This window comes from Paludisphaera rhizosphaerae (genome assembly GCF_011065895.1).
GTDB classification, from domain to species: domain Bacteria; phylum Planctomycetota; class Planctomycetia; order Isosphaerales; family Isosphaeraceae; genus Paludisphaera; species Paludisphaera rhizosphaerae.
The window spans coordinates 1-57,671 of record NZ_JAALCR010000008.1 but is presented as its reverse complement, the minus strand read 5'-3'; the positions used below and the strand labels follow the sequence as shown (position 1 = coordinate 57,671).

Genomic DNA, 57,671 nt, shown 5'->3' with positions numbered 1-57,671 from the left:
CTCCAGCGGTCCGCCGTAGCGGTCCGTCCGCTTGTTGCTCAACGGCGAGAGGAACTCGTGCAGCAGATAGCCGTGGGCCGAGTGGATCTCGATCATCTTGAAACCCGCCGCCAGGGCTCGGCGAGCGGCGGCTTCGAAGGCGTCGACGTGAGCGTCGATCTCGGCTTCGCTTAGTTCATGAGGGACCGGCGAGGTCTCGTCGAAGGGAATCGGGCTCGGTCCGACGACCGGCCAGCCCCCCAGCGCCGGGTCGAGGATCGCCTTGCCGCCGCGCCAGGGGACGTCGCAACTGGCCTTGCGGCCGGCGTGAGCCAACTGAATCCCCGGCGCGGCTCCCTGCGACTCGACGTAGCTGACGATCCGCGCGAGGGGCTCGATGTGGCGGTCGCTCCAGATCCCCATGTCGCCGGGGCTGATCCGGCCCTCGGGAGTGACGGCGGTGGCCTCGACGATCACCAGGCCGACGCCTCCGGACGCCCTGGCGCCGAGGTGGACGAGGTGCCAGTCGCTGGCGAGTCCGTCCTGCGACGAGTACTGACACATCGGCGACATCGCCACGCGGTTGCGGAGCGTCAGGCCTCGGATCGTGTAAGGGGCGAAGAGCGAGCCGGCCGGAATCGACGAGGTCGAAGTGGTCACGTCGCGAATTCCTCGAGGGATGCGGGACGGGTCGGCGGTGGGCCCGCCGTTTCGATGGGGATTGTAGGAGAGCCGGCAACTCCCCCGCAGGGTCGAGGCTTGCCGATCCGGGGAGCGGCCGCTACAAATGAACAGGAGGGAATCCGTCCCCTGACCGATTCCCAGCCATTGAGGAGGCGACGAGATGGCGACCGCCACATTCGGGGCCGGGTGCTTCTGGGGCGTCGAGGAGGCCTTCCGCCGGCTCCCCGGGGTGCTTGAAGCGACTTCCGGGTACATGGGGGGAACGGTCGAGAATCCCACCTACCAGCAGGTTTGCACGGACCAGACGGGCCACGCCGAGGTCGTCCAGGTCGAATACGACCCCGCGCGAATCACCTATCAACAACTCCTGGACGCCTTCTTCCGGCTCCACAATCCGACGACTTTGAACCGCCAGGGGCCGGACTTCGGCAGCCAGTACCGCTCGGCGATCTTCACCTACGATCCCGATCAGGAGCGTGAGGCCGCTGAGACGGTTCAGCGTCTTGAAGAATCCGGCGCGTATCAGCGGCCGATCGTGACCCAGATCGTTCCCGCGGGGCCGTTCTGGCGGGCCGAGGAATACCACCAGCGCTACATTCAGAAGCACGGCGGAGCGAGCTGCCACATCTGATGCGTGGCTGTCGCCGCGCCGCTTTTCTCGGGCCGGCCCTTTCCGGTTACGACGACGGTGACTGAAACGGGGGGCTCGTGGTGTTGTTCCATGGTTCGACCGCACGAATGCTCGCTCGTTACCTGGCGGCGGCGGCCGCGGTTGCTGCGGCCGCCGGGCTGACGGCCGTGAGCTGGCCCCTGGCGGAGTCGACGCCGTTCGCCGCGTTCTTCGCCGCGGTGATGCTTGTTGCGTGGGTGGGCGGAGTCGGTCCCAGTTTGCTGGCGACGGCGCTCTCGATTCCCGCTGTCACCTACTGGTTCGTGCCGCCCTACCATTCGTTCGGCTTCAGGCCCGAATCGGCGGCCGGCGTCGTGGTTTTCGGGATCGTTGCGATGTTCATGGCGGCCTTCGCCGCGGCTCGGTCTGGAGTCGAGGCGCGCGAGCGTTCGCTGCAGCGACGGTTCGAGGAGATCGCCACGAGCATCGCCGACGCCGTGGCGACGACCGACGCCTCGGGCCACGTGACGTTCCTCAATGCGGCAGCCGAACGGCTTTCGGGGTGGTCGTCGGCCGAGGCCGCGGGCCGGTCCATTCGCGACGTTTTCTCGACGACCGTAGGCCCTGCCGACGAGGCGCTCGCCTCGGTTCCGGGCCCCGACGCGGTCCGAAGGTTCGACTGCGGCGTGATCACAGGGCGGGACGGAGTCGTCCGGGCCGTCGAGGGGAGCGTTGCGCCGATCTTCGACGAACAGGGGAGGATCGTCGGCACGGTCTTGAGTTGCCGGGACGTGAGCGACCGGCTCCGCGATCGCGAGGCCCTGCGTCGAACGGAGGCCCTCAACCGCGAGATGCTCGACGCGGGGCTCGACTGTCTCAAGACCCTGTCGCTCGACGGTCGTATCCTCTCCATCAACGAGACTGGCCTCCGGATGATGGACGTCGACGAGTTCGAGACGATCAAGGGCCGGGAGTGGGCCGAGCTCTGGCCTGAATCGGCGCGGTTTCGAGTTCGCGAAGCCGTCCGCCGCGCCGCCTCCGGCGAGCCCGATCGGTTCGAAGCCCCCTGCCCGACTGTGAAGAACGTCCCGAAGGAGTGGGAGGTCCACCTGACCCCGATCCTCGGGGCCGATGGTCGTCCCGAGCGGCTCTACTGCGTCTCGCGCGACGTCACCGATCGCATGAAAGCCGCGGCCGAACTGCGCGTGAGCGAGGAACGGTATCGCAGTCTCTTCAACTCGATCGACGAGGGCTTTTGCGTCATCGAGATGATCTTCGACGAAGCGGGGAAGCCGGTCGACTTCCTGTTTCTGGAGGCGAATCCGGCCTACGCCGGTCTGACCGGGCTCGGCCAGGTTGTGGGGAAGCGGATGCGAGAGATCATCCCCGACCACGATGAACATTGGTTTGAGACTTATGGCAAGGTCGCGCTGACTGGCGAACCTGTCCGGTTCGTCAACACAGCCGAGAAGATGGGCGGCCAGTGGTTCGACGTTTACGCCTCGCCGGCCGGCGGCCGCAAGGTGGCCGTCCTGTTCCAGAATGTGACGGCCGCCGTGCTGGCCGAGCGGGAGCGGGAGCGACTCCTGTCGAGCCTCAACCAGGAACGCGCCAACCTGGAGGCCGTCGTCCAGAGCGCGCCCGCCTTTATTTGCACTCTGCGGGGGCCGGACCACGTCTTCACGCTGGCGAATCGTCTCTATTACGAGATGGTGGGCGACAGGGATCTGATCGGCCGGCCGGTTCGCGAGGCGTTTCCCGACCTCGAAGGGCAGGGATTTTTCGAGCTGCTCGACCAGGTCTTCCGTTCGGGCGAGCCGTTCGTCGGCAAGGAGATGCCGATCCTTTTCCGCCGCGACGGAGGCGCGATCGAGAGGCGGTTCCTCAACTTCGTCTACCAGGCCGTCATCGAAGGCGACGGCGTCGTCTCCGGGATCTTCGTCCACGGGGTCGACGTGACCGACATGGTCGTCGCCCGCGAAACCGTCCGCGACAGCGAGGCCCGCTTCCGCCAACTGGCCGACGCCATGCCCCAGGCCGTCTGGGCGGCCCGCTCGGACGGAACGGTCGACTACTTCAACCGCAAGTGGCGCGAGTACGGAGACTATCCCGAGGGGGTGCTGGGCGGCCCTCGGTGGGCGCGCATCATCCACCCCGACGACGTCGACCGCGCCCGAGACGCCTGGCAGGAGTCGGTCCGCACCGGCCGTCCGTTCGAGGTTGAGTATCGACTTCGCCGCGCGTCCGACGGCACACATCGTTGGCATCTGGGGCGAGCCCTGCCGATCGAGGACTCGCGCGGCCGGATCGTCCGCTGGTTCGGAACCAACACCGACGTCGATGACGTCAAGCGGCTCTCCGAGGCGCTCCAGCAGGCCGATCGTCGCAAGGACGAGTTCCTGGCGACGCTGGCCCACGAGCTGCGCAATCCGCTGGCGCCCCTGAGCAACGGCCTTCAACTGCTCGAACTGGGACAGGCGGCCGACGCCGCGCGATCGACGATCGGCATGATGACCCGGCAACTCGGCCACATGGTCCACCTGATCGACGACCTGATGGACGTCGCTCGTGTACGGAGCGGGAAGATTTCCTTGCGCAAACAGCGCGTGGAGCTTCAAGCCGTGGCGGCAGGAGCCGTGGAGGCCGGCCGTCAGTACATCGAGGCCGGCCGACATGAGTTGACGGCGACGATGCCTCCAGAGCCGATCCCGCTCGACGCCGACCCGACCCGGCTCACGCAGGTGATCTCCAATCTGTTGAACAATGCGGCCAAGTATACCGAGCCCGGTGGAAGGATCGATCTGACGGTGACTCGCGAAGGCGCCGAGGCCGTCGTGAGCGTCCGCGATACGGGCGTCGGCATCGCACCGGAGATGCTCCCGAAGGTCTTCGACATGTTCACCCAGGTGGACGCCTCGCTCCATCGAGCGCAGGGGGGCCTGGGAGTGGGCCTGACGATCGTCCGTCGTCTGGTCGAGATGCACGGCGGTCGCATCGAGGTCCGGAGCGAAGGGGTCGGCAAGGGGAGCGAGTTCCGCGTCCACCTGCCGATCGCCGACGTCGCGCCCGTCGCAGCCAACCCCGCCCGCCCCGAGGTCGACGAGGTAGCTCCGGCCGGTGCGATCCGTGTGCTGGTCGTCGACGACGTCCGCGATTCGGCCGACTCGCTGTCACGGCTGCTCACGCTCGACGGCCACGACGTCCACACGGCCTACGACGGCGCTCAGGCGCTGGCCGAGGCCTCCGCTTTCCCGCCCGACGTCATCCTGCTGGACCTTGGTCTGCCCGACAAAAACGGCTTTGAAGTCGCCGCGGAGCTTCGGGCGGACCCCGCCTTTCGAGACGCCATGCTCGTCGCCCTGACCGGCTGGGGCCAGCCTGAGGACCGCCGCCGCAGCGGCGAGGTAGGCTTCGACCATCACCTGGTCAAACCCGTCGAGATCGACGTCCTCCGCAACATCCTTTCCGCAGTCGCTCAGTCGACTCCCAAACGTGGCCGCACCGCGCTGGCCGTTCGAGGGGGCTCGTGATCGCGAACGCGCGGCGGATGCTTCGCATTGCCCAGCGATTTTCGGAGAATGAGCGACTGCAGCGTCGATCGCCCTCCCCTCTCCAGGAAACCTGCCATGGCCCCGCATCGATTTCTCGCCGTGCTCGGACTTCCGGTTTTATTCCTCGGCGTCGCGGCAGCCGATGACGTTCGGCTCAATCAGATCCAGGTCGTCGGTTCGCACAACTCCTACCACATCGAGCCCGCGCCGGGCGTTCTGGAGGTGATCGCGCGAGCCAACGTGCGAGGGGCGGAGAACCTCCAGTACACGCATCCTCCGTTGGCGGAGCAGTTTCAGAGCCGAAAGATCCGGCAGATCGAACTCGACGTCTTCGCCGATCCTGAAGGCGGTCTGTTCGCCGATCCGCCGATCCGCAAGCTCGCCCTCCTGACGGGCAAGGACGCTGGGCCGGAGGCTGATCCCGACGGCCGCCTCCGCAAGCCAGGCATCAAGGTGCTGCACGTCCCGGGGGTCGACTATCGCACCACCGCGCCCACCCTCGTCGACGCTCTCCAACAGGTCCGCGCCTGGTCTCAGGCCAACCCAAGACACGTCCCGCTCATGATCCTTGTCGAGTTGAAGACGCCCGAAACCGCTCGAATCACCGGGAAGGCAGTCCCGTTCGACGCCGAGCGTCTGGCCGCGCTGGAGGCCGAGATCCTCTCCGTCTTCCCTCGCGAGGAGATCCTGACGCCGGACGACGTCCGAGGCGAATCCGCCTCCCTTCCGGACGCGATCCATACCCGAGGCTGGCCGAAACTCGACGCCGTCCGCGGCCGCGTCATGTTCGCCCTCGACAACACCGGGGCCGAGCGAGAAACCTATCTTCAGGGGCATCCCGCGCTGGCCGGCCGGCTGATGTTCGCCAGCGTCGACGAGAAGAACCCGGCCGCCGCCTGGTTCAAGATGAACGACCCTATCAAGGACTTCGAGGCCATTCAGCGATTGGTGAAAGCCGGATTCATGGTCCGCACCCGCGCTGACGCCGACACCCGACAGGCCCGCGACGGCTCCACGACCATGCGCGACAAGGCCCTGGCCTCGGGCGCTCAGTTCGTCAGCACCGACTACCCGGTCCCCGATTCACGTCTCACCGACTACCACGTCGCGTTGCCTGGCGGAGTCGTCGCCCACTCAAACCCCATCAGCGGCGACCGCGCCTGGGACGGACGCGACCTCGAAAAGCAGGACTGATCCAGGCTGTCAGGGCGCGGGGGGAGGCGCCGGGGCCGTTGGTGCGGCGGCGGCCGGCGCGGCGGTTCCGACTCCGCCCCCCGCCGGGTCGAGGGTGACGTCGATCGTGGTCAGATTCCGAGGCGGACGGACGTTGATGAGGACGATCCGCATGCGGCCGTTGGATGCGGTCAGGGCCTGGGCGAGGTCGCCGTGGCTCTGGATCGCCCGGTCGTTCGCCGAAATCAGGATGTCGCCCGGCTCGATCCCGGCCCTCTGAGCGGCTCCGCCGGGCAGGACGGTCATCACGTGAAGCCCGTACCGCGCAGAGCCATTCGTCGTCGCAACGGGCGTGGGGATGGTCGTCACCCCCAGGACGTAGGGCGACGGGCCTGGGGCTGGGCGATTGGCCGGCAGCATCAGCGTGGTCGACTTCGCCTGGCCGGTTCGAACGTCGACGAATTCGACGACGGTCTGGTTGACGTGCCCCAGCACGTCTTCTGGGCTGCGGATCGCCACGCCGTCCAGGGCGTAGATCTGGTCGCCCGGCTCGAAGCCGACCGAGGCCGCCGGCGAGTTCGGAACGGGCTGGCGCGTCAGGCTCGCCGCCAGATGATCGCGGTAAGGGACCAGCCGGTAGGAAATCCCCAGGTTCGACGCGAACAACTCCGCCCCGCCGCCGCCTCCGCCTCCGCCGCCGGTTCCCCCACGCGTGGGAAGCGCGAACGCCTGAGGCGTCTGATCGGGCTGGGCTTCGAGACTCTCCCGCAGCTCTGGACCGGCAGCCGGCTTGCCGTCCGGGCCGACTCCCAGGCGGCTGGATCGGAAGTCGTGGTAGATCTGATTCGTCTCCGACCGCACCCGCGGAAAGAACTCCTTCCACTCCACGAAGCCGTCGCGGGGGGCCACGTCCAGCACGTCCGGCGGAGCCATCATCAGGTTGGTCAGGGCGACTGTGAAGAAGCTGCCGGACGTCGACTCCGTCCACGACTTCTCACCGACCCCCAGAACCGGGTCGTACATCGACGAGGTCAGGTCCACCAGACCTCGATGTTCAAACAGGAGCATCTGGAGGGTTGTCGGCCCCGGCGGAGGTCCGGGGGCGCCGGGGGCCGGCGCGCCCACGTTCGGCGGCTCGCGTCGGATCGGGACGAGGTTCGCGCAGCAGTCGCTCAGGAGGACCGTCATCCGAGCCCCCTTGGAGAGCAGCAGCTTGCGGATCTCGGCGCGAGGGACCGGCTGCGCGACGGGCTCCCCGCTGGCATCTCGCCCGCCCATGAAGGCCATGACGTGTCCCGTCTGCTCCAGGGTCGCCCCGTGGCCCGTGTAATAGAACAGGAGGACGTCGTCCGGGCCGACCGGCAACGCGCGAATCGTCTGACCCAGGTTGGCCGGCGTGACCTCTCTCCCCTGCAAGACCTTGAACGTGACCCTGTCCCTGGGGCCGAGCCCCGCCGTCAGGGCCATCTGCATGTTCATCAGGTCCTTCTCGATCCCGGCGAGCGGCGCGTTGTCGTCGATGACGAGCACCGCGTGGACGACGTGGCCCGCCACGCCCTGGGCTGTGGCGCGAGAGGTCAGCAGCACGAGCGCGGCGAAGCTCAGGAGGCAGGCCGAACGTATCGGGCGAGTCGTGAACCAGGACATCGAGGCGTCTCCGTCGGCGGATCGGTCTTGGTGATAACTCAGGACGGGAATCGGGGGCCGGGACGACCTATTCGGGACTGGGCACCGGGGCGACCGGGCCGCCCGTCGGCTCGGGAGAGGTCGCCAGGAGGGCGGAGAAGTTGATCGTCATGTCCTCGACGGCTCCCGTCGCGACTCGACGGACGGTCAGCCTGACGGGGTTGTTGGAACGGGCTACCGCGCTTCGGAAGGAGTCGACGTTGTTGGTGGCGACTCCGTTGACCGCCGTCACCAGGTCGTTCACCTGGATGCCGGCCGTCTGGGCGGGCGAGGAGGCGACCAGGCCGGTCACGCGTTGAGTCGGCTTGCCCTCGAACAGGACGGTCTCGGTGTAGAGCCCCAGCTGCTTCCGCTTCGGCGGAGGCTCGGACGGGTGCGGTTCCTCGACGTCTTCGGGACGGGCCATCTCGGCCGAGGTGCGGTCGAACCAGTCGGGGTAAGCACCAGCGTACCCCCCCTGGGGACGCGGGTAGAGGTAGGCGCGGATACGCACGCCTTCGTCGGCGATTTCGAGGTGTCCTCCCGCGGCCGGCGTCGGCGGCGTTGTGGGCTGGGGTGTGAAGCAGTGTACGTAGATCGTCTCATCCGCCTGGGGAACCCTGATCGCCGGGGCGACCTCCGCGATCTTGACCCCTTGCCGCTCGCCCGGGGCCGACGTGCGAGTCTGGAGACGCGCCGACTGGACGCGAACCTCCACGAGGTAGTGAATGTTGGTCAGTCGGGCGCTCCGAAAGACCTCCGCGACTACCCCCTCGACAACCAGGGGAGCCTGCGACTTCCATTGCGGTGCCAGATCAGCCCGAACCGCGCAAACTGCCAGGTTCATTGCCAGTATCGCCTGGGTCAGGCGGACTATCCGAGGCATTTGGAGCGTCTCCCGGAACGAAAACCATGTTGGGCCCCACTCGCCAAAACCGTTCAACTTGGCGGCGGCCATCAATCTTAACACGATCATCCATGGCCCACTTCCAATCATTCGCGGCAGATTCACTGAGAGAATTCAGATGCGTGCGTGGATTGCTTTGTTCGGGAGAATCGCTACAAACGGGCTGGGCGGATGAATCGTTTCAAGCCGGCCGTTGGGTGGGGTCGATAACGTCCGCAGAGGCCGTGCGCCCGAACGACTTTCGGAAGGCGCGGGGATTCAAAGTCGAGGCCGGGGGACGAGACTGTGACGTCAACGGCGATCCAGGACAGGCGGCGAGGGGTCGGGGTCGGGGCATACGCCCTGGCGCTGGCGTTCGCGCTGTTTGGGCCGGGGATCGCGGTCGGCGAGGACGGGATCGCGCCGATCTATCACAAGGATCGTTCGTTTCGGATCCCGTTCGACCTGAACGGCAAGGACATGAGCCGCATCAAGGAGTTGCAGCTCTGGTCCTCGGAGGATTCGGGTTATCACTGGAACCCTACGAGCCAGGCGACGCCCGACCAGCAACAGTTCATGTTTCGCTCGCGACGCGACGGCGAGTACTGGTTCGCCGTCCGGATGATGTCGTCGAGCGGCCAGATCTCGCCGCCGGTCGACGAACCCGTCAAGCCGGCGTTGAAGGTGATCGTCGACACCCGGCAGCCGACGCTGGTGCTGGAGTCGGAAGGCCGCCAGGGGAGTCGCGCCCGGGTGCGCTGGGAGGCCCGCGACGAAAACCTCGACCTGAAGTCACTGGCGGTGGAATACCAGGTCGCCGGCGCCCGCGACTGGAAGCGGGCGCGGATCAACGCGGTCGCCGTGGGTCGGGCGGAATGGGATGCTAATACGGTCGAGTCGATTCGCGTGCGCGGATCGGTCGCTGACCTTGCGGGGAACGTCGTCGAGACCGAGGTCGAGCTGCCCGAAGGGGCGTCCTCCCCGCCCGACATGGCAAGCCTCGATCCCGACGCCAATGCGGCTCCCGCCGTGGAGCCGTTCCGCCGGGGACGTTCGCCGATCGTGGCCGATCCCAGCTTCACGCCCGTGCAGGAAGACCCGGCCGCCGCTCCGGTCCGCTCCGCCTCGTCAGGCTGGAACGGCAGCGGCGGCAATCGTCCAGTCGCCCGCCAGGCGCGTGCTGGTGCCGATTCGCTGATGTCGTCCGCACCGCCCGCGCCGAATTGGGAGTCGGCCGGCAACGCCTCGTCCGCGTCTCCGGCCTTCTCGTCTTCCACGACATCGACCCGCCCGCCTGGTTTTCCGGACCCCTTCCCGAATCAAGATGCTCCGACCGCTGGTGCGGCGGGGGCGGGAGCTGGGGCGGCGGCCAGTCGTGAACCGGCCCAGGCCGGCGAAGGCGAAGGGGCGACGATGCTGGTCGGCGGCCCTCGGTTCCGGCTCAAGTACGACGTCCAGGATCCCGGCCCCGACGGCCGTGCGGCGATCGTCGAATTGTGGATGACTCGCGACGGCGGCCGGACGTGGATCCGCCGCGGCGAGGACCCCGACCGCACGTCGCCGATCGACGTCGACCTCGGCGGCGAGGGTACCTTCGGGCTTTCGCTGGTGGCTCGTTCGAGTTCTGGGCTCGGGGATCAGCCCCCGGCGGCCGGGGACCTCCCCCAGACCTGGGTCGAGGTCGATTCCAGCCCGCCGAGCGTCCACCTGTATCGGCCGACGATCGGGACCGGCGTCCATTCGGGCAAGATCGCGATCGCCTGGCGTGCTGAGGACCTTCACCTGGGGGCGAAGCCTGTCTCGCTCTCCTGGCGGCCCGACCAGCCGGGCGCGGCGTGGGTGCCGATCGCCGACGCCGGCCCCCAGGACGCCGTCGGCCAGTTCGTGTGGTCGGTCCCCCCAAACTTCCCGCCGAAATTCCACGTCCGCGTCGAGGCCTTCGACGGCGCTGGCAACCGTGGATTCGCCGAGACGCCCGAGGGCGATCCCGTGATCGTCGATCGCAGCCGGCCCAAGAGCCGGATCATCGGTCTCGACGCCAACGAGCGTTCCGGAACCGGCCCGAGCGCCCGCATCAGCCGATGATCAGCCGATATCTCTTGTCCCGCCCGGCGCGAGCCGCGACAATCGGCGACGGCGGCCCAATCATGCCCAGCCAGGCGGCGTCCCGGAGCGAGCGAGAATGGCACTCGAATTGACGTACGACCTGATCGCCAAGCGGATCGATCACTCCCTCCTTCAGCCGACGCTGACCGAGGAGGAGATGGAGAGCGGTTGTCGGGTCGCGGCCGAATACGGCGTCGCCAGCGTCTGCATCAAGCCGTTCGCCGTGGCGATGGCTTCGCGACTCCTGCGCGGGACGGGCGTCGAGGTCGGGACGACGATCGGCTTTCCCCACGGCGGCCACGCGACCAGCGTGAAGGTCTTCGAGTCCAAGCAGGCCATCGACGATGGAGCGACCGAGCTGGACATGGTCGTCAACATCGGCCAGGTCCTCGGCGGCCACTGGGCGGCCGTCGCCACCGACATCGAGGCCGTCGTCGAGGCCGCCCACGAGCGCGACGCGATCGTGAAGGTCATCTTCGAGAACTGCTTCCTCAACGACGAGCAGAAGATCCGCCTCTGTCGGATCTGCGGCGAGGTCGGCGCCGACTACGTCAAGACCTCCACCGGCTACGGCACCGGCGGTGCGACCCGCGAGGATCTGATCCTCATGCGGAAGTCCTCCCCGCCCCGCGTGAAGCTCAAGGCGGCCGGCGGCGTCCGGACGCTCGACCAGGCCATCGAGGTCGTCGAGTTGGGCTGCGACCGTTTCGGCGCATCCAAGACCGCTGAAATCCTCGACGATCTCAAGGGGCGTCTGGCCCGCTGAGTTCTCGTTCGTTCGCTTGCCGAGGCCCGTATCTCCCGACAGGCGGCTCGCGGTCCCGTTGTCCCGTGCACCTGGCAAAGGTACACTGGTGGGCCGCATGAATCCCCGGGGAAGATTTCGAGGCTCGACGCGATGGCTACTCCGTTCGTGAAGTCCCAAAGGCTCCAGAAGCTGCCGCCGTACCTGTTCGCCGAGATCGACAAGAAGAAGAAGGCCGCCATCGCCGCCGGCAAGGACGTCATCAACCTGGGCGTCGGCGACCCCGACCGGCCCACGCCTCGGTCGATCATCGAGAGCCTCCAGAAGAACGTCGAGAACCCGGCGTTCCACCAGTACGCCCTCGACCAGGGCTCGCCCGAGCTTCGCAAGTCGATCGCGGCCTTCTGCAAGACGCGGTACGGGCTCGACCTCGACCCGGAGACCGAGATCCTGCCGCTGATCGGCTCCAAGGAAGGCCTGGCGCACTTCCCACTGGCCGTGCTCAACCCGGGCGAGATCAGCCTGGTCCCCGACCCCTGCTACCCGGTCTACCGCTCGGCCAGCCAGTTCGCCGGGGCCGACGTCTACACCATGCCGCTCGAGCGTTCGCTGGGCTTCCGGCCGGACCTCGACGCGATCCCGGCCGACGTTTTCTCGCTCGCCCGGCTGATGTTCCTGAACTTCCCCAACAACCCGACCGGCGGCACGGCGGATCTCGACTACTTCCGCAAGGTCGTCGACCTGGCAGGCGTCCACGGCTTCACCGTGGCCCAGGACGCCGCCTACAACGAGATGTACTTCGACGAGCCGGCCCCGAGCATCCTCCAGGTGCCCGGCGCGAAGGACGTCGCCGTCGAGTTCCACAGCCTCTCGAAGACCTTCAACATGACCGGCTGGCGCGTGGGCTTCGCCATCGGCGGCGAGCCGATGATCTCGGCGCTCAAGCAGGTGAAGGCCAACTGCGACTCGGGCATCTTCACGGCGATCCAGTTCGCCGCCAAGACGGCGCTCGACGAGTACCAGGAGCTGACGCCGCCGATCCGGGCCCTCTACAAGGAGCGTCGCGACGCCTTCGTCGCCGCGATGCGCAAGCTGGGCTGGGACGTCCCCTCGCCGGAAGCCACGTTCTACGTCTGGATCCCCTGCCCCAAGGGCTACTCCTCGACCGACCTCTGCGCGCGTCTGCTCGACGAGGCGAGCGTCGTCACGACCCCCGGCCTCGGCTTCGGCCGCACGGCCGACGGCTACATCCGAGTGGCTCTGACGGTCGAGACCCCGCGGCTGCTGGAAGCCGTCGACCGCATCGGCAAGCTCTCTCTGTAAACCCCGGCGGACGCGACGCGAATTGAGGACGGTATGAGCGAGGGCTCGCTGGCGATCATCGGATTGGGGAGCAACCAGGGGGACCGCGAGGCCATCCTGGACGAGGCCGTGGAGGTTCTCAAGGCCGCGCCTCACATCCACGTCTGGACCGTCAGCAATCTCTACGAGACGTTCCCCGTCGGCGGCCCACCCGATCAGGAGCCGTTCCTCAACGCGGCCCTCCTGGCTGAGCCCACGATCGACCCGCTGTCGCTCCTCGAGCGGCTGCACCTGATCGAAGAGAAGTTCGGGCGGGTCCGCGACGAGCGTTGGGGAGCGCGGACGCTCGACCTGGATCTACTTCTCTACGGGCAGGAGATCCGTCGCACTCCGCAATTGACGCTGCCTCATCCTCGGCTGCCGTTCCGCCGGTTCGCCCTGCTGCCGGCCGTTGAGGTCGCCCCCTGGTCGCTCGACCCGCTGACCAATATGACGGTCAACGAGCTGCTGGCGAGTATCGACCGTCGGCCGAGCCTCGTGGCCGTCGCCGCCGCGAACCCGGACGACCCGGCGACCGTCGAACTGGCCGCGGAGGTCCACGCCGGAGTCGTCGAGGCTCTTGGGGCCGAGCCGCTCCTTCGACGCGACTTGCAATCGGCGGGAGCCGCTCACCCGGCCAGTCCTCGCGACCGGGCCTTCGCCGAGGTTCAGGCGACGGCTCGCCGGACGCCCGAGTCGAAATGGCTGAATTCCGGGCTGGGCGACCGCTGGCTGGCGGCCGACTTCGCGCTCGATCTCGACCTGCGCCGGGCGGCGGCGATCGAAGACGGAGTCTCCCACGAAGGTTGGAAAGAGGTCTGGAACCTGTTCACCTACGAGCGAGCCGCCAGGGCCGCCGTCGACCACGCTCTGGCGCCGACGTTCGTCGTGCTGCTCGGCCAGGGGGCGGCCGCGATCCGAGACGGCGGCTTCCCGCGCCCCGTCTACGTCCCCGAGGCGACCGTCCCGGCCGAAATCGTGGTCGAGGTCGTCGTTACCTGCCACGCGACGCGAGCCTGACGCGTAGAATACAGGGCGAGCATATCCACGGGTCGTAGACGGGGTCGCCTAGGTCATGGCCAAGAAAGACGCAGGGAAGTCCGCCGGCAAGGCGAAGGACGAAGGCGACGCCATCAAGATCGTCGCCCGCAACCGTCGGGCCCGGCACGATTACGACCTGATCGAGAAGGTGGAAGCCGGTATCGTCCTGACCGGCACCGAGGTCAAGAGCCTGCGCAACGGCAAGGCGAACCTGGAAGACGCCTACGCCGAGGTCACCCGGGGCGAGGTCTGGCTCAACGGTTGCGACATCCCCGAGTACCTCCAGGCCAACCGGATGAACCACATCCCCAAGCGGCCCCGGAAGCTCTTGCTCCACCGCCGCGAGATCGAGAAGCTCGCCGGTCGAACCAACGAACGCGGCCTGACCCTGATCCCCGTCTCCATCTACTTCAAGAAGGGGATGGCCAAGGTCGAAATCTTCGTCGCCAAGGGCCGCAAGACGTTCGACAAGCGGGAGGCCCTCAAGAAGAACGAGGCCAAGCGCGACATCGATCGCGCCATGCGCCGGGGCTGAGGCTCAACGTCAGATCGGCGCCTGTGGGGAGCCGGCGGCCCGTTCGGTCCACTTCGGGAGGTTCTCCTGGAGGCGGCGGCGCATGCTGTCCGGGAGCTTCTTGTCGGCGTGCGGGGTGAGGGCGTCGAGGCGGATCGCCTCGTTCGCCTCGTCGGCGGCGTCCCGGAACATGGACATCTCGGCGCTGGCCTCGGCGAGCCGGCCGTGGAGCACGGGGTTGTTGGGGTAGAGCCGCGTCGCCACGCGCGTCGCCTTCACGACGTCCGCCTGGAGTTGGAGGATCTCGCGGGGCGAGAGACTCGGCCCGACGATCCGCAGCAGGTCGCGCACTGTGCTCGCGCGTTCGCTGTAGAGCCCCCAGGAATCAGGATTCCGCGGAGGCTTGACGGCCTGCTCCAGGAGAATCCGGATCGTTTCCCAGCGCAGATCGGCCGCCTTGGAGCCGCGAGACTGCCAGGCGAGCAACTGCAGGTACGCGTGCCCCAGCCAGGGGCGGACGTTATAGCGGTCGGCGGTTTCGGCGGCCTTGTAGGCGGTCTCGGCGCGATCGTAGTCCGGCGGCAGGCTCTGCATGGCGGCCTCGGCCCGCGCCACGGCGGCCTCGGATTTCCAGAACGGCAGCGTCGCACCGAAGAATCCGCCGATGAGCGCCGCCCAGGCCAGGGACAGAGCGCCGACGGGGATCAGCGTCTCGACGGAGTGCAGCCGGCCGCTGGGGGCCGGATCGCGGAGGTTCAGCCCCAGGGCCAGGCTCCCCCAGAGCATCATGGCGATCGCGGGGAAGCTCACGCCGCCGGAGGTCAGCAGGGCGATCGTCACGCCGGACATCGCCGCGCCCAGGGCGTAGGGCGTCGGCCAGGCCAGTCGCCAGAGCGGGGACAGCAGGGCGGCTGAGAAGACCCAGAAGACAAGGAGCACCAGCCAGCGCGTCAGCAGGTCTTCCATGAACAGGTTCATGCGGCCCAGGAAGAGGACCATCACCAGGCCCAACCCCGACGCTACGAGCAGCCAGGCGGGGCGGTCGGTGGGGGATGCGTCCTCATCCTCGGACTGGCCGCCGCGCGTCAGCAGGATCCAGATCCCCGAGCCGAGCGCCGCGACCAGCGCGAGGAAAGCCCACACGCCGGCCGTCGACCAGACGTCGAGGAAGAGGTTGTGGGGGTCCTGGATCTCCTCGCTGGCCTCGGGGAGCTTGTAGCGGACGTAGTGCGTGCCGAAGTTCCCCGGGCCGACTCCCTTCCAGAAGTTGCCGGTCTGGATCGCCTTGCCGAAACTGGGGGCGTCCTCGGTGATCATCGCCCAGGTCGACCGCCAGTACTCGAAGCGGTATCGGAGCGAACGCGTCGCCTGGGTCAGGATCTGGACGTCGAGGCGGCGGGTCGCCACGCCGGCGACGACCAGCCCAGCGACGGCCACCGCGCCGGCGACCCCCAGCACCATCAGGACGCGCCGAGGGACCAGCCGCAGACCGCGCAAGACCAGCAACCCTGAGGCAACCGCCAACCCCAACCAGGCGCTCAGCCCCTTGGCCATCACCAGGCAGGTCAGCAGGATGAGGCCAGGAATCGCCGCCCCCAGGATCGCAGGCCATCGCGAGGCCCCAACGGCCGGCTTCCGGGCCAGGGCTTCGAGCGCCGTCGCCATCAGCAGCACCAGCGGGGCGACGAGGAAGCCGGCAAGGGAGTTCGCCAGGCCGAAGGTCGCGAAGACCTCCGTCGACTGGAGCACGCGGTTCTCCAAAGCCTGACGACGGACCTCGTCGGCCGGATCCGAGCCTCCCGAGACGCCGATCTGTTCCCGGGCCGCTTCGGGGTTGCGCCGGTACTGCTCCTGGATCTGGGGGATCTCCACCACCCCCTGGTAGATGCCGTAGGCCGCGACGGCGGAAGCGGTGACGACCATCCCCAGGACGAGGGCGGCGGACTCCCCGCGGGTCCTCGGCAACCAGCGTAGGAGCAGATAGGCGACCCCCATCGCCGCCCATTCCCACGCCAGGTTCACACCGATCCGCCAGTCGAGCGAACGCTGCGAGCTGACCGCGACCAGAAACATCAGGGCGGCGACAGCGGCGTCGGGGACTGCCAGCCGGAAGACGAACCGGCCGGCGAAGATCGAGGAGACGAGGGCCAGCGCGGCGACCAGGAAGATCGCCAGGTCCCAGCTCAGACCGGCGGCGGCCCCTTCCTTGTAAGCCGGCTCGCTGGGCCAGTAGGCGCGAGCGGCGATCAACGCCGCGAGCAGCCCCAGCGCCAGGCGGCGGAGACGCTCGGCCCAGAATTCAGTCCCGGGTCCGAGGTCGAGATCGTCAGGAAGATTCGGCGACGACGGTTTCGTCGCTCCCCGGCGGTCGCCCGGCCCCTGTTTGGAGGGGCCCGGCGGTTTCGAGCCGCGCCTGGCCAAGAGTCCGCTCCGTTCTCGTCCCCGCCCCCGACATCTCCAGGATCGCGACGATCCCCAGCAGGCAGCCGGTCTGGGCCAGTACCACGGCCGCCCCCCAGGCATCGAGCCGGTGGAGCAGCAGAGCCCCCAGGCCGCACGCCAGGGTCACAAGGTCAATCGTCCAGACCGCCTGCGGCGGCGTCAAGCCGCGCCCGACCAACCGGTGCGAGAAATGGCGACGGTCCGGCTGGAACGGGCTGCGGCCCTCGCTCAACCGGATCAGGATCACCGAGGTCATGTCGTACAGCGGCACAGCCATCACCAGCAAGGGCGTGAGCACGGCGTAGGGGGACGCCTGCCCCGCCTGGAAGAAGTTCCCGGCCACTGTCAGCGAGCCCAGCAGGAACCCCAGGAAGTTGCTGCCGGCGTCCCCCATGTAGAGCCTCGCTGGGGCGTGGTTGTGGACCAGGAATCCACCCAGCGCCCCCACCAGGATCAGCAAGACCGCCGGTGCGAACAGCCCGCCGACCGCCGCCTGGGCCGCCCCGAAGAGCAAGGCCGCGATCAGGCCGACGCTCGCGGCCAGGCCGTCCATGTTGTCCAGCATGTTGAAGGCGTTGGTCATCGCCGTGATCCAGACCGTCGTCACCAGCCCGCCGATCAGCGGATGGGTGAACGGTCCGAACAGCGTGACCCTCACGCCCGCCGCCGCCACCAGCGCGGCACAGCCCAGTTGCAGCCCCAGCCGAGGCTTCCAGCTCAGGCTGACGCGGTCGTCGACGAACCCCATGACCATCATGACGGTCGCCAGCCCGAGGATCGTCGCCAACTCGCCGGCCCGTTCACGGACGCCGCCGACGTGTCGCGCGACGGCCTCCGGCAGTTGGGAGCCGGCCAGCAGGACGACCGCCCCGCACGCCCCCACGACCAGCACCACGGCCAGCCAGATCGCCACGCCGCCGCCCAACGGTACCGGCGCTTTATGCCCCTTGTGGCCGCCGGGACGGTCCAGCAGCCCCCATCTCGGGGCCATCGTCCGCGCGACGGCGCAGGAGCCCGCGCAAAGGGCGAACGCCGCCCCCGCCAGCAAGGGGCCGAACGTCAACAGCAGGCGGAGGTCGTTCGGCTTCCCACTCACGAGGGCAACCAGACTTCAGTCCCGATGGGCGGGATCTCATTTTCAGTCGATTGTGGCACGGTGATTTGGAACGGCATTTCAAGGATATTCTTGGAAAGACTCATGCCGACGGGGACTCGAACCCCGTAATTCACGATCGCGGCGCGGCGATTGGTTCCATCGGGGAGTCTCAACTCGATCATCGTCCCCTGTTTGACTCCTTTCACCTCGGGGTGGTTGACCAGCCCCGAGGGTATTCCCGGCAGGAGGACGACGCCCCTGTCCGAGCGTTCGCAATTCGTGATGGTGTAAAGGAAGGTCGACATCGGCAGCCCCCACCGACTGTCCATCGCATGATTATGCCGTGAGTCGACCCTCAGCTATCCCAAACGGTGTTCTCTTGGGAGCAGAATCCACTCACGATATCCATGACCTCCAGGATTCGATCCTCCATCGCCTCGTCCCGTGCCTGGTCTCGCAACGCTTCAAGAGCGAGTTGGATTTCCTGGCGCGTGACGCCGCGACGTTGGTACTGGCGCAGGGCTGAGACGATCTCTCGGAGATTGTGCCCAGCCATGATGACTTCTTCCAAGTCCTCGGAAAGACGTCCATTCCTCATAGCTTGAACCACCTGGATACTAGATCCGCGAGTGCCTCTTGAAACTCCCCGATGGACATCTCCCTTGCAGGTTCGAGAAGTCCATGTGTTGGTTTGTCTTGCCGGAAGACGATGTCTTCCCCCAATGAATCGGTGCCGATTCCCCAAACTGGATCCTTGCCAGTGCCTCCGAATTCAGAAGGACGGCGATGCTCCGGGAGATTCGTTGGGCTGTCGGGTGCGACCGACATGCCACCAGTGCCCGGTTGGACTCTGTCACCCACCATGGGGATGTCATCCCCCGGCCTGACTCCCAGTGTTCTCGCCGTCGGGCCTGTCAAAGGGCCGCCGCTCGGATCCTCTCGCATCCCCCGGAATAGAATGCGACCTCCACCAGACGCGCCGTCGGGTGAAGCTGGTTTCGGGATGCCGCACTCACCACCCAAGCCGTTATGTACGAGGACGCCGCCCCGCTCTCGGCCGACGAAGTAGGTGTGAAACTCCTCGACCTCGATATTGTGCAGTTCGACGAGCCCATATCGGAGCGAACTCTTCCCCTCGACAGTGACGGTCGCGCCGTCGCCGGCCCGCAGGCGCTCACCGATTCGCAATGCCCCAGCAGCAATCCAATCCCCCCGGTCCACCGACCAAAACGGATGGCCCGGAGTCGTTGTGATGGTCTGACCGCCGACCGCTAGATCGAGAACGACGAAGCCAGTCCGCTTGATCTTACCCAGGACCCGCCGTGCGTAACGACCATCCGAATCGGGCGTCCGCGACGGGGGATCCCAGGTTCTCGGCTCATCGACATTGGTGATGGTGGCGATGTGGCCGTCCTCCAGCCGCATCCGCATTCCCGGCTCTAACCGCTCGACCGGCAAGACGAATCCGTCGTCGAGGATGACCAGTTGACCCGAGGGGAAGCAGTAACGAACCTCGGCGCGACCGAATAGCTCATCGAAGGTGTAGTCCACGCCGATGCATACGATCGACTTCGGTTGAGGTGGGTCGGGGCATTCCGACCTCGTCCGATTGAGCATCGCTCCCTCGCCGTAGACAGGCTGAGGATGCTCGACGGAGTAGTCCTGCCTCGGATACTCGTCCGTGGCGAGGCAGCATTTTTTGTACTTCCGCCCGCTGCCACAGTGGCAAAGGTCATCTCGCGAGAGTTTCCGGGTCGCCATCGCCCTTCCTCTCTTCACCGCCGTTAACGAACGTCAACCCATGGTGGTATTTGAGCAAGCCTCGTGATCATCCAGCAAGTGGGTAGCGAACATGGCATTCCTTTCTCGCGGATGTGAATTCCAGATATCCTGGAATCAAAAGGGATAACCAGCGGCATGGGGGCGGCTCAGGAAACGGCCGGACGGTCGTCGTCGTCGGGCGGCGTCGGCTTCGTCGGTTTGATCAGCCAGAGGCGGATCGTCAAACAGGCAAGGAACAGGACCGTGAACAGGGCGAGCAGGCCGTACATCCCCACCCATTCGACGGTGCGGTCGGGAGGCCATCCCGACCGCTCGCCGCCCGAAAGGAGCAAGGCCAGCGCGAACGGACCGCCGAAGCAGACCAGCGACATCAGCCCCAGCAGGATGTAGGCCGTCTGCATGGGGCTGGCCGGCTGCGACTTGCGCGGTTCGGCGGTCGGCTCGGTCATGATGACGACTTCGCCTCCCGGCGCTTCTCACGATTGACCAGACAGGTGCTGTGGAGCTTCTCCTCGGCGGCCTTCAACTCGGCGAGGATCGAGTCTGCGGCGGTCTCCAGCGGTACAGTCTTCGGCTCGGCCTCGGCCCGCCACTTGATCTCGATCTTCCCTTCCTTCAGCCCACGCTCGCCGATGACGACGCGGAGCGGGAAGCCGACCAGGTCGACGTCCTTGAACTTGAAGCCCGGACGCTGGTCGCGGTCGTCGAGGATCACGTCGAAGCCGGCGGCCGTGAGCTTTTGCTCGATGGCCTCGGCCGTCTCCATCACGGCGGCGTCCTTGACCTGGAGCGGCACGACGGCCACCTGGTACGGAGCGAGGTTCAGCGGCCAGATGATGCCGTTGGCGTCGTGGCCGGCCTCGACGGCCGCCGCGACGATCCGGTTCACGCCGATGCCGTAGCACCCCATGATGACGTCGACCTCGGTCCCCTTCTCGTCGAGGTAGGTCGCGCCCATCGCCTTGGAGTACTTCGTCCCCAGCTTGAAGACGTGGCCGATTTCCAGCCCCGCCTTGACGACCATCGCGGCCCCGCAGCGCGGGCAGGGGTCGCCCTCGTCGGCGTTGCGAACGTCGACGACGCGGTCGAGCTTGAAGTCGCGGCCGGGGACGACGCCCGTCAGGTGGACGTCGACCTCGTTGCCGCCGACCACGACCGTCTCCAGCGCGGCGACCGCCGGGTCGATGACGAGCGGGATCTTGATGGCGACCGGACCCAGGAAGCCGATCGGCGCCCCGGTGGACTTGAGGATCACGTCGGCGTCGGCCGGCGCGAGCGTCGCCGCGCCGAAGGCCCGGCGGACCTTGGCCTCGTTGGCCTCGTGGTCGCCCCGCAGCAGCACGGCGACTGGCTTGCCGTCGGCCACGTAGACCAGCAGCTTGCCCGAGGTCTTCTCTTCAACCTTGAGGAACGCGCAGACGTCCTTGATGGTCTTCTGGCCCGGGGTCGGCACGGCCTGGTAGGGCGGAGCGTCGGCGACGGCCTTCGCGGCCGGCTCCTTCGACGGGCCGACCTCGGCCTTCTCCTGGTTGGCGGCGTAGCCGCAGGAGAGGCACTGGATAACCTTGTCCTCGCCCGTCGAGCAGGGAACCATGAACTCGTGGGAGGCGTCGCCGCCGATCGGGCCGGACTCGGCCTCGACGATGACGTACGGCAGGCCGCAGCGGTCGAAGGTCCGGCAATAGGCCTCGTACATCGCGTCGTAGCTCGAGTTGAGCTGGTCGACGTCGGCGTCGAAGCTGTAGGCGTCCTTCATGATGAACTCGCGGGTTCGGAGGATGCCGAACCGCGGCCGGGGCTCGTCGCGGAACTTGGTCTGGATCTGATAGAGCGTGATCGGAAGCTGCTTGTAGGAGTTGATCAGGTCGCGGACGAGGTCCGTGATGACCTCTTCGTGCGTCGGCCCGAGGGCCATGTGGTGTCCGCCGCTGATGTTCAGCTTCATCAGCAGGTCGCCGAAGGTCTCGAACCGGCCGGACTCCTTCCACAGCTCGATCGGCTGGAGGGCGGGCATGAGGAGTTCGAGCGCGCCGGCGGCGTCCATCTCTTCGCGGATGATGGCCTCAGCCTTCCGAAGGACGCGGAGCCCCAGCGGCAGGTAGGTGTACGCGCCGGCCCCCAGTTGCCGGATCATCCCGGCGCGCATGAGCAAGATATGGCTGGGCGCGACGGCGTCGGCCGGGGTTTCCTTGAGCGTCGGGATCAGGGCGCTGGACCACCGCACGGGGGCGTTCCTCCGGGATTCTGGCCTGCAAGCTAGGGACGAAGTCGTCCCGAGCAGTCTACCAGATGGAGACGACCGAGGAGAGACGGGTTCACCTCGCAGACGCGGGGGCTTCCGGGGTTGCGGTTCCTTCTCGAACCACCACAGGCAGCGGCTGGGCCTCCTCGAAGTAGAGCACCGCCGAGGGGGGAAGGAATGCCTTGCGGCCGTCGGTCAGTTGAAGGACCAGCCAGTGCTGGAAGTGGTCGACGCCGTAGCCGTCGCTCGAGGACGAGAGCTTCAGATAGGTCGATCCTCCCGACCCTTCGCCGCGCGCCTCCGACTCGCCGATCTCAAGGCCCCGATCGGTGAAGCCCAGGAACATACAGCCTCGATAGACCGAAGGCTCACCCGATCGGAACGAGTAATACACGTCGTAGCGATTGCCGGGGCTGACGTGGAACGACGGTTGATCCGCCTTCTTCGTTTCGGGGCTGGGAGCCACGGCCCCCGCCGGCAGCTTCGGGGATGTCGCCACCAGCAGGCCCATCAGGGACGTGGTGCCGAGGACGAAGACTCCGAGAAGGATCAGTGCGTTCCGCATCATCGCCGATCTCCTGATGTCGATGGCCACTCGCCACGTCGTTGGCTTTGATTTTGGCTTCGATCGCTCCGAAGGCGAGCCTGGGTTTCAGTTGCAAGTTGCTATTTTCAAGCATGTTGCGGTTGTGCGATCAATGGCTTCGCTCGTCCGCATTTGCGTGTTTTCCAACACTGTGACAACGCCGCAGAGGCCGGATTTCAGAGGGGAGGTCATGTTGAGCCCTGCTCTGCCTCTGCGCCCCGTCACTTTCGGCTTCGACTGGGTCCGTTTGCTCATGCTTCGAGTCTCGACGACGAACGCAAGGCCTGGTATTCAGGCTATTTGCGACACGATGCGTTTGGCTTCGTTTGGCGATAAGCCGAGTCTCCTCCTCCACCAGCTAACTTCGGAACGCCCGTCCCGGGAGGCATACGGTCGGCGACCGTCTTGCGGTCGACGCACGCCGATGAGCGGCCATCGTCGTAAGCCGGCCGAGGTTCCGAAGGACTCGCGTCGGGAGTCTCTCCTTACTCGAAGTTTACCCCCAACACGGGATTTCTGTTCACAGGTCTCCACGGATTCGGGCGGGGACTTCAGAGGCCGACTGTGGTGGGTTCTCGTCCGGTCCGGGGACGCGAGCGGCGGGACTTTCTGCGAATCTCGATGGAACCCGATCATCGGTTGCGGGCAGACATTCGCAGACGCAAGTCGAACGACGAGGGCCGAGGATGGGCGAGCGCGACGGCGGATTGATCGCAGACCTGGACCGGCTGCTGAATCGGGGCGTCGAGCCTTCGGGCGACGGCGATCTTCTGGCTCGGTTCCGAGCCAACGGCGACCACGACGCGTTCGCGACGCTGGTGATGCGCCACGGGCCAATGGTCCGGGGCGTCTGCCGTCGGCTCCTGCGCGACGCCAACGACGCGGACGACGCCTTTCAGGCGACGTTCCTGGTCCTGGCTCGCAAGGGAGGCGGACTCCGCGACCCTGACCGGCTGGGCCCGTGGCTTTACGGCGTCGCTTCGCGCGTCGCCGCCAAGGCTCGGACCCGATCGGCCCGGCGGAAGGATCGGCCGCTGACCGACGACCTCCCGGCGCGGGACGACTTCCCCGCCGAGTGGTCCGACGTCCTGCCGATCCTCGACGCCGAGCTGGCTCAACTGCCGTCGAAGCAGCGCGAGGTCCTCGTAGCCTGCCTCCTGGGTGGGGCCTCCGAGCAGGAAGCCGCGAGGTCGTTCGGCTGCCCCGTCGGCACGGTCAAGAGCCGCCTCTCGCGCGGTCGCGAGACGCTCCGCGCCCGGCTCGTCCGGCGTGGGATCGCTCCCGCAACGGCCCTGGCGGCGGCTTCGGCCGAGTCGTTCGCGTCCAGCGTGTCCACCAACGTGATCCGCGCGACGATCGCGGCGGCCTCGGCGAAGGCGGAGGTTGCGCCCGCCGTCGCCGCCTTGATGAAGGGAGCCGTACCGATCATGAGCCTGAGATCAACCATCCTGAGTTTGGCCGTCGCCGGTGGCCTGGGCGTCGTCACGGTGGCGACCGCCTGGACAGGCGGCCCATCGGAGCAAGAACCGGCTAAAGCCATTGAGCCTCCCAAGAACGCCCCGGACGCTCTCCAGCGCCAGGCGTCCAACATGCGGGAGATTCTGAAGGCCCTTCGAGGCTACGAGTCGAAGACCGGAGCGTTTCCCGTCTCGGCGATCTACGGGAGCGATGGCGCTCCAAAGCTAAGCTGGCGGGTCGCCCTATTGCCCTATCTGAATGAGGAGGCTCTCTACCAGGAATTCCACCTCGATGAGCCCTGGGACTCTCCCCATAACAAGGCGTTGATCTCCCGAATGCCCACCGTCTATGAGACCCCGAATGCGCCGGCGCCCTTGGGATCAACCCGTTTCCGCGGTTTCTCTGACAGCCGCACAATGTTTCGTGACGGGGCTGAGCGTGACCGGAAGGGGGTGAAGCTTCAGGACGTGGTTGACGGTCAGTGGAATACCGTATTTCTGGCCGTTGCCGCCGACTCTCAAGAATGGACCAAACCAGGCGAGCTGCCATTCGCCTTTCCGACGCAGACGCTTCCCGCAGTGGACCTCAGCGATCAACGCAGAGCTATGCTCGGTATGGTGGACGGCTCCGTCCGGCGCCTCGCAGGGCCAGATGCGCGGCCCATCAATCCGATGAACCTGGGCGCCATGATCACGCGAAATGGAGGCGAAGTCGTCTTCCCCGAGTTCATGGGGGCCGTCGTCTTGGCTGGGGACATCCCGAGACCAGAGCCGAAGCCGGTCGGCATCGACGAGGATTCCGCGGCAGTCCAGGATCGCCTTCGGCGGATTGAGGAAAAGCTCGACCAGGTCCTCAAGAGACTCGACGGCGACAAGCCCTGAGGGGTGATCTTTCCCTGGCTTGTGTTCGAAACGCCGAAGGCCGGCGGTGTGGCATAGAAACCACACCGCCGGCCTTCTTGCGTTAAGTCAGTTCGCCATCGTCCCGAACCTCGGCGCAGGCCCTGTCGTGCTCCACGTCAGCCATCGGGCGCGGCCTGTTGCACAGCGGGCATGAGGTCGTTGAACTCTTCGATTCGGAGCATGCGGATGTCGCGAACGGAGGCGGCGAACCAGGGCAGCACTCGGGCCAGTTCGATCGCCGCCAGGACGCATGTGACGGCATTGATGTTCTCACCGCCGAAATAGACGCTCCCCTGCTGCCAATTGAACCCCTGGCGCTGGAGAACCTTGCGAATCTCAGCATAGGCGTTGTTGTAAGGGTCGCCGTAGTTGAGCTTGAGCGAATCGATGTCCATGTCGAAGGAGATCGCGTACACCCGTCCTCCCTTCGTCGGGATCGTCGGAAACGGATTCAGGCTTTGCGTCGCCTGCTGTTTGACGAGCGTCTGGGGTGCCATGACGCGACTCCCTCCCGCTGGAGATCAAATGACGGGGCCGGCCGACTCACACCCGATTGTACAGGGCAGGCTGAAACACGTCATCTCGACGGCCGACGAATCCTTCGAAACGCCGAAGGCCGGCGGTGTGGCATAGGAACCACACGGCCGGCCTTCTTGCGTTGAATCAGTTCGCCGGGGCGAGGGTCACCAGGCGAAGTGGGCGAAGGCCTTGTTGGCTTCGGCCATGCGGTGAACGTTCTCGCGGCGGGTGACGGCGGCGCCTTCGCGGTTGAACGCGGCGATCAGCTCGTCGGCGAGCTTGATGTGCATCGGGCGGCCCTTCTTCTCGCGGGCGGCCATGAGGACCCAGCGGATGGCCAGGGTCTGCTGGCGGGTCTTGTTGACCTGCATCGGGACCTGGTAGGTGGCGCCGCCGACGCGCTTCGAGCGGACCTCGATGATCGGCTTGACGTTCTCGATCGCGCGGGTGAAGACGTCGATCGGCTCCTCGTTGGGGAGCCGCTTCTGGATCAGCTCGACGGCGTCGTAGAAGATCTTCTGGGCGACGCTCTTCTTGCCGTCGTGCATGACGCAGTTGATGAACTTGCCGGCCAGCTTGGACCCGAACCGCGGGTCGGGCCGGAGGTGGGTCTTGCTCGCCGTGAACTTGCGGGCCATGAATGTCGATCCTGCGGAATAAGGGGCACGAGGAGTACGGGGAGATCCGTCGCCGTCGGCGCGAGCCTGGGCTCAAAGCGGGCCGGGGCGACGGGGGCGACCGGTGTCAGGTCTTACTTCTTCTTGGGGGCGCCCTTGGCGGGGGTGCCGGCCTTCTTCTTGGGGGCGCCGTACTTGGAACGGGCCTGCTTGCGGTCGCCGACGCCCTGGCAGTCGAGCACGCCGCGGACGATGTGGTAGCGGACGCCCGGGAGGTCGCGGACGCGGCCGCCGCGGATCAGCACGATCGAGTGCTCTTGCAGGTTGTGACCCTCGCCGCCGATGTAGGCGGTGATTTCCTTGCCGTTGGAGAGCCGCACGCGGGCCACCTTGCGGAGGGCCGAGTTCGGCTTCTTGGGGGTCATCGTCTTGACCTGCAGGCAGACGCCCCGCTTGAACGGGCACCCTTCAAGGACCGGCGACTTCGTCTTGTACTGAACGGGCCGGCGCGGCTTGCGAACGAGCTGATTGATGGTCGGCATAAGTCTTCGTCGTTTCCCTGGTCGTCCTTGCTTGGTCCTGGTGCGGCCGCCGGCCGCTGGGGCCAGGAACGACCGAATTCGCCGCGAGGCGGGCGGCTCCGTAGAACCCGCGACGTGTCGGCCCGAGACGATTCTGCGTTCGGACGACGCTCCCCGGTCGGATTCAGGCGGTCTATCCCGAGCCAAAGCAACTAGTTTAGCGATCGCGCCGGGACTGTCAAGGCGATTGACATAAGGTTTCCCCCGCCTATATGCTCGCCCGGGCCAAGGATCGCCCCCCGCACGACACGATGGAGCGTCGATTGATCCGGGTCGCCTGCCTCTACGACATGAACGCGTGTTACGCCCCGACTGGCGTCACACGACACGCACTCGCTCAGATCGAACGGCTCGCCGCGCGGCAGGACGTGGATCTTACGCTCGTCTCGGGCAAGATCGCGCGCCCTGAGGGCCGGGAATACTGGGAGGCCCTGAACGGGGTCCCTCGACGCGAGCTGTCCGTCCCGACCCGGCACCTGCTGCGGTGGTGGCGGTTGGCACCGCTCCCTCCGATGGAGTGGCTTTCGGGGCCGGTCGACTGGATCTACTGCCCGGCCGAGTTCCACGTCGCGCGTCGCCAGGCGCGCGTCGCCGTGACCAGCCATGACGTTTTGCAGGGGTTTCGGTTCGGATCGGAGCGACTCCGCAAGAACATGTCCGAGGCGTTGCGGCGAGCCGACCTGGTCCTCTCGGTCTCCGAGTTCAACACGGCGAGGCTGCTGGAAGCTCTCCCCGAGTGCGCGGGGAGGATCGCCTACGTCCCCAACGCGGCCGACGACCTCTTCTTCGAGCCCGCACCGGACATCGACAGGGCGGGCGTTCGCTACGACCTGGGCCTGCCGGCGGGCGTCCCCTTCCTGCTCTCGGTCGCCAACTTCCAGCCCCGGAAGAACCTGGCCCGCCTGATCCGAGCCGCGGCGACGCTGCCGGAAGTCGCCTCGGGGGATCTGGCCCTCGTGATGCTGGGCTCGGGCGTTCCCGAGGAGGAGCGAGCCCTGCGGGACGAGATCGCTCGACTGGGCGATTGGGCCTGCGTCCGGCTCCCCGGCTATCGCCAGGGTGAGGCCCTCCGCGCCATCTACGCCGAGTCGACCGCCCTTGTCTTCCCGTCTCTCTGCGAGAGCTTCGGAATTCCGGTCGTCGAGGCCATGGCCCAGGGCGTCCCCATCGCCCTGGCCGACTCCACCGCCCTCCCCGAAATCGGCGGCGCAGCCGGCTGGTACTTCAATCCCGAAGACGAGGAGTCGATCGCCTCCACCCTCCGCAACCTGCTCGATCATGCCGAAGATCGAGCCCGCCTCTCCACCATCGGCCTGCAAATCGCCTCGCGATACCGTTGGGACGCGGCGAACGAGCGGCTCGTCGCGGCGCTGTCCAAACACTTCTGAATCCGACCAAACCTCCTCCATCCGTCACGTCTCGGCCGAGACGTGTTCGGCGTCGGGGCGATCGGACCACCAGTCGGAGGCGGGGGCGGGGTCGTCGGCGGGGCGAGGGCGTTTGGGGGCCGGAGGATCTTCGGGCTCGGGGGGGTCGTACCCGCCGAGCGACCAGACCAACTCGCAGTTGTGGTGGACGTCCAGCATCGTCAGCGTCTGCACGGCGCGGAGGATCAGGATCTGGTCGCTCCAGAGGTCGGTCTTGAGCAGGACGTCCATCAGGCGGCTGCGGACCTCGGCCCAGGGATCGACTCCCCCCTGCCCCAGCACGACCCGGAACCAGCCCCGGCAGACGCGACGGTGCCGACGCAGGAGTGAGACGATCCGCTTGCGGGCGGCGGCGTCATACCCGGCGAACGCGGGGAGGTCGAACAGTCGCTTCGGCGAGGGGATCAGTCGCGGGGCCGGCCGCCAGAGCCTCCGTGCGTTGACGACCGGATCGGGGAGGCCGGGAGGCAGCCGCTTCAGGTCGGACGTCGGGTCGGCGGCGTAGTCGGCCAGCATCGTCAGCCCCTCCATCGAGAGGGCGAGCGTCGCGACGTCGTCGTGGTCGAGCACACAGGCGGCGACCAGCGCGCGGAGGGCCTCGCTGGCCCGGTTCGCCAGGTAGGGGATCTCGTCCGCCAGGAAGCCGGGAAGCTCGCCGAGCGTCCAGCCGAACCGCGAGAGCCAGCGGCCCGTCCAGGCCAGCCGGCGCTGGTGGTCGCGGCGAATCCCCTCGGCGACGATCCGGTCGCGACGCGAGGCCCCGATGAAGTCGAGGTCGGCCTCCATCGCCGAGTCGAAGCCCATGACGGTCGGTGAGGTCGGCAGTTGCAGCCCCAGGTATTCGACGTCCAGCCGAGCCCGCAGCCAGAGCGAACCCATGAACACAGGCTTGCGCATTCGGTGGATCTTGCGGTGGGCCGCCGCATAAGCGTCGGCCGGGATGTCGCGGTCGCGGACGACGCGGGGGTTGAGGATCTGATGGACGCCGTCGTAAACGCCTCGGACGGCGATCCAGATGCTTTTGAAGAAGGCCGCCGCCACGACGATCGGGAAGAAGACGATCCGACCGCCCGACAGCCGGGCCTCGTAGAAGGCGTAGGGGTTGATCGTCCGCTCCGCCTGCGGGAGGTCCTGCAGCGGGAAGCTCCAGAACGCCCGCCGGACGTTCTGCTGGCGGTCGTGGTGCAGCAACTGAGCCACCTGGGGCCCGAACCGTTCGAGGATCTCCGCATCCCGCGCAGGATCCTGGGCCAGGAAGTCGATTGCGGTGAACTCGACCGTCTCCAGAAAGGCCAGCGTCTCCTGCCGTCGGGCTGTCGCCGACGCGGTCGGCGACGGTTCCGAAGAGGTTTCGGCGCCGTTAGGCGCGGGGAGACGGACGTGGTCGGGCGGGATCCGCAGGCGGCCCCCCAGCCATCGCTGATACTCGCGGCGACGCTCCGGCGGCGAGCACGCCAGGCGGTCCAGCGGTACGGCGTTGGCGTTGTAGTCCAGCAGCAGGACGGCCGTCTCCTGGACGATGATCCGGGTGATGTAGTTGAACCAGAGATAGGGCCCGCCCAGCAGGCCCCCCGCCCGACTCAGGTCCAGGTTTCCCATCGCCCGGGCCTCGCGGCGGACGAACTCGATCCGGCTCCGCCTGAGGTTCGAAAGGGCCAGGTTTCCCAACAACTGCACCGAGGTCTTCACGTCGTTGCGGTGGAAGGGCGAGCCGTCCAGGTAGTCCTGGTACAGAAGCCGGATGTTCCGCAGGAACGACAACTCCCGGTTCGGGAATGAGGTCTGTCGGCTCGCGAAGACGGCCTCCACGTCGGCCGCGGCCGTCGGGCGATCGCGATAGAGGTCCGGGTCGAGGTCGTCCGACGAACGCAGGGCGATCTCCGGGTCGACGACGCGTTCGGCCAGGAATCGAGCATCCTGCTGGGCGCGGCGGGTCTTGAACATCTTGGTCTGGGCGGCGAACTGGGCCTCGACGATCCGCTCGCAGAAGTCGGCCGATTGGTTGGCGATCTTGCGGAGCCAGGCCCCCAGCGTCCAGAACCCCAGGCAGATGCAGCCCAGCACGATCACCGGCCACCCCAGCCGCTGCTGCACGGCGTCGATGAACGGGCGGAACGCGCTCAGGAAGCCGACGAGGTTGACGACCACGAACAGAAACAGGAACGCCGAGCCGAGGAAGAGCAAACGCTTGGCCGGCGTGCGCGTCGCGTTGACCATCGTCAGCCCCAGGCGGTCCAGGAAGATCGCCGGCGAGAGCGTCGCCTGGAGGTCGGCCAGGAAGTAGATCAGGTCGAGCGCCCGCTGGGTGGCGAAGCCCACGTAGTTCGCCGCCAGCGCCACGGCCTCCGCCGGCGATTTCTCGCGATGGGCGACCAGGTTGCGGATCAGCGGCAGGCGGCGGACGATCGGCGCGTCGAGAACCCGCAGGTAGGAGTCGACCGACCCCACGAAGGCTGGCCCCATTCGGTCGACGAGGGTCTCGGGCGTGAGCTGGATCAACTGTTCGACCAGGGACTCGACGGGGATCTCGCGGTCGTCGCGGTGCTCGCTGAGGGGCTCGATCAGGTGGTCGGGAAGGCGGCCCAGACGCACGGCCAGGTCGGAGAGCCTTCGGGTCGCCAGGGCGTCCTGCCGGTCGCGGTGAAGGCGACGTCCCAGGGCCGCCTCGGCGTTCTGAAGGTCGCCACGGAGTATTGCCAGGCGGTGGCGGTCGCCCGATTCGGCCTTCGGCGCGGCCTCGTGCTCGAAGAGGACGATGTTCCGGTTGAGCAGCCCGGCGTTCTTCCTCACCAGGCGGTCACTGAGCCGGAGAGCGAAAAGCCCCAGCCGTGCCAGGCGGACCACCGGCATCACGAGCCGGAGCTGCGAGAGGACTTCCAGGATGCGCGCGAACCGCAGGTAGCGCATCAGCCAGAACGTGTCGCCGCCGACGGGCGACGCCGCGTGCTCGGCGGCGATGTAGGCGAGGAACCCGAACGGCAGCGACGCCAGGAAGTCGATGACGAAATGCTGAAGGAAGTACGTCCCCTTCGCCGGGGCGAGCGCCCATCGCATCAGGAACTCGATCATCAGCCCGGAGCAGACCAGCAGGTCGAGCCACGCGAGGATTTCGCGACTGCGGGTCGTGAGCATCCCCGCGCGGTCGAGCAGCGTCTCGCCGAGGATCACGACCGTTAGGGCCGCGATCAGCACCAGCGCGGCGTTCTCCAGAAAGACGGCCCCGCGACGCCCGAAGATCGTATGCAGGCGGAGCGTCAGTAGCTTTTCCTGCCATTCGCCGCGGATGGTGGAGCGAAGGCGGCGGACGTCCGAGAGGGCGTCGTCCAGGCGGTGGACGTCCTCGGACGACAGGCGACGCTCCCCCTGGGCTCGCCGGCCGGCGCGACGGAGTGTCTGGATCGAGTCGGCCATCCGATCCATGTCTTCCTCGGCCGTCTCCAGCCGCAGGACGGCACGCCGCAGCGGGGCGTCCTGGAGGAAGGCCGTCATCTCGCCGAACTCGTCGCGGGCGTTCTGAACGATCTGCGAGCAGCTCTGCGACGCTTCGGCCGGGGGCATGGCGGCCAGGCTCTCGTCGATCCGATCGGCGACGGCCTCGCGACGTTCGCGCAGGGCCTCGGTCCAGGAGGCCGGATCGTCGGAACCCCGCTCGACGTCCAGGTCGACGGCCGATCGCGCGCCGGAGTCGGTCGCGTCGTCGGCCGGGTCGTTGACCGGCTCCATGGCGCCGACTCGGGCCTGGAGCCGCGACAGCTTGTTACGCACGGTCGCCAATCGCTCGGGCGAGGCCTCCACCAAAGCGACGTCCAACTCCCTGCGGACGCGCCGTTCCAGCAGCACGCCGCGCATCCGCTCGCAGCGAGCCCGCAGGGCCGCCCGGCGGGCGCGGGACTTGGGGCGGCGGGGTTCGTCTTCCAGCAGTCGGCGGATCTTGGCGAGCTCGACCTCGATCCAGGCGCCCGGTCCCGGCCCTGGCGTGTTCTCCAGACGGTCAAGGAGACCGCCGAACCACTCCAGGTCTCCTCGGAGGGCGTCCAATCCCAGGAGCCTGCGGAACGGGTCCCCCTCGTTGGAGAGTAGCCCCTGAAAGGCCGACCGCTCGCGGGCGATCCACTGTCGGAGCCGGGCCGCCATCATGCGGAGGGAGTCGCCCTCGGGCTCGGCCGCGGCGAGCAGATCGTCGATCGCCAGCCGGAGGTCCGCCAGCGCGCGGACGACGGCCCGGCGGAGCCGCTCGACGCCGTGCTCGTCGACCTGGACGTCGAGCGGGGCCCGCAGCCGCCAGCCGGCCTCGACGTGGGCGAGCATCCGGCCCAGCCTGGCGGCGCGCGCCGGCTCGCTCTCGGCCGCCGCCCCGGCCTCGCCCTTGCGGACCAGGGCTCGGGCCTGTTCGCACCACGCGCGTTCGTTCCAGACCACCTCGGCAGCCACTGGTCGGTCGCCCCTCGTCCGCCCGGGATGGAACCTCGCGGCCCATCATACCAGGTCGCACGCGCTCGCGCACCGATCGGCCGGCTCAGGCCGGCAGGTGTTCACGGAAGAATCGCAGCCAGTTGCCGTGGAAGACGGCGTCGATCGCCTCGGCGGGGTAGCCTCGCGAGGCGAGGATCGCGTCGAACTTCTGGAGGTCGGAGATCCGGTCCAGACCGGTCGGCGTTTGCTCCGTGCCGAAGCCGCCGTCCAGGTCGCTGCCGATCGCCACATTCCGCACGTCGCCCGAGAGCTGGCAGATGTGGTCGATGTGATCGGCCACCGCCTCGATCCCGACGACCTCGCGCGAGGTGGTGCGCCGAATCCAGCCGGCGGGATAGAGCATCCAGGCGTCGAGCGCCACGCCGATCACGGCGTTTCGGCCGATCAGCAGCTTGATCTGCTCGTCCGAGAACTGGCGCTGGGCCGGCACCAGCGCCCGGCAGTTGTTGTGGCTGGCGAGGACCGGCCCCGAGAAGGCGTCGAGAGCCTGGAAGAAGCCCTGGTCCGACAGGTGGGTGACGTCCAGGATCATCCCGAGTCGCTCGAACTCGCGGAGCAGCCGCAGGCCGTCCTCGGTCAGCGGGCCTTCCTCGCCGGTGCCGACCGCGTATCGGCTCGCGCCGTAGTGGGCCAGGTTGACCGAGCGGAGACCCAGATCCCACCATTCGGCGGCCTGGTCGGGCTCGACGATCGGGTCGGCCCCCTCCATGGCCAGGATGTAGCCGATGGGCGTCGTGTCGGGGGCGGCGGCCCACTGGTTCCAGTGGTCGTCCAGGTCGCCGCGCGTCCGGACCTGCCGCAGCAATCCCCGGCGTTCCAGCCGCTCGTAGTAGGCGAGCTGCCCCCGGCCGGCGGCCGAGGCCGCGTCCTGGACGCTCCAGTCGAGGTTGGCTCTCGGCGGCCCCTGGGAGTATGTGTCCCAGAGGCTCACGGCCTTGGCGCGGGCGAGGACGGTCGCCTGGCAGAGCCCCACGCCTCCCCGACGCATCTCGGGAAGGCTGACCGTCGCCCTTCCCCGCCCCGGGTGGTCGGACAGGTTCGCCTCGCGAGCGTTCATCGCATCGAGGTCGAGCGTGATGTCCCGATTCCAGCCCAGGGCGTTCCAGGCGAGGTCGAGATGGCCGTCGATCAGATGCCTCATCGTCGGCGCGCCTGGCGGGGACGTTCGCCCGTCACCCAGTAGGTGTGGGACGAATCCATGTAGTTGTCCACGATGTATCGAGCCCCGAAAACCGCCGCCAGGTTCAGGAGAACCACGAGATACGTCTCCCACTTCCCTAGCTCGAACAACCAGAAGAAGCCCACGACCATGACCGTCAACTCCGCCATGAGGGAGAAGAACGGGATCGGGACCCAGCAGGCGACTCCCTCGGCGAGCACGGTGATCGCGGCGATCTTCAGCCCGGCGACGGTGATCGGCCCGAAGTCGACCTCGATCAGCTTCGCGGCGACGACCAGCGCGACGATCCCGGCGGGAATCTGGATCAGGAGCTTCTGGAGCGAGCCCTTCACGGCGAACTGGGCGGCGTCCGGTCCGGCCACCTGATACGCCTCGGCCCCGATCAGCGCGAGGCCGACCAGGAGCATCAGGAACGGACTTCGGTAATGGTCCTTCGCACGCAGCATCGACGTCCTCCGGGCTTCCTGAAACGGCTCGCGGCCCGCATCGGCCGCCTCAACACTCTGCCAGAGCGCAGGGACGCCCGCAATGGAGGGCTCGCCGCGGCGGCCCTTGATGGCGCCTCCGCTGACCCCTAGAATCGGACGGCCCGGGGCGTCTCGGCGGTCGCGACCCCTCTCCCAGCACGCAGCCTCGCGAGAATCCCAACCATGGCCGAGCCCCGCGACGACGCCAACCCGCTTCGACAGGCTCTCCCCCGCGCCCAGGCGCCGCAGCCCTGCGCCATCGTCCTCTTCGGGGCGACGGGAGATCTCGCCCACCGCAAGCTCGTCCCGGCCCTGTATCACCTGTACCATCGGGGGAACCTCCCCTCCGAGTGCGCCGTGGTCTGCTTCGGGCGTCGCGACTGGACCGACGAGGACCTCCGCCGCGAGTACGAGAAGTCGCTCTCCGAGGAGGAGAAGGGGGACGACTTCAAGCAGGTCTGGCCCCAGTTCGCCTCCCGCCTGGTCTTCGTATCGGGGACGTTCGACGACGAGGATTCGTTCCAGCGGCTCAAGGCGAAGCTTGAGGAACTGGACGGCAGCCACGGCACGCGGGGCAACCGAATCTACTACCTGGCCGTCGCCCCCGAGTTCTTCAGCCCGATCATCGACCAGCTTGGCCGGGCGAACCTCGTCTATGAATCGCACCAGGAATCGCCCTGGAGCCGGGTCGTCATCGAGAAGCCCTTCGGCCACGACCTGGAAAGCGCCCGGGCTCTGAGCCGGGACGCCTCGCGGGTGCTGGACGAGAGCCAGATCTACCGCATCGACCATTACCTCGGCAAAGAGACGGTCCAGAACATCCTGGCTCTCCGGTTTGGCAACGCCATTTTCGAGCCGATCTGGAACCGTCGGCACGTCGCCTCGGTGCAGATCACTGTGGCCGAGGAAGTCGGCATGCCCGGCAACCGAGGGACCTACTACGACTCGGCCGGCGCGATCCGGGACATGGTCGAAAACCACATGCTCCAACTGCTCTGCCTGGTGGCGATGGAGGCCCCCGTCGACCTCTCGGCCGACGCCGTCCGGAGCGAGAAAGTGAAGGTCCTCCAGGCCCTCCCCCACTGGGATCCGAAGGACGTCTACGAGCACGTCGTCCGCGCCCAGTACACGGCCGGCTCCATCGACGGCAAGGAAGTCCCCGGCTACCTCCAGGAGAAGGGGGTCGCCCCTGACTCCAGGACCGCCCCCTACGTGGCCATGCGGTTGACCCTGAACAACTGGCGGTGGGCCGACGTTCCGTTCTTCCTTCGGACCGGCAAACGCCTCCCCAAGCGGGCGACCGAGATCGCCATCCAGTTCAAGAAGCCCCCCACGCAGTTGTTCGACGTGGAGCACGACGGCCCGGCGATCGGCAATCAACTCGTGCTGCGGATCCAGCCCAACGAGGGCGCCAGCCTGACCTTCGAGGCCAAGATCCCCGGCTCGCGGCGGCGGCTCCAGGAAGTCCGCATGGACTTCCGCTACGGCACCGCCTTCGCCGCGCCGCCGCCGGAGGCCTACGAGCGGCTCCTGCTGGACGTGATGCTCGGCGACCCCACCCTCTTCACCCGCACCGACGAGGTCGAGAACGCCTGGCGGTTCGTCACGTCGATCCTCGACGCCTGGCAGCAGCCCGACGCCCCCGCGCCCGTCACGTACCCCGCCGGCTCCTGGGGACCGCCCGAGGCTGACGAACTCGTCCGCCGCGACGGCGCCCGCTGGCGCCGGCTCTAAAAGACACGGTCGCCGGAGGCCTCTCCCATGTCCGTCGCCCTGTACGTCGACCGCCGGATGACCGAGCACAAGCCCCCGGCGGGCCATCCGGAGAAGCCCGAGCGGCTGGAGACGATCCTCCGCCACCTGAAACGGACGGGCCTGCTCGACGCCTGCCCCGCCGGGACCGTCCGCGAGGCGACCGACGATGAGCTGAGGCGCGTTCACTCAGCCGGCTACCTGGCCTCGCTGGTGGACGTCGACGCTCGCGGCGGCGGCTGCATCGAGGCCGACACCTGGATGTCCCGCGGTTCGCTCACGGCCGCCCGGCTCGCGGCCGGTGCGGCGATCGAGGCCGTCGGCGACGTCCTCTCCGGCAAGCATCCCCGAGCCATGGCGCTCGTCCGGCCGCCAGGGCATCACGCGATCCCCTCGGGGGCGATGGGCTTCTGTCTCTTCTCGAACGTGGCCGTCGCCGCCCGCGAGGCCATCGCCAGGCACGCCGTGAACCGGGTGCTGATCGTGGATTTCGACGTCCACCACGGCAACGGGACCCAGGACGTCTTCTACGAGTCGGCCGAGGTCGCCTTCCTCTCGGTGCATCGATTCCCGTTCTATCCGGGAACGGGCCGCAAGGACGAGACGGGAACCGGCCCGGGGCTAGGTCTCACGACCAACATCCCCCTCCCCTTTGGCACCGCGCCCGCCGACCTCCGCGCTGCGTTTCGGGCCGGGCTCCACGCCCTGGCCGATCGCCACCGCCCGGAGCTGGTGATCATCTCCGCCGGGTTCGACGCCATGGCCGAGGACCCGGTCGGCGGCCTGGGCCTCGACTTCGCGGACTTCGACATCCTCACGCGCGACGTCGTCGACGTCGCCGAAACCCACGCCAAGGGGCGGATCGTCAGCGTTCTGGAGGGCGGTTACAACCCATCCCTGCTGGCCGGCTGCGTCGAGACGCACTTGAAGGCCCTGGGAGCGGGGCCGGCTTGATTGAATTGAAGGGGAGGGAATACTGGCGGAATGACCCCGACGGGAGTCGAACCCGTGCTGCATGCGTGAAAGGCATGTCGTCTGATGCCCTAAATCCTTGCGTTCGAAGGATGTTGCGGATTCCAAGGAAGGCCCTTGCCCACCAATTGCCCCACCACAAACGTAAAGGGGTCGGAGACCCGAGGTTGTCCGCGTTGGTGGAGGCATGGCCCAACCTGCCGGAAGCCGTCAAGGCAGGGATCATCGCCATGGTAGATGCGTGTAAACCGCAAGCTAAATAGCTTCAGGCACCCAGACGGTCGCTGGCGGCAATCAGGATGCGGGAGAACACTGCATCAGGTTGAAAACGAGGAACTCTTCAAAGAAGCCGTGCAGGACAAGAGCTTACGTCGCGAGAATAGCCAAGGATCCCCAGAGCCCCTTTCTTGTTCACAGTGGATAAACAGCCTGTTTTCACTGGTTTGCCTGGCTGATTGGCACGCGATAGGGCCGGCTTCTGCTCAAACTCGTCTCATATATAAGGTCGAGGCTCTCCCCGCTCCGAGGACTGCGACCAGACGCGGTAATGTCGTGAAGTCGAAGTTCTCCTCATGGATGGGAACGACCCCTTATCGAAGCCGAGCCTCGCGGGAGGCGATCCGCCTTGACACTCAACGCCTATCCTCAAGAATCGCCCAACCCCTCGCGACAGGAATTAGACGCAGGGGATGCGGGACCTAAGACACCGCCTCAAGCCAGGAAGGCCGAGACGAGACTGATGGACCAGTCCACCCACTCCGCGATCGTGAACTTCATCTGGTCGATCGCCGACGACGTGCTGCGGGACGTCTACGTCCGGGGGAAGTATCGGGACGTCATCCTCCCCATGACGGTCATCCGGCGGCTGGACAGCCTCTTGGAGCCGACGAAGGATGCGGTCCTGAAGCAGAAGGAGATCCTGGACAAGGCGGGGATCGTCAACCAGGAGGGGCCGCTCCGACAGACGGCGGGCCAGGCGTTCTACAATGCGTCGCGATTCACCCTGCGTCGCCTGCTCGACAACCCCAAGCAGCTCCGGGCGAACTTCGTCGACTACCTGGACGGGTTCTCGGCGAACGTGCAGGAGATCGTCGACAAGTTCGACTTCCACAACCAACTCAAGAAGCTCGACCAGGCGGACGCCCTCGGTCACCTGATCGAGAAGTTCCTGTCGCCGAGCATCAACCTCAGTCCGCAGCCGGTTCTCGACGGCCAGGGGAATATCAAACTCTCCGGCCTGGACAACCACGGCATGGGGACAGTCTTCGAGGAACTGATCCGCAAGTTCAACGAAGAGAACAACGAGGAAGCGGGGGAACACTGGACGCCCCGGGACGTCGTCCGGCTGATGGCGAACCTGATCTTCCTCCCCGTCAACGGCGACATCCAGTCCGGAACCTACCTGGTCTATGACGGGGCGTGCGGCACGGGCGGAATGCTAACCGTGGCTGGCGAGGTGCTCACCGAACTGGCCGAGTCGCATGAGAAGAAGGCGTCGATCCACCTCTACGGCCAGGAGATCAACGCCGAGACCTATGCCATCTGTAAGGCCGACCTGCTGTTGAAGGGGGAAGGTCAGGAGGCGGACAACATCAAGTTCGGCTCCACCCTGGCGGCAGATGCCTACCCGTCGCATCACTTCGATTTCATGCTCTCGAACCCGCCCTACGGTAAGAGCTGGAAAACAGACCAGGAACGTATGGGCGGGAAGAAGGATCTCAACGATCCCCGATTCGTGATCCCGCACGGCGACGACCCGGAACTCTCCCTGGTGACTCGGTCGAGCGACGGCCAGCTCATGTTCCTGGTGAGCATGCTGAGTAAGATGAAGGACACCCCGTTGGGGAGTCGCATCGCCGAGGTCCACAACGGCTCGTCCCTGTTCACCGGGGACGCCGGGCAGGGGGAGTCCAACATCCGGCGTTGGATCATCGAGAACGACTGGCTGGAAGCCATCGTCGCCCTACCGCTGAACATGTTCTATAACACAGGCATCGCCACCTACGTTTGGGTCCTGACGAACCGGAAGGCGAAGAAGCGTCGCGGCAAGATCCAGCTCATAGACGCCACCACCTGGTTCGAGCCGCTCCGCAAGAACCAGGGGAAGAAGAACTGCCGGTTGGGCGAGGAGCACATCAAGCAGATCTACGACGCCTTTCACAACATGACGGAGTCCGAGCAATCGAAGGTCTTCCCCAACGAGGCGTTCGGCTACTGGAAGGTCACAGTGGAACGTCCCCTGCGGGTCGTCGGCATCGACCCCCACCAGCTCTACTCGCCGAAGGAGATCAAGACGTTCAAGGCCGAGGGCCGGGTAGACGAGTCCGGGGTCCCGGTCGCAAAGAAGGTCCACAAGAAGACTCTCCCTGACCCCTTGCACGGCCTCTTCGAGATCAAGGTCGGCGGCAAAACCCAGGTCGTCGAGTACGAACCCGACCCCGACCTCCGAGATTCCGAGCAAATCCCCCTCCTGGAAGACGGCGGTGTCGCGGGCTTCCTCCAACGCGAGGTGCTCCCCCACGTCCCCGACGCCTGGGTCGACCCATCCAGCACGAGGACCGGGTACGAGATCTCGTTCGCCCGGCATTTCTACAAGCCGCCCCAACTTCGGAGTCTGGCGGAGATCCGAGCGGATATTGAGGCGTTGGAGCGGCAGACGGAGGGGCTGCTTCAGGAAATCTTGGTGGATGTGGAGGCGGCAAACGGATGAGCAGCCTTCGGCCATATCCAAAGTACCAGAAGGCCAACCTATCGTGGGCCGGATCCGTTCCGGCACATTGGGATGTTCGCCGGACCAAATACGTCCTTCAAGAGAGGAACCAGAAGGGATTTCCTGACGAACCACTTCTGGCTGCGACGCAGACCCGAGGAGTCATTCGGAAAAGTGACTTCGAGACTCGCACGGTGGTGGCGTCCAAAGACCTTCACCTTCTGAAGCTGGTCTGCGTCAATGATTTTGTGATCAGTCTCCGCTCGTTCCAAGGCGGAATCGAGTACGCTCGGCACAGGGGGATCATCAGTCCTGCTTATACGATTTTGCGTCCAACGAATCCGCATCACCATGGCTATCTCGCATGGCTCTTCAAGGCTGCACCATACCTGAGCAATTTGACCCTCCATGTAACTGGCATTCGCCAAGTCCAGAACATCGACTACTCAGGCCTCAGCCGTTCCAGCTTGCCTGTTCCCCCGCTCGACGAACAGACCGCCATCGTTCGTTTCCTGGATCATGTCGACCGGAAGATCCGCCGGTTCATCCAAGCCAAGCGGCGGCTCATCGAGCTTCTCCAAGAAGAGAAGCAAACGCTCATTGAACAACGAGTTACGAGAGGCATGTCAGCCTCCCACACGCTCTCGGCAACGAATGCCGCCTGCCTCGACATGATACCGGCATCTTGGCGACTCACTCGTCTTCGCTCGATCGTCAGACGAATTGACCAGGGAGTTAGTCCACAGGCCGAATCACGAAAAGCCGAGGACGCAGGAAGTTGGGGTGTTCTGAAGTCCGGCTGCGTCAACCATGGGGTCTTCAGAGATACCGAGCACAAACGCCTTCCAGACGGCTTTCGGATCGATCCTAGAATTGTGGTCAACGTCGGCGACCTCTTGGTTTCGCGAGCTTGCGGCTCCCCCAAGCTTGTTGGATCGACCGGACGAGTTGCTTCGCTTCGATATCGGCTCATTCTGTCGGATAAAACGTTTCGCCTCATCCTCAAGGAACAAGAACTAGCCGAGTTCATCCTGCTCGCCATGAATTCCCGCTACTATCGTACTCAAGTCGAACAAGCCATAAGCGGTGCGGAAGGCCTTGCTAACAACCTGCCACTGTCATCGTTGAGAGACATGTGGTTCGCCATACCTCCCATAGAAGAAGCAGCAGAAATCGTTGCATCGGCAGGTCTTGAAACAAGTCAAATCGAGTCAACGATTGTCTCTACCCGTCAACAGATAGATCTCCTGATGGAGTACCGCAACCGCCTCCTCGCTGACGTCGTGACCGGCAAACTCGACGTCCGCGAAGCCGCCGAACGCCTCCCACTGGAGTTGGATGAGTTCGAAACCGGAGGCGAACCCCTCGACTACGAGGACACGGAAGAACTCGACGACGAAACCTCCGAACTGGTCTCGGCCTCCGCCGACGAGGACTGACCCATGAGTCCTCCTCCCCGCCGGCTACAGATCTTCCACATCACTCACGGCAAGCACCTGGAGCGGATCATCTCTGAGGGCTGCCTGTGGTCGGATGCGGAGATCTTCGCCCGGGGTGGGCCGGAGAAGCCGATCGGGATGGCGAAGATCAAGAAGCGGAGGCTTGAACAGCAGGTCGTCCACTGCCATCCGGGAACGAAGGTCGGGGAGTACGTGCCGTTCTACTTCTGCCCCCGGTCGGTCATGCTCTACCTTCTGAGCATGAAGAACCACCCGGACATCACGTACCGAGATGGCCAGCGACCGATCCTGCACCTGGTCGCCGATCTACACGAGGTGGTCGCGTGGGCTGAAGGTCAGCGGCGAGCCTGGTCGTTCACCAACGGCAACGCGGGGGGCCAGCTCTATCAGTCGTTCAACGACCTGGCCGATCTCAGCCAACTGAACTGGGAGTACATCGCCAGCGACGACTGGCGTGAGCCTGAAGTCAAAGAAGCCAAGCAGTCCGAATTCCTGGTCTTTGGGTCGTTCCCCTGGTCGCTGGTCCGGACGATCGGCGTTCTGGATGAGAAGCTCGCCGCGAGGGTACGTGAGATCGTGGCGAAAGCCGATCACCGGCCGGATGTCGAAGTTCAGTCCAGATGGTACTATTGATCAAATGGTCAACTTGGGGAAGACACTGACATGATCCATCTGGCCCACGGCGACATCCTGAAGCACGAAGCGGACGCCCTCGTCAACACCGTGAATTGCATGGGTGTGATGGGTCGGGGGATCGCACTACAGTTTCGCCGTGCGTTTGAGGACAACTACGAGGCCTACCGCAAAGCCGCCAAGGCCGGCGACGTCATCCCTGGTCGAATGTTCGTCTTCGATCGTGCCACGCTTGAACAACCTCGCTGGATCATCAACTTCCCCACCAAGCGGCACTGGAAGGCCGACAGCCGGGTCGAGGACGTTGAAGCCGGCCTGGTCGATCTGGTCCGCGTCATCCGGGAGCAGGGGATCAAGTCGATCGCCATCCCTCCCCTGGGCTGCGGCCTGGGCGGCCTGGACTGGGCCGAGGTGCGTCCCCTGATCGAGCATGCTCTGTCAGCCGTCCCCGAGGTCGACGCCTACCTGTTCGAGCCCGGCAACGCCCCCCCGGCCCGGGAGATGGTCAACCGGACGAAGCGTCCCAAGCTGACGTCCGGCCGGGCGGCGGTCCTGGGATTGATGCGGAACTACCTTTCCGGGGTGATGGACGTCGGGGTCTCCCTCCTGGAGATCCACAAAATGATGTACTTCCTCCAGGTGGCCGGCGAGCCGCTGAAGCTCGACTATAGGCAGGCGGGCTACGGCCCGTATGCCGAGAATCTCCGCCACGTCCTGAAGACCATGGAAAGCCACTACATCCATGGGTATGGTGAAGGTGGGGACGACCCGAGGAAGCCCATCGAACTGGCCGATGGGGCCGCCGAGGAGGGGATTGAATTCCTCCACAGTCACCCCGATACGCTGGAGCGGTTCGACAAGGTCAGTGGTCTGATCGAGGGGTTCGAGTCCCCTTACGGCATGGAGCTGCTGGCCACCGTGCATTGGGTGGCCGATCGTCAGGGAGCGAAGACGGTCGCCGAGGCCGTCCGGAAGGTCCACGACTGGAACGCCCGCAAGACGATGTTCACCCCCCACCAGATCCAGGCGGCGTGGGACCGGCTTCGTCGGTCGGGCTGGATCGATGGACCCCTCGATGCCGACGGACACGTCTGAAAAGGGCCTTGAGTCACTCGTCGTTCAATCGCTTGTGCAGGAAGCGGGTTACCTGCCAGGCTTTCCCGAGGATTACGACCGCGACCACGCCGTCGACCTGTCTCACCTCTTCGCCTTCCTCCAGGCCACCCAGCCGGACGTGGTCGGGGCGTTGAACCTGGGAGATCCGGGGCCGTGACGCCAGCAATTCCTGCATCGGATCCAGGGGGAAGTGACCAAGCGGGGCGTCGTCGACGTCCTCCGCAAGGGGATCAAGCACGGGCCGGTCTCCGTGGACCTCTACTATGGGATTCCGACGCCTGGGAATCAGAAGGCCGCCGAACTCCACGCCGCCAACCGCTTCAGCGTCAGCCGCCAACTCCGGTTCAGCAAGGACGAGACGAAGCTGTCGCTGGACGTTGCCATCTTCCTTAACGGGCTCCCCTTCGCGACGTTTGAACTCAAGAACTCGCTCACGAAGCAGACCAGTGCCGACGCGATCAAGCAGTACCAACGGGACCGGGATCCCAAAGAGCTGATCTTCCTCGCCGGCCGGTGTGCCGTCCATTTCGCCGTGGACGAGTCCGAAGTCTGGATGTGCTCGCAACTGACCGGCAAGGACAGTTGGTTCCTGCCGTTCAACCGGGGATGGAACCACGGTGCGGGCAACCCTCCCAACCCGAACGGCATCAAGACCGACTACCTCTGGAGAGAGGTGCTGACCAAGCCGAGCCTGGCGGACGTCCTAGAGAACTATGCCCAGGTCGTCGAGACGAAGGACTCCCACGGGAGGACGCGACGGACGCCCGTCTTCCCCAGGTATCATCAGCTCGACGTGGTTCGGAGGATCCTGACGGACGCCGGCACCAACGGGGCGGGCTGCAGTTACCTGATCCAGCACTCGGCGGGATCCGGGAAAAGCAACTCGATCACCTGGCTTGCCCACCAACTCGTGGAATTGACGCAGGGGGGTAAGCCGGTCTTCGATTCGATCATCGTCGTGACCGATCGAACGGTCCTGGACAAGCAGATCAGGGACAACATCAAGCGGTTCGCCCAGGTCTCGGCGATCGTCGGTGCCGTCACCCAGGGGTCGGGACAACTCCGGGGGTTCATCGAGCAAGGCAAGAAGATCATCATCTCGACGATCCAGAAGTTCCCGTTCATCATCCAGGAGATCGGCGACGACCACCGGGACCGGCGATTCGCGATCATCATCGACGAGGCCCACTCCAGCCAAGGGGGCCGGACCACGTCGGCGATGCACGTCGCCCTCGGCGAGCACGGCGTCCCCGAAGACGAGTCCGACGAAGACCGCATCATTCGGGCGATGGAGTCGCGGAAGAAGCTCAAGAACGCCAGCTACTTCGCCTTTACGGCCACCCCGAAGAACAAGACGCTGGAAATCTTCGGCGTCCCCCAGCCCGACGGGTCGTTCCGCCCCTTCCACGCCTACACGATGAAGCAGGCGATCGAGGAGAAGTTCATCCTCGACGTGCTCAAATCCTACACGCCGGTCGCGAGCTACTACCGGCTGATGAAGAAGGTCGAGGACGACCCGGAGTTTGACGTCAAGAAGGCCCAGAGGAAACTGCGGAAGTACGTCGAGTCCCACGACCACGCGATCCGGCAGAAGGCCGAGATCATGGTCGACCACTTCCACGACCAGGTGCTCGCCAAGCAGAAGATCGGCGGAAAGGCCCGGGCCATGGTGGTCACCAGCGGGATCGCTCGGGCCATCCAGTACAAGCGGGCCTTCGACGCCTACCTCCTGGAACGTCGGAGTCCACACCGGGCGATCGTCGCGTTCTCGGGAGAGCACGAGGTCGACGGCCAAAAGCTGACCGAGGCCTCGATGAACGGGTTCCCGAGCACCCAGATCCCCGAGACGTTCCGCCAGGACCCGTATCGATTCCTGATCGTCGCCGACAAGTTCCAGACGGGCTACGATGAGCCCCTGCTCCACACGATGTACGTGGACAAGGTCCTCGCGAGCATCAAGGCTGTGCAGACGCTTTCACGGCTGAACCGGGCCCACCCCCAGAAGCACGACTCGTTCGTCCTGGACTTCATGAACGACGTCGACACGATCCAGGCCGCGTTCGCCGACTACTACCGGACGACGATCCTCAGCGAAGCCACCGACCCGAATCGTCTCCACGACCTGAAGGCCGACCTGGACGGTTACCAGGTATACGACCCGGCCGACGTCGCGACGCTGGCGGACCTCTACCTCAAGGGGGCCGACCGAGACAAGCTCGACCCCATCCTCGATGCTGGGGTGGCGGTCTACAACTCAGAACTCGATGAAGACGGCCAGGTTGCATTCAAGGGGAAGGCGAAGGCGTTCGTCCGCACTTACAGCTTCCTCTCCTCGGTTCTCCCGTACGCGAACGTCGACTGGGAACGCCTCTCGATCTATTTGAACTTCCTCACCCCCCGACTTCCCGCCCCGAAGGAGGAAGACCTGTCGAAGGGGATCCTCGAAACGATCGACATGGACAGCTACCGGGTCGAGGTGCGGGCCCAAATGGCGATCGCACTCCCCGATCAAGACGCCGAGATCAATCCTGTCCCCAACGCCTCAGGAGGTCGTCGGCCAGAACCCGAGCTGGAGCGGTTGAGCCAGATCGTCCGGGCGTTCAACGACCAGTTTGGCAACGTCGAATGGAAGGACGGCGACAAGATCCGCAAGCTAGTCGCGGAGGAGATTCCCGCCAAGGTCGCCGCTGACAAGGCTTACCAGAACGCGATCAAGAACTCGGACAAGCAGAACGCCCGGATCGAGCACGACAACGCCCTCCAGCGGATCATGCTCGAACTCATCTCCGATCATACCGAACTCTTCAAGCAGTTCAGCGACAACCCGACGTTCAAGAAGTGGTTGTCCGACATGATCTTCCAGTCGACGTACCACCCGCCCGTCCCAGGCCAAACTGTGAGCCCACCGGGCACTTCTACGACCTGACGAGTGGATTGCTCACGTTGTGCTGAGCTATGGCTGAACGGGCAAATCGCCCAAATCGCCCGAGGCGACCTTTCGGAAATGTCCCACGGGATTTAAACGCACCTGGTCGGCTTCTTGATCGATCTCCCACGATCACCGTCCGAACATAAAAACCCCCCTCCCTTCGGGCACCAGGCTTCGCTTCCTGCCTAGAGACCCTATGTCGACGATCGGGTATCGCTCGACGACGGCCCCCCCTCCCCTAAGTGTGTGCAGAACGCTTAAGCGTTCCTGATCCTCGTCGACCTGGTCGAGCTGGCCGTGTTGAGCCTCAAAGGCCAACCTGCAGGACTTCATCCCGCCCCACGCGTTCCCATCGTTTGATTTCGTGGGTGGCGTCCTAGAAGAAGAGCGGGCGTTGCATCGGGTGTATTCCCTGGCGAGCCCTGACGAAAGGGGGGTCGCCATGGACATCGCCGTGCCCGTCAGTTTGATCAACCTCGCAATGCTCGTCAGCCTTCGCGAGTTCGTCAACGAGTTCAAGGTCGACCGAGCCGGCGTAAGTTGGTCGGCCCAACAGAGGAGCGAAAGAATGCTTGCACTCATTAGGTCGCTGGACGAGGCGATCGTGATTCAGACGCAGGAGGGTGAAGTCGTCGTCCGCCTGGATCGCATCCGGCGAGACAAGCGTTCTGCCGTGATCACCGTCAAAGCCCCTCGCTCGATGAACATCTTCCGCGAGGAAGGCGACCGCACCCCGCGATAAGGTAACCCCACCAGAAGAAAGGTGATGACCATGCCTTGCGAAATCGATTGGTCCGTCGACGCCCCCGCCCGGATGCCTACGCTTACGACGAAGCAGAAGGCGAAGCCCAAGCGGAAGAAGAAGCGGGCCCCTTACCTCTATACGCCCGCCGACTTCGACTTCGCGGACTACGGGATCGGCCCGAAGGACGAGTCGGCGGCCCGCTGGCTGATCAACTGCATCTACTTCAACCACGTCGTTGGTCGGTATGAACGCCACGAATACTGTCCGCTGAACGCCAAGCTCCTGGCGAAGGTGATGGGCGACGGCGTGGCCAGAATCCGCAAGATGTGCGTGGAAGCCGGACTCGTCGACTGTATCGAGCGATACAAGCCCAAGGTCGAGTCCTTCAAGTTCAGGCTCGGCTATGTCCTCCGCGATCGCAAGTTCGTCAGGTGGTCTGGAGACGACCAGTGGTATCTCAACCGCTTCAACGCCTGGAAGGAACTGCTGTCGGCCCCCGACCTCGGCGACCTGGGGAACTACCTGCGGGCGTGGGCGAAGAAGGTCAAGGTCGACAAGACCGGCCTGGAAGAGACGCTGGCCGGGATGAAGCCCGACAAGCGGGAACTCGCCGAGCAGCAGGTGGGCTGGCTCGATCAAGGGGTCGTGCGGGCGACCTGGTGCAAGTACGGTCGGTTCCACACCAACTTCACGAGGCTATGTAAGGAAGTCCGCCAGAAGCACCTGACGATCAACGGCGAACGGCTGTTCGAGATCGACATCCAGGAAAGTCAGACGCTGTTCCTGGGCATACTCCTGATGAACGCCAACGCTTACCTGGATTCCTGCTCACTCCACTCATCTCCCAGTCACAGATACCAGTCCTCTCGTCACCATCCCTGTGAGAACTCCTCCTTCCGCTCCCTTCGCTCCCCATATGATCTGGGTTCTTCCGACAAGTACATTGCAGCCGTAGGTCAGGCAAGGGTTTACGACGATTTTCAGCGTGCGTTCTCGATCGCTGAGCGGGGGGACGCGAAGGTCGAATTCTTCCGGGCCGTCTACTCGGGAAAGCTGGCCAAGTTCAGGGGAGTCTACCCGAAGGCGGCCAGGGTCCTCGCCAAGCTCGTCCGCCTGCATGGCTACAAGTGGGTGAGTCGGGAGATGCAGTGGCAGGAGTCGGACGTCGTGCTCAGGAAGGCCGTGGAACGCCTCAGGGTCGAGCATCCGGACATCCCCGTGGTCACCGTCCACGACTCGATCATGACGACGCAAGTCCACCTGGAGACCGTGTACCGCGTGTTGAGTGAGTCGTTCCAGGGATTGCCGCTGCGACCCCGCTTCCGGGTCGACGGCGAAGAAAGGTGAGCAAGATGAACTACCGCGAAGCCTACAGGAAGATTCGCCGGAAGAACCCCGGACGAGTCATGGGCGAGCACTGGGAGGGCGTGGGGGCTTACCTGGCCGATGGCGTTTGGGCCGATCCCGACTGGTGCGGCCTCCCCGGCGAACTCGAAATCTTCTGGGGCTTCGACCATCTTAATCCCTCTCGTACAGGGTGAGTCGGGCAGGCGGAAGTTGTCGCCGCGTTCTTCGTTCCTTGTGTAGTCGAGTGCGTAAGTGTGAACCGTGGATCGAAGCCCTGGGGAGTCGACGCGGGGAGGTTGACCGAGAAGAGCACGGGCGAAAAGTCCTCACCCCCTGCGTCGTCTCCGTTCGCTCGACTTGTCCCGAGACCGGGCGTCCTAAAAGGAGTAGTGCCGCCAATGGCCGACTACCGGCCGGCGTTACCCTTAGGACTCCACGACATGCATTGTGATAACCCCAGCCGCGATCTTCGCTCGCCCGTCGCCGGTGTCGAGCCCATGCTCTCGATGAGCGACATCGCCCAAGTGCTTGGATGCTCGACCCGGAGTGTTGAACGGATGAGGGCCGCCGGTGAAGTTCCCCCGCCGGATTTCCGGAGGTCGAAGATCATCCGCTGGCGTAGCTCGACCGTCACGAAGTGGATCGGGGCGAACGCCAATTGAGAGACGGTGAATTGGGCCCTATACTGGGGTAGGGCCCTCGTCTTAAAGGATCTTGGATCAAGGGGTTAAGCCGTGGCGAGCTTCCGGAAGCGTGGGAAGATCTGGTACTACCGTTTCGTCGACGCTGACGGCGTCCGTCAGGAGCGGAAGGGGTGTGCCGACAAACGTAAGACCGAGGAGATTGCCCGGCACGTGGAATCGGAGGCCGCAAGCGTCAAGGCGGGGCTCGTCGATCCAAGAGATGTGGCCCGCCGTGATCATGCGAGGAAGCCGATCGAGGTCCACCTAGCGGCCTACGAGGAGCATCTGAAGGCGACCGACAAGACGGCCCGGCACGTCAAACAGGCGATGCAGCAGGCTCGGGACCTGGCGTCGGCCTCGGGAGTGAACCGGCTTACCGACCTGGACGGGGAGCGTGTTCAGGCGGCTCTAGCGAACCTGAAGGCCGGCGGATCATCTCATTGGACATGCAATCATTATCGGAAGTCTCTCAAGGCGTTCACGAAATGGTGTGTCCAATCCGGTCGGCTTGCCTTCGATCCGCTCTTCGGGGTGGTTGGGTTCAACCCGGAAGAAGACGTGCGTCGAGACCGGAGGACGCTCTCGGCTGACGAACAGATGAGGCTGATCCAGGCCGCCCACGACGGCCCCGTGTGGCGTGGACTGACTGGGCCGGTCCGAGCGATCTGCTATCGGTTGATCTTCGGGACCGGACTACGTCATCAGGAGATCGCGTCCTTGAAGCCCGAGAGCTTCGATTTCGATTCCAGTCCGGCCCGACTCCGCCTCCAGGTGAAGGACAGCAAGAACCGCAAGGGGGCCGATATGGTCATCCCCGACGACGTGGCCGAAGACCTGCGGCTCATCGTGGCGGCCTTGCCCCGTGGGTCGGCCGTGTTCCCCCTGAAGAAGACCACCGGGTCGAAGATGATCCAGGCTGATTTGAAGCGAGCCGGCATCCCCTTCGTGGACGAAGCGGGGAAGCAGTTCGACTTTCACTCCACCCGGGCTCAGTACGCGACGACCCTAGACGCGACCGGAGCCACACTCCGAACGATGCAGACGCTTATGCGGCACTCGACGCCGACCCTGACGGCCCGGTACATCAAGCCCCGAACGTCCGACCTAGAACAAGCCGCCTTGTCGGTCCCCTCTCTCCGCCCCCAAGGACGCATAAGCGAAGGCCTTGCCCACTATTTGCCCCAGGCAGGGGACGCTTCGTGTCGGGACCTGTCGGCCGATGGCGGAGTGGGGGGTTTCGGCGATCCCCGGTCGAAGGATCGCAAGTCGTGCCCGAATCGGCACTTGTCGCCTGCTGGCGGCGTCTGGCGGGAGGGAGAGGCAAGTGACCCCGACGGGAGTCGAACCCGTGCTGCATGCGTGAAAGGCATGTGTCCTAACCACTAGACGACGGGGCCGTCGTTTCGGACAGGGACCAATGTAACGACCGGCTCCCCGGGTGGTCAAGCCGAACCGCTGATGGATCGCGCCGAAAGCCTGGTCGGCTAGAGTCTCCGCAGCGGGGTATAGGCGTCGGAGTAGTCGGGCGGGGTTTGGACGTCGGTGCCGACGACCTCCCCGGTACGCTCGTTCCGCCAGTAGTAGTTTGAGCTGGCGGGGACCTCGTACTGACGGCCCAGCTGGTCGTCGGCGAGGCGCTGGCGATCCATCATGGCGTCGCTTCGATCCTGGCTCAGCCGGTCGTAGACGGCCTGATTCCGTTCCCAACTCCGGTACAGTCCGTCGTTGGCCGCCTGCTGAGTCCAGTAGTTGGCGACGAGCATGTCGCCCACGGCTGACTGTGCTTGGTGGGCCGCCTGCTGGCCGGCGAACCAGTTCCACTGGGCGGCGTTGGCGGCCTGGCCGTTCGCGGCGATGATCGCCTCGTCGCGTTGGGCGATCGCGAACATCCTGGGCGTATTGCGGTAGGACCCGATCATCCGCAAGGTCGTCTGCTCGGCGAGCGCCATTCGGTCGGCGGGGGCGACCGTCAGGTAGACCGTCGCGTTCCAGAACGCCCACATCCCCATCGTGTACTCGCCGTTGAAAGCCGAGGTCGCCAGGATCGAGGCCGCTTTTGGCGGCCCGCCTGGTGGAGGGGCGAGGCGGATCTCGGTCGCCTCGATCCGGAACGATCGGGGAAGGGCCATGCCTTGCTCGCGGATTCCGTTGGCGACCAGGGCCGCGACGTCGGGACGTGGCCGACGCGAGACGGCCTTGGCCCCAGAGAGACGTTTCGGCACGAGGTTTTTGACGTACCAGTCAGCCGCGCGATCGGCGGAGGGGGTGAGGTTAAGGAACATCCCCCCCGCGGCGAGCGGGACCACCTGGCCCTCCCACTGCCCCGGAAAGTGGCAGAGGCTTTGGGGAAAATCCGGGTCGGCGAGGATGGCAACACCATCAGGCGAGATCGCTTCCACCCAGGGCCGACGATCACCGGGTTGGGGATGCGCCAGCCCGCCGCGGGTCCTCCAGCCCCCCGGGACGTCCATCGTGAACGTCCCCTGAACTGGGTCGGTGAAGCGACTGAAGGTCAAGTCGTCGGTGGACGTCCGGTTCGCATCCATGTACGGCCTCCCTTTCCGTGGGATACAGGCGAATCGGGGTGGGCCTGCCCCTTTCAGACCCGCTCAGGCGCACCGTCGGACCGATCGTCACAATCGCGGAAACGCCCAATATCACTCGGAATTCCCGCCCCCTCCACTTAACCCCACGGGAAGCCGATTCGGCTTCGACGCAACGTCGGCGGTCCGACTTGGCTTCGATCCGCGAACGGAGCCAAGCCTAGGCTTCGACGCAAGTCTCGGCCCGTCTGAATGTTAACCTCAATTATCCTGCAACGGGTTTGGGTTCGTCCGCGCGCTTTTCACAGTGCGCGACACGTCGTCGCTGCATTGCATTTCGATTCCGGGATGCCAAAGAGCAAACTCCACCGAAGAGAATTTACTCCAGGATCGCCACTGTGGTCTCAGGTCGCCGCCGGATTCAGCCAGCGAGACGTTCGATTCGTTCGACCTCTCCGGGGGTGAGCTGGAATTGGAGGACTTCGAGGTCCTCGGCCATGTGGTGGGCGTCGGTTGTTCCGGTTAGCGGGATCATGCCGACCTCCATCGCGAACCGGAACACGACCTGTTCGACGGTCCGATCGTGACGCGAGGCGATCCGGGCGATCTCGGGGCGGGCCAGGGCGTTTCGGTTGGCGGTCAGGAGCGAGAAGCCCTGGTAGACGATCCCGTTCGCTGCGCAGAAGCCCCGGACGTCTCGATCCCAGCCACGCTCGGCGTAGCAGCGGTTCTGGACGAAGCGGAGGGGGACGCGGGCCTCGCGGTGGAACGCCTGGAGTTGGTCCAGGCCGACGTTGCTGACGCCGAGCAGCCGGGCGCGACCGTCGTCGTGGAGCTTCTCCATCGCCCGCCAGGCTTCCCAGTCCTCCTCAACGAGACCGAACCGGCGAGAAGGCCCGTGGAGCACGAAGGAATCGATGACCTCGACCCCCAGGTGATCGAGCGAGTTGGCGAACGACTGCTGCACCTGGACGCCGACCGGCGCGGCCGGATCGTAAGGGAGGCGGTGGTCCTGGCCATTCACGAACGTGAACTTGGTCTGGAGAAACAGGTCCTCCCGGTTGACCAACCCGGCTTCGATCGCCGCCGCGACGCCCCGCCCGACCTCAGCCTCGTCGTAGTGGCGGAGCTGGTTCGCGGTGTCGATCCCTCGAAAGCCCTGGCGAATCGCGAGTTCGGTCAGGCGCTGAGTCTCCTGCTTCTTCCAGGCGGTGCCGTAGAGGAACCGGGGCACGCGAACGCCGTCGATCAGCAAGTTTTGTAGGTCCATTGCCCAATTGTACCGGCGGCTCGACGATCGGCGTCAGTAGGCGTTGCCGCTGCAATCGAGATCACCGTCCAGGCTTGCTCGGGTGGCCATCGCGCGAAAGACCTTGGGATCGATCGTGTCTCTGACGAATCGGACCACGCCGTCGAAGAAGACGAAGTTCGCTCCGCCGCCGTGAAGGCTGCCGAAGGCCGATTGATGAGCCCGTCGAGACCCCGGGACCACCGTGGGATAGGCCGAGACCCCGGGCAGATCGGTGACGCCCAGTACCATTCCCCACGCCGGGCCGCACGAGCGGACGGGCCAGGAAGGATCGGTGCAATGCTGGACGCCCGGGACGACGCCCGCCCAGGTCGCGTCGGAGAGGGCCCGCGTACGCTCGCCAAGCATGAGCGTCTGGCCCAGCCCGTCGGTGATGTCAGACAGTCTCCACGAAACGTTCCGTCCGAACGGGCCGTCCGAAGCCCCCGTCATCGGATCGATTGAGGTCCCCGCGCAGGCGACGTACGACGAGGGCGAGAGATCGCTCGGCACGCCGCTGACCGATCCGGCTGCGTGGAACGACGCCGGATCGCGCCGGGGCTCGCTCGGGCAGAGCAGGTTGCTCAGGACAGTCGATCGCCCCGTCTGCGAGCCCGGCGCGGCGATCGAAAGGCTGAGATTCAGGGTGTTATAGAGATCCCCTCGCGAGAGAAACGGAAGCGTCAGCGTCCCCCAGCCCCATCCCGGACCAAACTCGCCGACAGCGGGATTCTCCGCACTGACGTAACCGGCGGGGAGCGTGTTCCACGCATCGTGGTAGCTATGAATCGCCAACGCGATCTGCTTGAGATGGCCCGTGCATTGGGCCCTCCTCGCCGCCTCCTGTGACGCGCGAATGGCGGGTAGGATAATCGCCAGGAGGAAGGCGATCACGGCGATGAGGGCCATCATCTCGACCAGCGTCAATCCGCGACACCGTGCAGCGCGATCCGTAAGTAGGCTTGCCATCGACACCTCGGGTTCGATCTCGGAGTCGTGACCCCTCGTGACGCCATTCTACGACCGTCGTCGGACGAGGCAATCGATGGGTGCCGAATGGTGCGGTTTCGTGTCTGTCAGCCTTCGCGGAGCTGCTCGATGACGGCTTTTGCAACGCTGTGGGTGCTGGTGGGGTTTTGGCCGGTGATGAGACGGCCGTCGACGACGACGTGGTCGCCCATCGCCAGCCAGGCCTTGCTGTAGGTCGCGCCTCGGGCCTGCAGTTCTTCCTCCAGGTTGTACGGGACGGCGTCGGCCCGGTCGAACTTCACCTCCTCGTTCCAGGAGAAGCCGGTGACGGTCTTGCCGGCGAGGAGGTACGAGCCGTCGGCCAGCTTGACGTTCAGCAGTCCCGCCGCGCCGTGGCAGACGGACGCGACGACCTTGCCGGCCTGCCAGAAGTCGGCCACGAGCTTCTGAAGCTCGGCCGAATCGGGGAAGTCGAACATGACGCCGTGGCCGCCGGTCATGTAGATCGCGTCGTACTTCGAGGCGTCCACGTCGGCGAGCTTGAGCGACGCATCGAGGCGGTCCATGAACGCCTTGTCCTTGTAGCGTTCGATCGTCCCGCCCGTCTTCAGGAACTCGTGGGCGAGGCTCTCCGGGTCGAGGGGGATCTGCCCTCCTTGGGGACTGGCAAGGTCCATCAGATACCCGGCCTCCTCGGCGACGTCGTAGAAATGCGTCAACTCGCCGAGCCAGAGGCCGGTTCGATATCCGACCGTTTGGTACTCGTCCGCGCTCGTTGCAATGATCAGAATTCGGCTCGTTCCGGCCATGGCTCACCCCCGGTCCATTCGATGCGATCGGCGTCCGCACGTTGGAGGTTCATGCAAAAGTCGATCCCAGTCGAATGGACGGAGGCTCGTGTTGAAATGGATCAGTAGGCGTCGGCGCTGACGATCTCGCCCCCCTGGGTCGTGCTGAGGGCTCGCCAGGTGTTGAGGTTCAGGGTGTTCTTGGCGAACTTCACGCTGCCGTCGCAGAAAAGGGTGTTGACTCCGCCGGGATGCCGGCTGCGCGCGGCGTACGTCGGCCCCTGGGTGGCGGTCGTGTTCATGCAGGGCGGGTTGGGGGCCTGGATATTCGGGAAGATGGTGGTGCAGTATCCCTGAGTCACGTCCGGGAGTGCGCTGTTGGGGGCCAGCCAGGTCTCGAAGCAGGCGGCGTCGCCCCACCAGGTGTAACCGCGGTACGAGCCGTCCTGGCTCTGGATCACTTCCGAGGCCATCAGCGTGTTGCTCGTGCCGTCAGTGATGGCGGAGATGTTGTAGGTCCGCTGCCGAGAGGGGTAGTACGACGGGTCGCTGTCTGAGAACGGGGCCCCCTGCCACAAACCGCCCGTGTAGTAGGGCGTGGCGTAGGCGGTTCCCGTGGAGCCGGTTTGCAACTCCTGGAAGAATCCGGCGTTGCCGAAGTTCACCGCGTAATTGTGCTCGGTGACGCTGCCGAGCCTCGTCTGCGTGTCGCTCGGACAGGAGAGCGAGGTGAAGAACGAGCCGGTGACGGTGGTGTTCGCCGCGCCGCCGTATCGGAGCGTGCCGTCCGGGTTCTTGGTGCCGTCCGGAAGGAGGTAGCGGCCGGCCGTGTTGTAGGCGTTGTACTGGTTCGTTCCCTCGATGTAGGGAAGGATGAACGTCTGCCAGGTGCCGCACACCGACGACCGGTGGCCCGGCGGGAACGTCCCCACCACGTCGTGGTAGTTGTGCATGGCGATGCCGATCTGCTTCAGGTTGTTGACGCACTGGGCCCGTCTGGCAGCCTCGCGGGCGGCCTGGACGGCGGGAAGCAGCAGGGCGATCAGCACGGCGATGATCGCGATGACGACCAGCAGTTCGATCAGCGTGAAACCGCTTCGCGGGCGACTCATGGGTTTCTCCACCTGGGATAAATTGATGAGTGATCACATGGCGATGATTCCTGGCCGACGGTCGAGCCGCGGCGTCCGGGGATTGGCGCAGGCCGGCTGGGGGCCGGGCCGCGGGGAGGGTGAGAGTTGACGTGAGAACGCCGAGGAGCCGGCGTCGCGGTCACTTGGACTTCGACGAGAGGTCGAAGTCGAAGGTGTTGGGGCCTTCGGGGGTCACCCTGGCGGTGAGGGTCGTCTTGGCGTTGTACTTGCCTGGGATCGGTTCCTTGGCCGGCGGGGCGGGGTCGCCTGGCATCGCGCCGGCGGGGGCCGTCTCAGAGCCCTTGGAACTGGTGATCGAGACCTTGTACGAGCCGGGGACGAGTCCCGCGGCCTGGGACACGGAGTATTTGCCGTCCTCGACGGCGGCGGCGGCGGCCGTGGCCGCCCCCTGGTCGGCGGGCATGAACTGGATCATGCCGCCTTTCAGCGGGGTCCCGTCGAGCTTCACCGCCCCCTCCACGGGCTTGCGCGGCAGTTCGTCGACCTCCCCGCCGCACCCCCCCATTCCGAGGGCGGCGATCAACGCCAGACACGATGAAACCCGACTCGATCGACTCCGAGTGCGCATACGCATCGCTCCTGAGATAGGGGCGGAGAAGGCGATGACCAAGGCGGAGGCGGATCGCGGACGACGCGCCGTGGGAGTGAGAGCCGGCGCGTCCTTGGGAGGGAGAGGTCGACAGGCCCGTATGGAGCGAGAGGTCGGGCCGTCGGTCGCGGCTGTTGGACGCCGCGACGCCCGAACACCTTAAGCGGGGGCGAAGCGCAAAACAAGGCGCTCCGCGAGAATTTCCGAAGAATCGGTGGATTCTTATTCGTTGGGCCGTCAGACCTCGAAGCTCTCGTGGAGGTCGGGGGTGCGGACGGGGTTCTTGACGAACCGCTGCATGACGGGAACGAGGGCGTCCATCGGGCCGGGCTCGCCGTGGACGAGGAAGCCGTGTTCGATGTTCCCGCCGGTCTGCTCGTACCACCAGGCCAGGTCGTTGCGGTCGGCGTGGCCGGAGAAACCGTCGAGGACGTAGACGGCGGCGTTCAGGTCGTACCAGTGGTCGAGGATCTGGACCCGCTCGACGCCGTCGGCGAGCTTCCGGCCCAGGGTGTCCTCGGCCTGGTAGCTGACGATGACGATGGCGTTGTCGGGGTCGGAAACGATGTGCCGCAGGTGATGGCGGATCCGGCCGGCCTCGCACATGCCCGAGGACGAGATGATGATCAGCGGCCCCCGCTGGTAGTTCAGCCGTCGGGAGTCCTCAAAGGTCTGGCAATACTCGACGTACTTGGACCCGAAGTACATCGGGTCCTTGTCCATCAGGGCGCGGGCCTCGGGCGTGTAGGCGTCGGGATAGTCGCGGTGAATGTCGGTCAGGCGGTTGGCCAGAGGGCTGTCGACGAAGATGGGGATCGGCCGGAGCTTGTGGGTCGCGTACAGTTCCTGAAGGCAGTAGACCATCCGCTGCGTCCGCCCCAGGCTGAACGCGGGGATCACGACCTTCCCCTGGAGCCGAATGGCGCGGGCGACGATCGCGTGGAGTTGCTTCAAGAGCTTCTCGTACGGGTCCAACTCCTTGTCGCCGTAGGTGCTCTCGGAGACCAGGATGTCGACGTCCTTGACGATCGCCGGATCGGGGAGAAGGCCGGTGTTGCGGCGGCCGAGGTCGCCGGTGAAGACGAAACGGCGAGGCCGGCCGTTTTCCTCGAAGTCGATCTGAACGATGGCCGAGCCCAGGATGTGGCCGGCGTTGTGGTAGGTGAGCATCACCCCTGGCGCGATCTCGCGGGGCTCGCCGTAGGGGACGCGCGCCAGCCGCTCGATCATCCACTCGACGTCGTAGAGTTCGAAGAGGGGCTCGGGGGCCTCGATGTGAGGGTGGCGGATGTGGGCCAGCCGAACGTCCTCGCGCTGAATCCGCGCGCTGTCGCGAAGCATGACGCTGGTGATGTCGCCGGTGGCGGGGGTGACGTAGAGGTTTCCCTTGTACCCTTGCTTGACCAAAAACGGCAGCCGGCCGATGTGGTCGTTGTGGGCGTGCGAAACGACGACGGCGTCAAGGCTCTCGGGATCGAACGGGAGGTGCCGGTTCTGACTGGCGGGGTCGATTCGATCGGAGTCGAACAGACCGCAATCGAGCAGGATGCGCGACGAGCCGATTTCCAGGAGATGAGCGCTGCCCGTGACCTGCCGGGTCGCACCGTGGAACGTGATTCGCAACCCATGTCCTCCTGACGCTCGCCCCCGCAACCGCTCGCGGGGTGAGGGGACGGCTTCGCCCCCATGCGCCTACGCGATCCCCGGCTGGATCTTCCACCTCGCCATCATGACAGGATCCGAAGATCCGTTCAAGGCTGCCAATCGGGGAAAAGGGGACATTGCTAATATTCATGGTAAAATGTAGAATATAGGACAACGTGCGATCAAACAGAAAGGGGCTAGAGAATGCCGCGGACGGGTCGAGCCTCACTCGGCGGCTACTGTTACCATGTGATCAACCGTGGGAACGCGCGGGCTGAGGTC

42 protein-coding genes, 1 tRNA gene and 2 pseudogenes (1 of these 45 running past the window's edge) are annotated in these 57,671 nt (G+C 65.8%); 21 read left to right on the top strand and 24 right to left on the bottom strand.

The genetic code is table 11. The annotated features are described in order from the left end of the window. Positions 1-639: the 5' portion of an NADH:flavin oxidoreductase/NADH oxidase gene (locus G5C50_RS11970; protein WP_206107665.1), read on the bottom strand. 465 nt of this gene lie to the left of the window's left edge; 639 of the gene's 1,104 nt are visible here — the first part of the coding sequence; its start codon is at positions 637-639; its stop codon lies off the left edge, out of view. Between the two features lie 184 nt (positions 640-823). On the opposite strand from G5C50_RS11970, the gene msrA reads away from it, so the two are divergent. The 3 genes from msrA to G5C50_RS11955 all read left to right on the top strand — a co-directional run bounded on the left by msrA (position 824) and on the right by G5C50_RS11955 (position 6,018). After that, complete coding sequence (gene msrA / locus G5C50_RS11965; protein ID WP_165069419.1) at positions 824-1,294, top strand: peptide-methionine (S)-S-oxide reductase MsrA; 471 nt, start codon at positions 824-826, stop codon at positions 1,292-1,294. A gap of 107 nt (positions 1,295-1,401) precedes the next feature. Next, on the top strand, positions 1,402-4,803 hold the full coding sequence (locus G5C50_RS11960; RefSeq protein WP_165069417.1) for a PAS domain-containing protein: 3,402 nt from the start codon (positions 1,402-1,404) through the stop codon (positions 4,801-4,803). A gap of 96 nt (positions 4,804-4,899) precedes the next feature. Continuing rightward, positions 4,900-6,018 (top strand): phosphatidylinositol-specific phospholipase C1-like protein, encoded by a 1,119-nt coding sequence (locus G5C50_RS11955; protein WP_165069413.1) that lies wholly within the window; start codon positions 4,900-4,902, stop codon positions 6,016-6,018. A gap of 9 nt (positions 6,019-6,027) precedes the next feature. Here G5C50_RS11955 and G5C50_RS11950 read toward each other — a convergent pair whose 3' ends face one another. Together G5C50_RS11950 and G5C50_RS11945 are read right to left on the bottom strand one after the other, a co-directional pair. Then, entirely contained in the window at positions 6,028-7,644 is a 1,617-nt protein-coding gene (locus G5C50_RS11950; RefSeq protein ID WP_165069411.1) for a PDZ domain-containing protein, read from the bottom strand. A 67-nt stretch (positions 7,645-7,711) separates the two neighbouring features. Next, positions 7,712-8,548, bottom strand: coding sequence for a PDZ domain-containing protein (locus tag G5C50_RS11945; protein ID WP_165069408.1), 837 nt, complete (start codon positions 8,546-8,548; stop codon positions 7,712-7,714). Positions 8,549-8,854: 306 nt separating this feature from the next. Here G5C50_RS11945 and G5C50_RS11940 point away from each other — a divergent pair, with 306 nt between their 5' ends. From G5C50_RS11940 to smpB, 5 genes are all read left to right on the top strand, one after another. After that, positions 8,855-10,633, top strand: coding sequence for a hypothetical protein (locus G5C50_RS11940; protein WP_165069405.1), 1,779 nt, complete (start codon positions 8,855-8,857; stop codon positions 10,631-10,633). Between the two features lie 97 nt (positions 10,634-10,730). Further along, positions 10,731-11,420: a deoxyribose-phosphate aldolase gene (gene deoC, locus G5C50_RS11935; RefSeq protein WP_165069403.1), complete on the top strand. Its 690-nt coding sequence runs from the start codon at positions 10,731-10,733 to the stop codon at positions 11,418-11,420. 132 nt (positions 11,421-11,552) lie between these two features. Continuing rightward, complete coding sequence (locus G5C50_RS11930; RefSeq protein ID WP_165069400.1) at positions 11,553-12,722, top strand: LL-diaminopimelate aminotransferase; 1,170 nt, start codon at positions 11,553-11,555, stop codon at positions 12,720-12,722. 33 nt (positions 12,723-12,755) lie between these two features. Beyond that, positions 12,756-13,760: a 2-amino-4-hydroxy-6-hydroxymethyldihydropteridine diphosphokinase gene (gene folK / locus G5C50_RS11925; protein WP_165069398.1), complete on the top strand. Its 1,005-nt coding sequence runs from the start codon at positions 12,756-12,758 to the stop codon at positions 13,758-13,760. A 55-nt stretch (positions 13,761-13,815) separates the two neighbouring features. Further along, positions 13,816-14,316 carry an SsrA-binding protein SmpB gene (gene smpB / locus G5C50_RS11920; protein WP_165069395.1) on the top strand — a complete coding sequence of 167 codons (501 nt, stop codon included), beginning with the start codon at positions 13,816-13,818 and terminating at the stop codon, positions 14,314-14,316. Positions 14,317-14,325: 9 nt separating this feature from the next. On the opposite strand, the gene G5C50_RS11915 is transcribed toward smpB, so the two are convergent. The 7 genes from G5C50_RS11915 to G5C50_RS11885 form a co-directional block, all read right to left on the bottom strand. Then, a complete protein-coding gene (locus tag G5C50_RS11915; RefSeq protein ID WP_165069392.1) occupies positions 14,326-16,716 on the bottom strand; it encodes an O-antigen ligase family protein in 2,391 nt (796 codons plus the stop codon). Then, positions 16,622-17,833: a glycosyltransferase family 4 protein gene (locus G5C50_RS11910; RefSeq protein ID WP_240907061.1), complete on the bottom strand. Its 1,212-nt coding sequence runs from the start codon at positions 17,831-17,833 to the stop codon at positions 16,622-16,624. Before G5C50_RS11910 ends, G5C50_RS11915 begins: the two co-directional genes overlap by 95 nt. 355 nt (positions 17,834-18,188) lie before the next feature. Further along, complete coding sequence (locus G5C50_RS11905) at positions 18,189-18,404, bottom strand: hypothetical protein (RefSeq protein ID WP_165069390.1); 216 nt, start codon at positions 18,402-18,404, stop codon at positions 18,189-18,191. 23 nt (positions 18,405-18,427) lie between these two features. Beyond that, positions 18,428-19,594 carry a polymorphic toxin-type HINT domain-containing protein gene (locus G5C50_RS11900; protein ID WP_165069916.1) on the bottom strand — a complete coding sequence of 389 codons (1,167 nt, stop codon included), beginning with the start codon at positions 19,592-19,594 and terminating at the stop codon, positions 18,428-18,430. 167 nt (positions 19,595-19,761) lie between these two features. Then, the gene (locus G5C50_RS11895; RefSeq protein ID WP_165069387.1) at positions 19,762-20,064 is read right to left on the bottom strand and encodes a hypothetical protein; all 303 of its coding nucleotides are present in this window, start codon (positions 20,062-20,064) and stop codon (positions 19,762-19,764) included. Beyond that, positions 20,061-21,839, bottom strand: a complete 1,779-nt coding sequence (locus tag G5C50_RS11890; RefSeq protein WP_165069385.1) for a proline--tRNA ligase — start codon at positions 21,837-21,839, stop codon at positions 20,061-20,063. Before G5C50_RS11890 ends, G5C50_RS11895 begins: the two co-directional genes overlap by 4 nt. A gap of 91 nt (positions 21,840-21,930) precedes the next feature. Beyond that, positions 21,931-22,425: a hypothetical protein gene (locus G5C50_RS11885; RefSeq protein WP_165069382.1), complete on the bottom strand. Its 495-nt coding sequence runs from the start codon at positions 22,423-22,425 to the stop codon at positions 21,931-21,933. Positions 22,426-23,129: 704 nt separating this feature from the next. Here G5C50_RS11885 and G5C50_RS11880 point away from each other — a divergent pair. Continuing rightward, complete coding sequence (locus G5C50_RS11880; RefSeq protein ID WP_165069380.1) at positions 23,130-24,782, top strand: sigma-70 family RNA polymerase sigma factor; 1,653 nt, start codon at positions 23,130-23,132, stop codon at positions 24,780-24,782. Between the two features lie 137 nt (positions 24,783-24,919). Here the strand turns inward: G5C50_RS11880 and G5C50_RS11875 are convergent, their stop codons facing one another. From G5C50_RS11875 to rpsL, 3 genes are all read right to left on the bottom strand, one after another. Then, entirely contained in the window at positions 24,920-25,300 is a 381-nt protein-coding gene (locus tag G5C50_RS11875) for a virulence protein (RefSeq protein ID WP_206107664.1), read from the bottom strand. Between the two features lie 186 nt (positions 25,301-25,486). Continuing rightward, on the bottom strand, positions 25,487-25,960 hold the full coding sequence (gene rpsG / locus G5C50_RS11870) for a 30S ribosomal protein S7 (protein WP_165069377.1): 474 nt from the start codon (positions 25,958-25,960) through the stop codon (positions 25,487-25,489). A gap of 113 nt (positions 25,961-26,073) precedes the next feature. Then, positions 26,074-26,481: a 30S ribosomal protein S12 gene (gene rpsL, locus G5C50_RS11865; RefSeq protein WP_165069374.1), complete on the bottom strand. Its 408-nt coding sequence runs from the start codon at positions 26,479-26,481 to the stop codon at positions 26,074-26,076. 290 nt (positions 26,482-26,771) lie between these two features. On the opposite strand from rpsL, the gene G5C50_RS11860 reads away from it, so the two are divergent. Continuing rightward, positions 26,772-27,908: a glycosyltransferase family 4 protein gene (locus G5C50_RS11860; protein WP_165069911.1), complete on the top strand. Its 1,137-nt coding sequence runs from the start codon at positions 26,772-26,774 to the stop codon at positions 27,906-27,908. Positions 27,909-27,932: 24 nt separating this feature from the next. On the opposite strand, the gene G5C50_RS11855 is transcribed toward G5C50_RS11860, so the two are convergent. The 3 genes from G5C50_RS11855 to G5C50_RS11845 form a co-directional block, all read right to left on the bottom strand. Further along, entirely contained in the window at positions 27,933-32,378 is a 4,446-nt protein-coding gene (locus tag G5C50_RS11855; protein ID WP_165069372.1) for an ion transporter, read from the bottom strand. Positions 32,379-32,463: 85 nt separating this feature from the next. Further along, positions 32,464-33,561 carry a dipeptidase gene (locus tag G5C50_RS11850; RefSeq protein WP_165069369.1) on the bottom strand — a complete coding sequence of 366 codons (1,098 nt, stop codon included), beginning with the start codon at positions 33,559-33,561 and terminating at the stop codon, positions 32,464-32,466. Continuing rightward, the gene (locus G5C50_RS11845; RefSeq protein WP_165069367.1) at positions 33,558-34,046 is read right to left on the bottom strand and encodes a hypothetical protein; all 489 of its coding nucleotides are present in this window, start codon (positions 34,044-34,046) and stop codon (positions 33,558-33,560) included. Before G5C50_RS11845 ends, G5C50_RS11850 begins: the two co-directional genes overlap by 4 nt. Before the next feature lie 204 nt (positions 34,047-34,250). Here G5C50_RS11845 and zwf point away from each other — a divergent pair, with 204 nt between their 5' ends. The 11 genes and pseudogenes from zwf to G5C50_RS33220 all read left to right on the top strand — a co-directional run. After that, positions 34,251-35,801 (top strand): glucose-6-phosphate dehydrogenase, encoded by a 1,551-nt coding sequence (gene zwf / locus G5C50_RS11840; RefSeq protein WP_165069365.1) that lies wholly within the window; start codon positions 34,251-34,253, stop codon positions 35,799-35,801. 27 nt (positions 35,802-35,828) lie between these two features. After that, positions 35,829-36,773, top strand: a complete 945-nt coding sequence (locus tag G5C50_RS11835; RefSeq protein ID WP_165069362.1) for a histone deacetylase family protein — start codon at positions 35,829-35,831, stop codon at positions 36,771-36,773. Between the two features lie 757 nt (positions 36,774-37,530). Continuing rightward, positions 37,531-39,501 (top strand): type I restriction-modification system subunit M, encoded by a 1,971-nt coding sequence (locus tag G5C50_RS11830; protein WP_165069360.1) that lies wholly within the window; start codon positions 37,531-37,533, stop codon positions 39,499-39,501. Beyond that, the gene (locus tag G5C50_RS11825; RefSeq protein ID WP_165069358.1) at positions 39,498-40,940 is read left to right on the top strand and encodes a restriction endonuclease subunit S domain-containing protein; all 1,443 of its coding nucleotides are present in this window, start codon (positions 39,498-39,500) and stop codon (positions 40,938-40,940) included. The genes G5C50_RS11830 and G5C50_RS11825 overlap by 4 nt, the downstream gene beginning before the upstream one ends. A gap of 3 nt (positions 40,941-40,943) precedes the next feature. After that, positions 40,944-41,594, top strand: a complete 651-nt coding sequence (darT, locus tag G5C50_RS11820) for a type II toxin-antitoxin system toxin DNA ADP-ribosyl transferase DarT (protein WP_165069356.1) — start codon at positions 40,944-40,946, stop codon at positions 41,592-41,594. A gap of 30 nt (positions 41,595-41,624) precedes the next feature. Further along, on the top strand, positions 41,625-42,689 hold the full coding sequence (darG, locus tag G5C50_RS11815) for a type II toxin-antitoxin system antitoxin DNA ADP-ribosyl glycohydrolase DarG (protein WP_165069354.1): 1,065 nt from the start codon (positions 41,625-41,627) through the stop codon (positions 42,687-42,689). After that, positions 42,670-45,636, top strand: a pseudogene (locus G5C50_RS11810) (type I restriction endonuclease subunit R). Before darG ends, G5C50_RS11810 begins: the two are co-directional and overlap by 20 nt. A 445-nt stretch (positions 45,637-46,081) precedes the next feature. Beyond that, positions 46,082-46,381 (top strand): carbon storage regulator, encoded by a 300-nt coding sequence (locus tag G5C50_RS11805; protein ID WP_165069352.1) that lies wholly within the window; start codon positions 46,082-46,084, stop codon positions 46,379-46,381. 24 nt (positions 46,382-46,405) lie between these two features. After that, positions 46,406-47,731 carry a hypothetical protein gene (locus G5C50_RS11800; protein ID WP_206107661.1) on the top strand — a complete coding sequence of 442 codons (1,326 nt, stop codon included), beginning with the start codon at positions 46,406-46,408 and terminating at the stop codon, positions 47,729-47,731. A 5-nt stretch (positions 47,732-47,736) separates the two neighbouring features. After that, complete coding sequence (locus G5C50_RS11795) at positions 47,737-47,925, top strand: hypothetical protein (RefSeq protein WP_165069348.1); 189 nt, start codon at positions 47,737-47,739, stop codon at positions 47,923-47,925. Between the two features lie 816 nt (positions 47,926-48,741). Beyond that, positions 48,742-49,446, top strand: a pseudogene (locus G5C50_RS33220) (tyrosine-type recombinase/integrase); the annotation flags it as partial. Between the two features lie 293 nt (positions 49,447-49,739). Here G5C50_RS33220 and G5C50_RS11785 read toward each other — a convergent pair. The 8 genes from G5C50_RS11785 to G5C50_RS11750 all read right to left on the bottom strand — a co-directional run bounded on the left by G5C50_RS11785 (position 49,740) and on the right by G5C50_RS11750 (position 57,368). Next, positions 49,740-49,811: transfer RNA gene (locus tag G5C50_RS11785), tRNA-Glu, on the bottom strand. 87 nt (positions 49,812-49,898) lie between these two features. Then, the gene (locus G5C50_RS11780; RefSeq protein WP_165069347.1) at positions 49,899-50,960 is read right to left on the bottom strand and encodes a hypothetical protein; all 1,062 of its coding nucleotides are present in this window, start codon (positions 50,958-50,960) and stop codon (positions 49,899-49,901) included. Between the two features lie 418 nt (positions 50,961-51,378). Beyond that, positions 51,379-52,227 carry an aldo/keto reductase family protein gene (locus tag G5C50_RS11775; RefSeq protein ID WP_165069345.1) on the bottom strand — a complete coding sequence of 283 codons (849 nt, stop codon included), beginning with the start codon at positions 52,225-52,227 and terminating at the stop codon, positions 51,379-51,381. A 33-nt stretch (positions 52,228-52,260) separates the two neighbouring features. Beyond that, entirely contained in the window at positions 52,261-53,214 is a 954-nt protein-coding gene (locus tag G5C50_RS11770; RefSeq protein ID WP_165069343.1) for a DUF1559 domain-containing protein, read from the bottom strand. 107 nt (positions 53,215-53,321) lie between these two features. Then, on the bottom strand, positions 53,322-54,023 hold the full coding sequence (locus G5C50_RS11765; protein WP_165069340.1) for a type 1 glutamine amidotransferase domain-containing protein: 702 nt from the start codon (positions 54,021-54,023) through the stop codon (positions 53,322-53,324). Positions 54,024-54,124: 101 nt separating this feature from the next. After that, positions 54,125-55,114 carry a DUF1559 family PulG-like putative transporter gene (locus G5C50_RS11760; RefSeq protein WP_165069338.1) on the bottom strand — a complete coding sequence of 330 codons (990 nt, stop codon included), beginning with the start codon at positions 55,112-55,114 and terminating at the stop codon, positions 54,125-54,127. A 160-nt stretch (positions 55,115-55,274) separates the two neighbouring features. Continuing rightward, positions 55,275-55,724: a hypothetical protein gene (locus tag G5C50_RS11755; protein ID WP_240907059.1), complete on the bottom strand. Its 450-nt coding sequence runs from the start codon at positions 55,722-55,724 to the stop codon at positions 55,275-55,277. 258 nt (positions 55,725-55,982) lie between these two features. Next, positions 55,983-57,368, bottom strand: a complete 1,386-nt coding sequence (locus G5C50_RS11750; RefSeq protein ID WP_165069335.1) for an MBL fold metallo-hydrolase RNA specificity domain-containing protein — start codon at positions 57,366-57,368, stop codon at positions 55,983-55,985. Positions 57,369-57,671 lie beyond the last annotated feature (303 nt).

Coding starts and splice junctions, on each gene's coding strand:
- G5C50_RS11845 (WP_165069367.1), bottom strand. CDS start 34,046: ATGCTGCGTGCGAAGGACCATTACCGAAGTCCGTTCCTGATGCTCCTG.
- G5C50_RS11770 (WP_165069343.1), bottom strand. CDS start 53,214: ATGGCAAGCCTACTTACGGATCGCGCTGCACGGTGTCGCGGATTGACG.
- G5C50_RS11795 (WP_165069348.1), top strand. CDS start 47,737: ATGAACTACCGCGAAGCCTACAGGAAGATTCGCCGGAAGAACCCCGGA.
- darT (WP_165069356.1), top strand. CDS start 40,944: ATGAGTCCTCCTCCCCGCCGGCTACAGATCTTCCACATCACTCACGGC.
- rpsG (WP_165069377.1), bottom strand. CDS start 25,960: ATGGCCCGCAAGTTCACGGCGAGCAAGACCCACCTCCGGCCCGACCCG.
- G5C50_RS11760 (WP_165069338.1), bottom strand. CDS start 55,114: ATGAGTCGCCCGCGAAGCGGTTTCACGCTGATCGAACTGCTGGTCGTC.
- G5C50_RS11895 (WP_165069387.1), bottom strand. CDS start 20,064: ATGACCGAGCCGACCGCCGAACCGCGCAAGTCGCAGCCGGCCAGCCCC.
- G5C50_RS11805 (WP_165069352.1), top strand. CDS start 46,082: ATGGACATCGCCGTGCCCGTCAGTTTGATCAACCTCGCAATGCTCGTC.
- G5C50_RS11775 (WP_165069345.1), bottom strand. CDS start 52,227: ATGGACCTACAAAACTTGCTGATCGACGGCGTTCGCGTGCCCCGGTTC.
- deoC (WP_165069403.1), top strand. CDS start 10,731: ATGGCACTCGAATTGACGTACGACCTGATCGCCAAGCGGATCGATCAC.
- G5C50_RS11800 (WP_206107661.1), top strand. CDS start 46,406: ATGACCATGCCTTGCGAAATCGATTGGTCCGTCGACGCCCCCGCCCGG.
- G5C50_RS11885 (WP_165069382.1), bottom strand. CDS start 22,425: ATGATGCGGAACGCACTGATCCTTCTCGGAGTCTTCGTCCTCGGCACC.
- darG (WP_165069354.1), top strand. CDS start 41,625: ATGATCCATCTGGCCCACGGCGACATCCTGAAGCACGAAGCGGACGCC.
- G5C50_RS11780 (WP_165069347.1), bottom strand. CDS start 50,960: ATGGATGCGAACCGGACGTCCACCGACGACTTGACCTTCAGTCGCTTC.
- folK (WP_165069398.1), top strand. CDS start 12,756: ATGAGCGAGGGCTCGCTGGCGATCATCGGATTGGGGAGCAACCAGGGG.
- G5C50_RS11755 (WP_240907059.1), bottom strand. CDS start 55,724: ATGCGCACTCGGAGTCGATCGAGTCGGGTTTCATCGTGTCTGGCGTTG.
- G5C50_RS11765 (WP_165069340.1), bottom strand. CDS start 54,023: ATGGCCGGAACGAGCCGAATTCTGATCATTGCAACGAGCGCGGACGAG.
- G5C50_RS11930 (WP_165069400.1), top strand. CDS start 11,553: ATGGCTACTCCGTTCGTGAAGTCCCAAAGGCTCCAGAAGCTGCCGCCG.
- G5C50_RS11860 (WP_165069911.1), top strand. CDS start 26,772: ATGGAGCGTCGATTGATCCGGGTCGCCTGCCTCTACGACATGAACGCG.
- smpB (WP_165069395.1), top strand. CDS start 13,816: ATGGCCAAGAAAGACGCAGGGAAGTCCGCCGGCAAGGCGAAGGACGAA.
- G5C50_RS11955 (WP_165069413.1), top strand. CDS start 4,900: ATGGCCCCGCATCGATTTCTCGCCGTGCTCGGACTTCCGGTTTTATTC.
- rpsL (WP_165069374.1), bottom strand. CDS start 26,481: ATGCCGACCATCAATCAGCTCGTTCGCAAGCCGCGCCGGCCCGTTCAG.
- G5C50_RS11875 (WP_206107664.1), bottom strand. CDS start 25,300: ATGGCACCCCAGACGCTCGTCAAACAGCAGGCGACGCAAAGCCTGAAT.
- G5C50_RS11825 (WP_165069358.1), top strand. CDS start 39,498: ATGAGCAGCCTTCGGCCATATCCAAAGTACCAGAAGGCCAACCTATCG.
- G5C50_RS11900 (WP_165069916.1), bottom strand. CDS start 19,594: ATGGCGACCCGGAAACTCTCGCGAGATGACCTTTGCCACTGTGGCAGC.
- G5C50_RS11830 (WP_165069360.1), top strand. CDS start 37,531: ATGGACCAGTCCACCCACTCCGCGATCGTGAACTTCATCTGGTCGATC.
- G5C50_RS11945 (WP_165069408.1), bottom strand. CDS start 8,548: ATGCCTCGGATAGTCCGCCTGACCCAGGCGATACTGGCAATGAACCTG.
- G5C50_RS11850 (WP_165069369.1), bottom strand. CDS start 33,561: ATGAGGCATCTGATCGACGGCCATCTCGACCTCGCCTGGAACGCCCTG.
- msrA (WP_165069419.1), top strand. CDS start 824: ATGGCGACCGCCACATTCGGGGCCGGGTGCTTCTGGGGCGTCGAGGAG.
- G5C50_RS11960 (WP_165069417.1), top strand. CDS start 1,402: ATGCTCGCTCGTTACCTGGCGGCGGCGGCCGCGGTTGCTGCGGCCGCC.
- G5C50_RS11950 (WP_165069411.1), bottom strand. CDS start 7,644: ATGTCCTGGTTCACGACTCGCCCGATACGTTCGGCCTGCCTCCTGAGC.
- zwf (WP_165069365.1), top strand. CDS start 34,251: ATGGCCGAGCCCCGCGACGACGCCAACCCGCTTCGACAGGCTCTCCCC.
- G5C50_RS11835 (WP_165069362.1), top strand. CDS start 35,829: ATGTCCGTCGCCCTGTACGTCGACCGCCGGATGACCGAGCACAAGCCC.
- G5C50_RS11880 (WP_165069380.1), top strand. CDS start 23,130: ATGGGCGAGCGCGACGGCGGATTGATCGCAGACCTGGACCGGCTGCTG.